59 protein-coding genes, 4 pseudogenes and 1 riboswitch (2 of these 64 only partly in view) are annotated in these 54,414 nt (G+C 71.1%); of the genes and pseudogenes, 41 read left to right on the forward strand and 22 right to left on the reverse strand.

What is annotated here, in order from left to right; all coding sequences use genetic code 11:
• From AC07F0_RS09420 to AC07F0_RS09430, 3 genes are all read left to right on the forward strand, one after another.
• Positions 1–47, forward strand: partial view of a glycosyltransferase gene (locus AC07F0_RS09420; RefSeq protein ID WP_478976431.1) — the end only. It extends 1,768 nt beyond the left edge of the window; only the last 47 of its 1,815 coding nucleotides appear in the window; its start codon lies off the left edge, out of view; its stop codon occupies positions 45–47.
• The gene (locus tag AC07F0_RS09425) at positions 44–484 is read left to right on the forward strand and encodes a hypothetical protein (RefSeq protein ID WP_478976434.1); all 441 of its coding nucleotides are present in this window, start codon (positions 44–46) and stop codon (positions 482–484) included. Before AC07F0_RS09420 ends, AC07F0_RS09425 begins: the two co-directional genes overlap by 4 nt.
• 128 nt (positions 485–612) lie before the next feature.
• Entirely contained in the window at positions 613–1,635 is a 1,023-nt protein-coding gene (locus tag AC07F0_RS09430) for a glycosyl hydrolase (protein ID WP_478977241.1), read from the forward strand.
• 12 nt (positions 1,636–1,647) lie between these two features.
• On the opposite strand, the gene AC07F0_RS09435 is transcribed toward AC07F0_RS09430, so the two are convergent.
• The 3 genes from AC07F0_RS09435 to AC07F0_RS09445 all read right to left on the reverse strand — a co-directional run bounded on the left by AC07F0_RS09435 (position 1,648) and on the right by AC07F0_RS09445 (position 5,028).
• Positions 1,648–2,403, reverse strand: a complete 756-nt coding sequence (locus AC07F0_RS09435) for a polysaccharide deacetylase family protein (protein WP_478977243.1) — start codon at positions 2,401–2,403, stop codon at positions 1,648–1,650.
• A gap of 143 nt (positions 2,404–2,546) precedes the next feature.
• Positions 2,547–3,836, reverse strand: a complete 1,290-nt coding sequence (locus AC07F0_RS09440; RefSeq protein WP_478976436.1) for a glycosyltransferase family 2 protein — start codon at positions 3,834–3,836, stop codon at positions 2,547–2,549.
• A 106-nt stretch (positions 3,837–3,942) separates the two neighbouring features.
• Complete coding sequence (locus AC07F0_RS09445) at positions 3,943–5,028, reverse strand: GNAT family N-acetyltransferase (RefSeq protein WP_478976439.1); 1,086 nt, start codon at positions 5,026–5,028, stop codon at positions 3,943–3,945.
• 171 nt (positions 5,029–5,199) lie between these two features.
• On the opposite strand from AC07F0_RS09445, the gene AC07F0_RS09450 reads away from it, so the two are divergent.
• On the forward strand, positions 5,200–6,048 hold the full coding sequence (locus AC07F0_RS09450) for an HAD family hydrolase (protein WP_478976442.1): 849 nt from the start codon (positions 5,200–5,202) through the stop codon (positions 6,046–6,048).
• On the opposite strand, the gene AC07F0_RS09455 is transcribed toward AC07F0_RS09450, so the two are convergent.
• Positions 6,012–6,791: a transglycosylase SLT domain-containing protein gene (locus tag AC07F0_RS09455; RefSeq protein ID WP_478976444.1), complete on the reverse strand. Its 780-nt coding sequence runs from the start codon at positions 6,789–6,791 to the stop codon at positions 6,012–6,014. The two genes, AC07F0_RS09450 and AC07F0_RS09455, sit on opposite strands and share 37 nt — an antisense overlap.
• 3 nt (positions 6,792–6,794) lie before the next feature.
• Positions 6,795–6,968, reverse strand: a riboswitch (cyclic di-AMP (ydaO/yuaA leader).
• A gap of 507 nt (positions 6,969–7,475) precedes the next feature.
• Here AC07F0_RS09455 and AC07F0_RS09460 point away from each other — a divergent pair.
• The 4 genes from AC07F0_RS09460 (at position 7,476) to AC07F0_RS09475 (ending at position 11,839) form a co-directional block, all read left to right on the forward strand.
• A complete protein-coding gene (locus AC07F0_RS09460; RefSeq protein WP_436725777.1) occupies positions 7,476–8,486 on the forward strand; it encodes a polyprenyl synthetase family protein in 1,011 nt (336 codons plus the stop codon).
• Positions 8,487–8,716: 230 nt separating this feature from the next.
• Positions 8,717–9,970, forward strand: a complete 1,254-nt coding sequence (locus tag AC07F0_RS09465; protein ID WP_478976447.1) for a LolA family protein — start codon at positions 8,717–8,719, stop codon at positions 9,968–9,970.
• A gap of 26 nt (positions 9,971–9,996) precedes the next feature.
• Complete coding sequence (locus tag AC07F0_RS09470) at positions 9,997–10,977, forward strand: ABC transporter ATP-binding protein (RefSeq protein WP_478976450.1); 981 nt, start codon at positions 9,997–9,999, stop codon at positions 10,975–10,977.
• On the forward strand, positions 10,964–11,839 hold the full coding sequence (locus tag AC07F0_RS09475; protein ID WP_478976453.1) for an ABC transporter permease: 876 nt from the start codon (positions 10,964–10,966) through the stop codon (positions 11,837–11,839). Before AC07F0_RS09470 ends, AC07F0_RS09475 begins: the two co-directional genes overlap by 14 nt.
• Positions 11,840–11,889: 50 nt before the next feature.
• On the opposite strand, the gene AC07F0_RS09480 is transcribed toward AC07F0_RS09475, so the two are convergent.
• The 3 genes from AC07F0_RS09480 to AC07F0_RS09490 form a co-directional block, all read right to left on the reverse strand.
• On the reverse strand, positions 11,890–12,471 hold the full coding sequence (locus AC07F0_RS09480) for a flavodoxin family protein (protein ID WP_436725773.1): 582 nt from the start codon (positions 12,469–12,471) through the stop codon (positions 11,890–11,892).
• 83 nt (positions 12,472–12,554) lie between these two features.
• Positions 12,555–13,676: an amidase gene (locus AC07F0_RS09485; RefSeq protein WP_478976456.1), complete on the reverse strand. Its 1,122-nt coding sequence runs from the start codon at positions 13,674–13,676 to the stop codon at positions 12,555–12,557.
• A 38-nt stretch (positions 13,677–13,714) separates the two neighbouring features.
• Positions 13,715–14,218, reverse strand: coding sequence for a DUF6668 family protein (locus tag AC07F0_RS09490; RefSeq protein WP_478976459.1), 504 nt, complete (start codon positions 14,216–14,218; stop codon positions 13,715–13,717).
• A 157-nt stretch (positions 14,219–14,375) separates the two neighbouring features.
• Here AC07F0_RS09490 and AC07F0_RS09495 point away from each other — a divergent pair, with 157 nt between their 5' ends.
• Positions 14,376–15,716 (forward strand): tetratricopeptide repeat protein, encoded by a 1,341-nt coding sequence (locus tag AC07F0_RS09495; protein ID WP_478976461.1) that lies wholly within the window; start codon positions 14,376–14,378, stop codon positions 15,714–15,716.
• 6 nt (positions 15,717–15,722) lie between these two features.
• On the opposite strand, the gene AC07F0_RS09500 is transcribed toward AC07F0_RS09495, so the two are convergent.
• Both AC07F0_RS09500 and AC07F0_RS09505 read right to left on the reverse strand, forming a co-directional pair.
• A complete protein-coding gene (locus tag AC07F0_RS09500) occupies positions 15,723–16,670 on the reverse strand; it encodes a M28 family metallopeptidase (protein ID WP_478976464.1) in 948 nt (315 codons plus the stop codon).
• A 151-nt stretch (positions 16,671–16,821) separates the two neighbouring features.
• Positions 16,822–17,295, reverse strand: a complete 474-nt coding sequence (locus tag AC07F0_RS09505; RefSeq protein WP_478976467.1) for a VOC family protein — start codon at positions 17,293–17,295, stop codon at positions 16,822–16,824.
• Between the two features lie 69 nt (positions 17,296–17,364).
• On the opposite strand from AC07F0_RS09505, the gene AC07F0_RS09510 reads away from it, so the two are divergent.
• Positions 17,365–17,940 (forward strand): CGNR zinc finger domain-containing protein, encoded by a 576-nt coding sequence (locus AC07F0_RS09510; protein ID WP_478977246.1) that lies wholly within the window; start codon positions 17,365–17,367, stop codon positions 17,938–17,940.
• A 143-nt stretch (positions 17,941–18,083) separates the two neighbouring features.
• Positions 18,084–19,163 (forward strand): annotated as a pseudogene (locus tag AC07F0_RS09515) (MFS transporter); the annotation flags it as partial.
• An 80-nt stretch (positions 19,164–19,243) separates the two neighbouring features.
• Here AC07F0_RS09515 and rarD read toward each other — a convergent pair.
• Positions 19,244–20,257, reverse strand: a complete 1,014-nt coding sequence (rarD, locus tag AC07F0_RS09520; protein ID WP_478976470.1) for an EamA family transporter RarD — start codon at positions 20,255–20,257, stop codon at positions 19,244–19,246.
• 130 nt (positions 20,258–20,387) lie between these two features.
• Positions 20,388–21,242, reverse strand: coding sequence for an SDR family oxidoreductase (locus tag AC07F0_RS09525; RefSeq protein WP_478976472.1), 855 nt, complete (start codon positions 21,240–21,242; stop codon positions 20,388–20,390).
• A 91-nt stretch (positions 21,243–21,333) separates the two neighbouring features.
• Between AC07F0_RS09525 and AC07F0_RS09530 the strand changes: the two genes are divergently transcribed.
• Positions 21,334–21,720 carry a winged helix-turn-helix transcriptional regulator gene (locus AC07F0_RS09530; RefSeq protein WP_478976475.1) on the forward strand — a complete coding sequence of 129 codons (387 nt, stop codon included), beginning with the start codon at positions 21,334–21,336 and terminating at the stop codon, positions 21,718–21,720.
• Between the two features lie 32 nt (positions 21,721–21,752).
• Here the strand turns inward: AC07F0_RS09530 and AC07F0_RS09535 are convergent, their stop codons facing one another.
• The 5 genes from AC07F0_RS09535 to AC07F0_RS09555 form a co-directional block, all read right to left on the reverse strand.
• Positions 21,753–22,832 (reverse strand): 2-oxoacid:ferredoxin oxidoreductase subunit beta, encoded by a 1,080-nt coding sequence (locus AC07F0_RS09535; protein WP_478976478.1) that lies wholly within the window; start codon positions 22,830–22,832, stop codon positions 21,753–21,755.
• Entirely contained in the window at positions 22,825–24,753 is a 1,929-nt protein-coding gene (locus AC07F0_RS09540; RefSeq protein ID WP_478976481.1) for a 2-oxoacid:acceptor oxidoreductase subunit alpha, read from the reverse strand. Before AC07F0_RS09540 ends, AC07F0_RS09535 begins: the two co-directional genes overlap by 8 nt.
• A 157-nt stretch (positions 24,754–24,910) precedes the next feature.
• Entirely contained in the window at positions 24,911–25,582 is a 672-nt protein-coding gene (locus AC07F0_RS09545) for a LuxR C-terminal-related transcriptional regulator (protein ID WP_436725761.1), read from the reverse strand.
• Positions 25,583–25,767: 185 nt separating this feature from the next.
• Positions 25,768–27,129 carry a sensor histidine kinase gene (locus AC07F0_RS09550; protein ID WP_478976484.1) on the reverse strand — a complete coding sequence of 454 codons (1,362 nt, stop codon included), beginning with the start codon at positions 27,127–27,129 and terminating at the stop codon, positions 25,768–25,770.
• 128 nt (positions 27,130–27,257) lie between these two features.
• Positions 27,258–28,478, reverse strand: a complete 1,221-nt coding sequence (locus AC07F0_RS09555) for a sensor histidine kinase (protein ID WP_478976487.1) — start codon at positions 28,476–28,478, stop codon at positions 27,258–27,260.
• Between the two features lie 263 nt (positions 28,479–28,741).
• Between AC07F0_RS09555 and AC07F0_RS09560 the strand changes: the two genes are divergently transcribed.
• From AC07F0_RS09560 to AC07F0_RS09615, 12 genes are all read left to right on the forward strand, one after another.
• Complete coding sequence (locus AC07F0_RS09560; protein WP_356013050.1) at positions 28,742–29,149, forward strand: NADH-quinone oxidoreductase subunit A; 408 nt, start codon at positions 28,742–28,744, stop codon at positions 29,147–29,149.
• Positions 29,140–29,772 (forward strand): NADH-quinone oxidoreductase subunit B, encoded by a 633-nt coding sequence (locus tag AC07F0_RS09565; RefSeq protein WP_478976490.1) that lies wholly within the window; start codon positions 29,140–29,142, stop codon positions 29,770–29,772. Before AC07F0_RS09560 ends, AC07F0_RS09565 begins: the two co-directional genes overlap by 10 nt.
• Positions 29,769–31,280, forward strand: a complete 1,512-nt coding sequence (locus tag AC07F0_RS09570) for an NADH-quinone oxidoreductase subunit C (RefSeq protein WP_478976492.1) — start codon at positions 29,769–29,771, stop codon at positions 31,278–31,280. Before AC07F0_RS09565 ends, AC07F0_RS09570 begins: the two co-directional genes overlap by 4 nt.
• The gene (locus AC07F0_RS09575; RefSeq protein WP_478976495.1) at positions 31,277–32,245 is read left to right on the forward strand and encodes a complex I subunit 1/NuoH family protein; all 969 of its coding nucleotides are present in this window, start codon (positions 31,277–31,279) and stop codon (positions 32,243–32,245) included. Before AC07F0_RS09570 ends, AC07F0_RS09575 begins: the two co-directional genes overlap by 4 nt.
• A 2-nt stretch (positions 32,246–32,247) precedes the next feature.
• Complete coding sequence (locus AC07F0_RS09580; protein ID WP_478976498.1) at positions 32,248–32,919, forward strand: NuoI/complex I 23 kDa subunit family protein; 672 nt, start codon at positions 32,248–32,250, stop codon at positions 32,917–32,919.
• Positions 32,916–33,539 carry an NADH-quinone oxidoreductase subunit J family protein gene (locus AC07F0_RS09585; RefSeq protein ID WP_478976501.1) on the forward strand — a complete coding sequence of 208 codons (624 nt, stop codon included), beginning with the start codon at positions 32,916–32,918 and terminating at the stop codon, positions 33,537–33,539. The genes AC07F0_RS09580 and AC07F0_RS09585 overlap by 4 nt, the downstream gene beginning before the upstream one ends.
• Positions 33,539–33,937, forward strand: a complete 399-nt coding sequence (nuoK, locus tag AC07F0_RS09590) for an NADH-quinone oxidoreductase subunit NuoK (protein ID WP_020275039.1) — start codon at positions 33,539–33,541, stop codon at positions 33,935–33,937. Before AC07F0_RS09585 ends, nuoK begins: the two co-directional genes overlap by 1 nt.
• Positions 33,934–35,928 carry an NADH-quinone oxidoreductase subunit 5 family protein gene (locus tag AC07F0_RS09595; RefSeq protein ID WP_478976504.1) on the forward strand — a complete coding sequence of 665 codons (1,995 nt, stop codon included), beginning with the start codon at positions 33,934–33,936 and terminating at the stop codon, positions 35,926–35,928. Before nuoK ends, AC07F0_RS09595 begins: the two co-directional genes overlap by 4 nt.
• 6 nt (positions 35,929–35,934) lie before the next feature.
• Positions 35,935–37,533, forward strand: a complete 1,599-nt coding sequence (locus AC07F0_RS09600) for a complex I subunit 4 family protein (RefSeq protein ID WP_478976507.1) — start codon at positions 35,935–35,937, stop codon at positions 37,531–37,533.
• Positions 37,530–39,053, forward strand: coding sequence for an NADH-quinone oxidoreductase subunit N (locus AC07F0_RS09605; protein WP_478976509.1), 1,524 nt, complete (start codon positions 37,530–37,532; stop codon positions 39,051–39,053). Before AC07F0_RS09600 ends, AC07F0_RS09605 begins: the two co-directional genes overlap by 4 nt.
• 234 nt (positions 39,054–39,287) lie before the next feature.
• Positions 39,288–40,151, forward strand: coding sequence for a zinc metalloprotease HtpX (gene htpX, locus AC07F0_RS09610; protein WP_031118818.1), 864 nt, complete (start codon positions 39,288–39,290; stop codon positions 40,149–40,151).
• Positions 40,148–40,540, forward strand: coding sequence for a YccF domain-containing protein (locus AC07F0_RS09615; protein ID WP_436725750.1), 393 nt, complete (start codon positions 40,148–40,150; stop codon positions 40,538–40,540). Before htpX ends, AC07F0_RS09615 begins: the two co-directional genes overlap by 4 nt.
• Positions 40,541–40,757: 217 nt before the next feature.
• Here AC07F0_RS09615 and AC07F0_RS09620 read toward each other — a convergent pair whose 3' ends face one another.
• Positions 40,758–42,014 carry an APC family permease gene (locus AC07F0_RS09620; RefSeq protein WP_478976512.1) on the reverse strand — a complete coding sequence of 419 codons (1,257 nt, stop codon included), beginning with the start codon at positions 42,012–42,014 and terminating at the stop codon, positions 40,758–40,760.
• A gap of 193 nt (positions 42,015–42,207) precedes the next feature.
• Here AC07F0_RS09620 and AC07F0_RS09625 point away from each other — a divergent pair, with 193 nt between their 5' ends.
• Positions 42,208–42,474 carry a GlsB/YeaQ/YmgE family stress response membrane protein gene (locus AC07F0_RS09625; protein WP_356929587.1) on the forward strand — a complete coding sequence of 89 codons (267 nt, stop codon included), beginning with the start codon at positions 42,208–42,210 and terminating at the stop codon, positions 42,472–42,474.
• A gap of 368 nt (positions 42,475–42,842) precedes the next feature.
• On the opposite strand, the gene AC07F0_RS09630 is transcribed toward AC07F0_RS09625, so the two are convergent.
• On the reverse strand, positions 42,843–43,106 hold the full coding sequence (locus AC07F0_RS09630; protein ID WP_478976515.1) for a hypothetical protein: 264 nt from the start codon (positions 43,104–43,106) through the stop codon (positions 42,843–42,845).
• 189 nt (positions 43,107–43,295) lie between these two features.
• On the opposite strand from AC07F0_RS09630, the gene AC07F0_RS09635 reads away from it, so the two are divergent.
• The 10 genes and pseudogenes from AC07F0_RS09635 (at position 43,296) to AC07F0_RS09680 (ending at position 48,448) form a co-directional block, all read left to right on the forward strand.
• Positions 43,296–43,562 carry a hypothetical protein gene (locus tag AC07F0_RS09635; RefSeq protein ID WP_478976517.1) on the forward strand — a complete coding sequence of 89 codons (267 nt, stop codon included), beginning with the start codon at positions 43,296–43,298 and terminating at the stop codon, positions 43,560–43,562.
• On the forward strand, positions 43,559–44,014 hold the full coding sequence (locus AC07F0_RS09640; RefSeq protein ID WP_478976520.1) for a hypothetical protein: 456 nt from the start codon (positions 43,559–43,561) through the stop codon (positions 44,012–44,014). Before AC07F0_RS09635 ends, AC07F0_RS09640 begins: the two co-directional genes overlap by 4 nt.
• The gene (locus AC07F0_RS09645) at positions 44,011–44,379 is read left to right on the forward strand and encodes a DUF6907 domain-containing protein (RefSeq protein ID WP_478976523.1); all 369 of its coding nucleotides are present in this window, start codon (positions 44,011–44,013) and stop codon (positions 44,377–44,379) included. The genes AC07F0_RS09640 and AC07F0_RS09645 overlap by 4 nt, the downstream gene beginning before the upstream one ends.
• On the forward strand, positions 44,376–44,570 hold the full coding sequence (locus AC07F0_RS09650) for a hypothetical protein (protein WP_478976526.1): 195 nt from the start codon (positions 44,376–44,378) through the stop codon (positions 44,568–44,570). Before AC07F0_RS09645 ends, AC07F0_RS09650 begins: the two co-directional genes overlap by 4 nt.
• Positions 44,567–45,193 (forward strand): hypothetical protein, encoded by a 627-nt coding sequence (locus AC07F0_RS09655; protein ID WP_478976528.1) that lies wholly within the window; start codon positions 44,567–44,569, stop codon positions 45,191–45,193. Before AC07F0_RS09650 ends, AC07F0_RS09655 begins: the two co-directional genes overlap by 4 nt.
• Positions 45,190–45,366, forward strand: a complete 177-nt coding sequence (locus AC07F0_RS09660) for a hypothetical protein (RefSeq protein WP_478977286.1) — start codon at positions 45,190–45,192, stop codon at positions 45,364–45,366. Before AC07F0_RS09655 ends, AC07F0_RS09660 begins: the two co-directional genes overlap by 4 nt.
• Positions 45,363–45,677 (forward strand): hypothetical protein, encoded by a 315-nt coding sequence (locus AC07F0_RS09665; RefSeq protein ID WP_478976531.1) that lies wholly within the window; start codon positions 45,363–45,365, stop codon positions 45,675–45,677. Before AC07F0_RS09660 ends, AC07F0_RS09665 begins: the two co-directional genes overlap by 4 nt.
• A gap of 98 nt (positions 45,678–45,775) precedes the next feature.
• Positions 45,776–45,940 carry a hypothetical protein gene (locus tag AC07F0_RS09670; RefSeq protein ID WP_478976534.1) on the forward strand — a complete coding sequence of 55 codons (165 nt, stop codon included), beginning with the start codon at positions 45,776–45,778 and terminating at the stop codon, positions 45,938–45,940.
• A complete protein-coding gene (locus AC07F0_RS09675) occupies positions 45,937–46,119 on the forward strand; it encodes a DUF6257 family protein (RefSeq protein WP_478976537.1) in 183 nt (60 codons plus the stop codon). The genes AC07F0_RS09670 and AC07F0_RS09675 overlap by 4 nt, the downstream gene beginning before the upstream one ends.
• Before the next feature lie 85 nt (positions 46,120–46,204).
• A pseudogene (locus AC07F0_RS09680) lies at positions 46,205–48,448 on the forward strand (FtsK/SpoIIIE domain-containing protein).
• 239 nt (positions 48,449–48,687) lie between these two features.
• Here AC07F0_RS09680 and AC07F0_RS09685 read toward each other — a convergent pair.
• A complete protein-coding gene (locus AC07F0_RS09685; protein WP_478976540.1) occupies positions 48,688–48,843 on the reverse strand; it encodes a hypothetical protein in 156 nt (51 codons plus the stop codon).
• Between the two features lie 48 nt (positions 48,844–48,891).
• Here AC07F0_RS09685 and AC07F0_RS09690 point away from each other — a divergent pair.
• Positions 48,892–49,254: pseudogene (locus AC07F0_RS09690) on the forward strand (restriction endonuclease); the annotation flags it as partial.
• 168 nt (positions 49,255–49,422) lie between these two features.
• Positions 49,423–50,376, forward strand: a complete 954-nt coding sequence (locus tag AC07F0_RS09695) for an AcrVA2 family anti-CRISPR protein (RefSeq protein WP_478976543.1) — start codon at positions 49,423–49,425, stop codon at positions 50,374–50,376.
• 175 nt (positions 50,377–50,551) lie between these two features.
• Here the strand turns inward: AC07F0_RS09695 and AC07F0_RS09700 are convergent, their stop codons facing one another.
• The 3 genes from AC07F0_RS09700 to AC07F0_RS09710 all read right to left on the reverse strand — a co-directional run bounded on the left by AC07F0_RS09700 (position 50,552) and on the right by AC07F0_RS09710 (position 51,855).
• The gene (locus AC07F0_RS09700) at positions 50,552–50,758 is read right to left on the reverse strand and encodes a helix-turn-helix domain-containing protein (RefSeq protein WP_478976546.1); all 207 of its coding nucleotides are present in this window, start codon (positions 50,756–50,758) and stop codon (positions 50,552–50,554) included.
• A gap of 177 nt (positions 50,759–50,935) precedes the next feature.
• A complete protein-coding gene (locus tag AC07F0_RS09705) occupies positions 50,936–51,142 on the reverse strand; it encodes a hypothetical protein (protein WP_478976549.1) in 207 nt (68 codons plus the stop codon).
• Positions 51,143–51,321: 179 nt separating this feature from the next.
• A complete protein-coding gene (locus AC07F0_RS09710; protein ID WP_478976552.1) occupies positions 51,322–51,855 on the reverse strand; it encodes a hypothetical protein in 534 nt (177 codons plus the stop codon).
• A 407-nt stretch (positions 51,856–52,262) separates the two neighbouring features.
• Between AC07F0_RS09710 and AC07F0_RS09715 the strand changes: the two are divergent.
• From AC07F0_RS09715 to AC07F0_RS09730, 4 genes and pseudogenes are all read left to right on the forward strand, one after another.
• Positions 52,263–52,594 (forward strand): annotated as a pseudogene (locus AC07F0_RS09715) (Ku protein); the annotation flags it as partial.
• A gap of 104 nt (positions 52,595–52,698) precedes the next feature.
• The gene (locus AC07F0_RS09720; RefSeq protein ID WP_478976555.1) at positions 52,699–53,283 is read left to right on the forward strand and encodes a DUF1942 domain-containing protein; all 585 of its coding nucleotides are present in this window, start codon (positions 52,699–52,701) and stop codon (positions 53,281–53,283) included.
• 179 nt (positions 53,284–53,462) lie between these two features.
• Entirely contained in the window at positions 53,463–54,203 is a 741-nt protein-coding gene (locus AC07F0_RS09725; RefSeq protein WP_478976558.1) for a DUF6879 family protein, read from the forward strand.
• A protein-coding gene (locus AC07F0_RS09730) for a helix-turn-helix domain-containing protein (RefSeq protein ID WP_478976561.1) crosses the window boundary here: on the forward strand, positions 54,200–54,414 show its 5' end (the start). The gene runs 580 nt beyond the window's last position; only the first 215 of its 795 coding nucleotides appear in the window; it begins with the start codon at positions 54,200–54,202; its stop codon lies off the right edge, out of view. The genes AC07F0_RS09725 and AC07F0_RS09730 overlap by 4 nt, the downstream gene beginning before the upstream one ends.

A 54,414-nucleotide genomic window follows, 5' to 3' on the forward strand; every position in this document is an offset into this window, starting at 1 on the left:
CCGGGTGGCTCTACGTACTGAAGCAGGCCGGGGGAGCGGAGCGATGACACCGCAGGAACTCGTGGTCCGGATGCTGCCGCCGTTCGGCGGCTGGCTCGCGCTCGCCGCCCTCGCACTGCCCGGCGGATCGCCGCTGCGGGGCGTCGCCGTCGCCCTCTTCCTGGCGGCGGGCCCGGGCGCGGCCATGGTCAGAGTCTGCGCTCCCGCGCTCGGGGAGCGGCCCGCCGAAGGCCCCGTCGAGCGCCGCGACCCGGACTTCGCCCGCCACTCCGACCTGCTGGAGCGGCTGATGCTGGTGCTGTTCGTGAGCATCGGCGCCGTGATGCTCGTCGCGACCGTGCTGATCGCCACGCACGCCTTCAGCGCGCAGCGGGTGCTGCTGACGTTGACGCTGCTGACCACAGTCGCCGCGTTCTGTCCGCCGCTGCGCGCCTCCCCGCCGCCGAGGACGACACCGAGGACACCGAAGGGTTCTGCTCAGTGAGGTTCAACCGTCCCCACCGTCCCTTTCGCCGCACGCCCGCCACGACCGGACAGCACCGCAGGAGGCCACAGCCACCCGAGGAGCAGCCGTCCGCCGGTCCGTTCACATCGGGCCGGCGCCGACTGCTGATCACGTCCGTGACGATCGTCAGCGCGGTCCTGGTCGGCGTGCTCGCCCTCAGGAACGCCTCCGGGCCCAACGAGAGCGGAGCCGCCGGTTCCCCGGCGGACTGCCGCCCCACGGCGCTTCTGGAACCGCCCTGCGGCGCCTGGTTCGGGGCGTTCGTGCCGCACGAGCGGGACGACCTGCCGGAGAAAGTGCGCGCCTACGAGAAGCGTGTCGGCCGCGAGCTCGACATCGTGTACACGTACCACGACATGTCCCTGCCTCAAGGCACGCGCCGGGAGGGTCAGTTACTCACCCCCGAGGAGCGGCGCGTCGGCGAGGACCGCCTGTTGCTGCTGTCCTGGGAGAGCAAGTGGTGGGGCGGCACGAAGGAGCAGCAGCCGACCTGGAAGCAGATCGCCTCCGGCGAGCTGGACAGGACCGTCATCGACGTCCAGGCCGAGCGCGTCAAGGACTACGGCAAGAAGGTGTTCCTCTCCTTCGACCTGGAGATGGACACCCGCACTCCGGCCAACGGCACCCCCGCCGAGTACGTGAAGGCGTACCGGCACATCCACGACCGCTTCCGCGCACTGGGCGTCGACAACGTGGTGTGGACGTGGATCACGACCGGCTACCTCGACCACGCCGACGAGATGAAGCGGATGTATCCCGGCGACGAGTACGTCGACTGGATCGGCTACAACCAGTACAACTACTACCGCTGCCACAACACGGGCTGGCGCACCTTCGCGCAGACGCAGCACTCCGTGCACGACTGGATCCGCGACAACATCTCCGACGACAAGCCGCTGATGCTCTCGGAGTTCGGTACCGCCGCGGACCCCTCCCGCCCGCAGCGGCAGGCCGAGTGGTACGCGCAGGTGCCCGGTGTGCTGAAGGGCCTGGACGGCGTGAAGGCGGCTCTCCAGTGGAACTACCGCGACCCCGGACCGCACTGCAACCTGGCCCTGGCGAACGACGCGGCCTGGGACAGCCTGCGCGAGGCGGTCGCCGACCCCTACGTCAACCAGCCGCTCAAGTAGCTCAGCCAGGGATCAGCCCGCGAACTCGGGCCCGTGCAGCACCGCGCGGGCCCGCCGGTACCACCGCCACGCGATCGTCTTCGGCCCGTCCCGGTAGGGCGCGACCCGGGCACCCGCGCCCGCCAGCCAGGCCTCGACGTCGGCGACGGTGTGGGTACGCCGGACGATGAGCCGGGCGATGCGGTAGCGCTCGTCGCGGTCGGAGCTGAGCGCGTGCCGCACGGCGGTCGCCGTCTCGTAGCCGGCCCGGGCCGACATCGCCCGCACACGCGGGCTGTTGTAGCCGTGCGGATAGGCGAGATGGCGGACCTCGTGCCCGAGGGCGTCCTCCAGCACGGCCTTCGACGAGCGCAGTTCGTACGCCAGGTCCTTGCGGGGCAGGGTGTCGAGCTGCGCGTGCGTGACCGTGTGGCTGCCGATCTCCATGCCGTGACGTTCCAGCTCCGCCGCCCGGTCCAGGGTCATCATCGGCGCCGGCGGCAGCAGACTGCGGCCGCCCGGGGCGATGGCGCCGGTGGTGAGATAGGCGGTGGCGGGCAGCGCCCGCTCGGCCAGCGCCTCGGCGGTGGGGCCGGGCAGATCGGCGAAGCCGTCGTCGAAGGTGAGCAGCACGGGCCGGGGCGGCAGGGGGGCGCGCCCGGCCAGATGGTCGGCGATCGCGCTGATCGTGACGGGCGTACGGCCGCTGCGGACCACGGCGTCGAGATGCGCCGCGAACTGCTTCGGCGTGACCGTGAACTCGGCGATCCAGCCGGGCGGATCGTCCATCACGCAGTGGTACAGGAAGACCGGGATGGCCGGGGAGCCGGCCGCACCCGGTGCCGATATCGGCCCCTCACCCTCCTGCGCACCCCGCTCCGTCCGGCCTCTGCCGTCCCCCCGGCCCTCGTCCCGCGCACGTGCCGACGTCCTCATCTCGCCCCCTCACCACGCGCCCGCAGCGCCCGCCGCGCGCGCAGATAGCCGACAGGCCCGTACACCATCCCCCGGCGCTGCAACCGCGACAGCCGCCGCGGCCAGGGATGCGTCCGTGTGTCGTGGTCGCCCGGCGCCCCGCCGCCCTCCGCCTCGCGTACGGCGGTGAGCGCGCGGGCGTGGGCGAGACCCCGGGGCAGTTTCGCGAGGAACGCGGGCAGCAGCGCGGGGCGGTTCACGAGCACCGCGGTGAGATACGCGGTGAGCCCGGCGCCGTAGCCGTACGCCTGCGTCTGAAGGTCCTGCCAGGTCTCCCGGTGGTGGTGCCACACCAGTGCGGACGGGGTGTAGCGCAGCCGGTGGCCCTCGGCGAGGACACGGACGAAGCCGTAGAGGTCGTCGCCGCCCCGGGCGGCCGTGCCGGCACCGGTGGCCGGGTCGAAACCGCCGACGGAACGCAGGACGGCCGTCCGGAAGGCCATGTTGGCACCGGAGCCGAACCGCCCCGCCGTGAACGGGAACAGCGGCTCGTCGCCCGGCGGCCGCGCCGGGTCGTACGTCCTTGGAGTGAAGCCTTTCGCGAAGCCGCCGTGGCTCTCCAGCAGCACCTGGGCCGGGGTGGTCAGCCGCGCGGGCAGGATCAGCCCGGTGCTGCACCCGAGTCCGGGGTCGGCGGCGAAGGGCGCGGTCAGCTCGGTCAGCCAGCGCGGATCGGCGACCACGTCGTCGTCCGTGAAGGCGACGACCTCGCCGCGCGCGGCCGCGAGACCCGTGTTGTGCGCGACCGCGAGGCCGGGCACCCGCTCGCAGACGTAGCGCACACGCCCGGCGTACTTACGCTCGACCAGCTCCCGCGTCTCGCTCGTCACCGGAGCGTTGTCCACGACGACGATCTCGAACCGCGGATGGTCCTGCGCCAGCAACGAGTCCAGCGCTCGGGCCAGTTGCCCGGCACGCTCCCGGGTGGCGACGACGACACTCGTGTACGGAGGCTCACAGGCCTCAGGAGTCCGCCGCGCCTTCGGCCGCTCCGCGAGCACGGCCTTCGCCCGCTCCGCGAGCACGGCCCTCGCGTCCGCCCCTTCCGGCACCCGCCCGAGCAGCGTCCCCACGGGCCGCCCGCCCTGTCTGACCAGCACGAACACCCCGCCGTGCGTCAGCGGCGGGCTCCCCGGGCCCGGTCTGAGCACCACCTCGTCACCGTCGAGGTCCAGCTCGGCGACCTGCACCGCTTCGATGTCCAGGAACCGCCGTATCTCCTCCTGCGCCCGTGCCGAACTCGCCATGGAGCTCCTCCCCCCAGGCGGCTTCTGAAGGATCTCCGCGGCGTCGCGACGCCCGGCGCGAACGCCGCTCCTTCTTCCACGGAGATCCATCAGAAACCCCCTGTCGTCAGCTACGGCGCAGCCGGGCCGCGCCCTTCAGGGTCCGCGCGGCCAGCGCCGCGAGCCGTGGCCTGCCGCGGACGAAGCTGTGCGCGCGGCGCGCGGGCTCGCGGCTCAGCCAGTGCAGCGCCGCGCCCACCCCCGGTCGCGTCACCGCACCCTCGTACACGGGCAGTTCGCCCGTCCTCAGCGCGTCCTTGTACTCGGCCGCGCCCCGCCCCAGGTCGAGCATGCCGATGCCCTCGGCGGCCGCCGCCTCGGCCATGCGCAGGTGCAGCACCAGACCCGGCGAGTACTTCGCGAACTCCGGGTCGTAGGCCGGGAACCAGCAGGCCAGGACCGATGCCGAGCGCAGTCCGAAGTGCGCGGCAAGCGGCCGCCGACCGGCGTACAGCACGGACAGCGTGCCGCTGCACTCAGGCGCCCGGGTCTCGGCCAGCCGCCCCACGAGCCGGGTGATCCACTCCTGGGCGAACCGGTCCCGGCGGCCCGTCCTGCGGTACTGCGCCGACTTCCACTCCATGAGCGTGCGCAGCGCGGCCGGTTCGCGTTCGTCGAAGACGAACCGCAGCTCGCCGACCTGCCGGCCCAGCCTGCGCTCCTTGGCCAGGGTGGTCTTCAGGAACTTCGGCGACTGGGCCCGCAGCACCGACTCGTACGTCTCGTAGCCCTTCTCCACGTCGATGACGTAGGTGGCGTGCTCCTCGGCCGCGTACCGGACGAACAGCCGCTGTTCGGCCTCCAGGTTGTCGAAGGCGAAGCTCGACAGCGAGCAGGCCCGCAGCAGTTCGCCCGTGTCCAGACGCAGGCCGGGCCGCAGGATCGCGCCCTGCGCGTCCGAGACGCCCAGTCCGATCGCCCGGCCCTGCCCCAACGGGCCCCGTTCATGGGGCAGGAAGCCGGCCGGCTCCAGCCCCTCGTACACCACCGCGACCCGCGCCTGCGGCTTCACCAGGCCGACGGCTTCGGTGAACTCCGGTTCCATGAAGGGGTTGCGCGGTGTCTCCGACGCCGCGCGCAGCGCGCGCCAGCGCTCCTTCTCCCCCTCGCCGAGCTCCCCGGGCACACCCACACGAACACGCCCACTGCTCAACCCGACCCCCCGATCAAGTCCCCCCTGGACACATGGAAGGTACCGCCCGAGACGGCCCTGACGGTAGGTAGCGGACCATGTTGTTGCCAACTGGTGCAGAGGCCTTCAACCGGGCAATCGGCATGCGCCGTACGATGAAACGAAGGGGCGCGTTGTCCGTATTCTCTGATCATGGCCGCACCCCTCGCATATTCACTCATCGCCACCGACCTGGACGGGACGCTGCTGCGCGGCGACGACACCCTGTCCGACCGGTCCCTCGCCGCGCTCACGCGGGTGGTGGACGCCGGTGCCCGGCACCTCGTGGTGACGGGCCGGCCGGCGCCGAGAGTGCGGCCGCTCCTGGACGACCTCGGCTGTACGGGGCTCGCGGTGTGCGGACAGGGCGCGCAGGTGTACGACGCCGGCGCGGACCGGCTGCTGTGGTCCATCACCCTGGACCGGGAGCTGGCGGAGACCGCCCTGGGCAAGATCGAGGCCGAGGTGGGGCAGGTGTACGCCGCGGTCGACCAGGACGGGGTCGACGGCCTCACCCTCATCGAGCCGGGCTACCTCATGCCGCACCCGACCCTGCCGGCGGTGCGGGTCGAGCGGCGCGACGACCTGTGGGGCGAGCCCATCAGCAAGGTGCTGCTGCGCCATCCCCACCTGTCGGACGACGAGTTGGCGGCGACGGCCCGCTCGGTGGTCGGTTCACTCGCGACGGTGACGATGTCGGGGCCCGGCACGGTCGAGCTTCAGCCGTGCGGCATCACCAAGGCCACCGGCCTGGCGCTGGCCGCCGAGCACCTGGGGCTGCGGCCTGCGGACACCCTCGCCTTCGGGGACATGCCCAACGACATCCCGATGTTCGACTGGGCCGCCCACGGCATCGCCATGGCCAACGCCCATCCCGAACTCAAGGCCGTGGCCGACGAGATCACGCTGTCGAACGAGGACGACGGCATCGCCGTCGTCCTCGAACGACTGCTGGACGGGACGGCTCAGTACGGGCCGTTGACGTTGTCGATCGAGCCGTAGCGGGCCGCCGCGTAGTTGCAGGCCGCCGTGATGTTGGCGACCGGGTCGTACGGGTCGAAGGAGGTGCCGGGCACGTGGTAGGCGGCGAAGGTCGGGTCGATGACCTGGAGCAGACCCTTGGACGGTGTGCCCTTGGCGGCGTTCGAGTCCCAGTTGTTGATCGCCTGGGGGTTGCCGGACGACTCGCGCATGATGTTGCGGTAGATGCCGTCGTACGAACCCGGGATCCCCTTCTGCGCCATGATGTCCAGCGCCTCGCGGATCCAGCCGTCCAGGTTGTTCGCGTAGGTCTTCGCGGCGGCCTGGGTGGCCTGGGCGACGCCGCCGGCGGGCTTCGCGGCCGGCTTGGCGGGGGCGGAGGACTTGGTCGCAGTCCTCTTCCCGGCGTCCGCCTTGGCCGTCTTCACCGTGAGCTTCAGACCCGGGTGGATCAGCCGCGGGTCGTCGCCGACGGCGGCGCGGTTGTCCTTGTAGAGCTGCTTCCAGCCGCCCGACACGTCGTACTTGTCCGCGATGCGGGCGAGCGAGTCGCCCTTGGTGACGGTGTACGTGAGGGACTTGGCCGTCTTGGCCGCCTGCGGCACGGACTGCGAGACGGTGGGTGCGCTCTGGGCCGGCTGGGCGGCGCCGGCCTGCGTCGCGCCGATCAGCGGCAGGGCGAGGGCCGCTCCGCCGGTGCCGGCGGCCATGAGACGACGGGTGAACTGACTGGTTCTGGGGCGACGGTGCTTGCCTCGGGGCATGGCGATGTTCCTCTCCGGCGCCTGCGAGGTGAGCTGTCGGGTTCGGGCCGGGAGGTGCCCGGCCGCGTACGGCGCTGTGTGCCGTACGCGGCTTCACCCCGAGCCGTTCCGCTACGCGGACCGGCGACGTACCTGGGTCCCCCGCTCCTGCCCTGCGTGAGTGAGTGGGTTCGTGTGGGGTGTCCGGGCGGTGGCAGGATTCGGCGTCCGCCGGACAGGCCCGGAACGTATGCGAGAGCACATGTCGGGAACAAGCACCGGAGTCACATATCGAGCGGTTGACCTTGGTCAGGGGTGTATGGGGCACTTGATCCTTTGCTGAAGCCAAGGCTCAACTTGCGTGCGGCGGAAGGAGGTACGGGTCGGTGCCGGAGTGGGATGTCATAGGGGATAACGTGATTCAACTCACTGATCACAAGTCCGTGGGGCAATGTGCACCTAGGGGGATTCACTTATCCAATGCCGCAAATCGCACATAGCTCGCTATCGCCTGGTAAGTCGATAAATGTCTGCTCTTATGAGCTGATCGAAAACATTGCGGTCGTGATCGGATACCACCCGGCCTGTAACCCTGGGCGCTGGCGGTGATCGAAACGTGACCGGATACGCTGACTCGAGTGATGGCAGCGACCTATCGACAATCCGCGTAATCACCGGCAGACACCAGCAGACAGGAGACCCCTCGTGACCGACGTCGGGCCGTTCGGGCTGAGCGTGCGGGACCAGGCTCTGGAAGCCGATGTCCAGGCCGGGATGGCGGCTGTCGAGGAAGGCTTGCTCGAGGCCACCAAGAGTGAGGTGCCCTTCATCACGGAGGCCGCCCAGCACCTGGTCCGGGCCGGTGGCAAGCGGTTCCGTCCGCTGCTCGTGATGCTCGCCGCCCAGTTCGGCGATCGGTACGCGCCCGGGATCGTGCCGTCGGCCGTCGTCGTGGAGCTGACCCACCTCGCCACGCTGTATCACGACGACGTGATGGACGAGGCCACCGTGCGGCGCGGGGTGGCGAGCGCGAACGCCCGCTGGGGCAACTCCGTCGCGGTCCTCACCGGGGACTTCCTCTTCGCTCGCGCCTCGCACATCCTGGCCGACCTCGGCCCGGAGGCGGTGCGGGTGCAGGCCGAGGCGTTCGAGCGGCTGGTGACCGGGCAGATCCTGGAGACGGCCGGACCGCAGGACGGCCGTGACCCGGTCGAGCACTACCTGGACGTGCTGGGCGGCAAGACCGGCTCGCTGGTGGCGGTGTCGTGCCGGTTCGGCGCGATGATGTCCGGCGCCGACGACACGGTCGTGGACGTGCTGACCCAGTACGGCGAACGGCTCGGCGTCGCCTTCCAGCTCGCGGACGACGTCCTGGACATCGCCTCCGACTCCCACGAGTCCGGCAAGACGCCCGGCACCGACCTGCGCGAGGGCATCCCCACGCTGCCCGTGCTGCGGCTGCGCGAGCGCGCGGCCCGGCTCGGACTCGCGGAGGACATCGCCCTGTGCGAGCTGCTGGACTCCGACCTCACCGACGACGAACGGCACGCCGAGGCTCTGCGCCTGCTGCGCGCCCACCCGGCGCTGGAACAGGCCCGGCGGGACACCGTCCGCTACGCCCAGGACGCCCGCTCGGCACTGGCCCCGCTGCCCGAGTGCACCGCGAAGACGGCGCTGGTGGAGCTGTCCGACGCGGTGGTGCACCGGGCCGGCTAGCGCGTTTTTCCCCACGACCCCTACGGGTCGGGGGAGAAGCCGCCCTCTCGTGTCATACCGCAGCAGTACGTGGAGTTGAGCCCGGGGTCTGACGTATCTCGCCGGCCGATTTGGTCAGATGGTCACCACGGAAGACACCACTCCTCACCAGTTCGGGTGAGAATGGCGGCTCAGGGACGAGTGCGTGCACGACACGGACAGCCGCCGCCGATCACGGAGGTAGGGCACACATGGCACCGTACGCATCCGACGACAGCACGACCGCCGGGGAGGTCGACGAGCAGCGCTCCGGGCGGCGCAAAGCCGCGCGGTACATCGTCCCGGTCACGGTGGTGGGGGTGGCGGCCGCGACGATCGGGCTGGTCCCCGCACTCGCCGACTCCGGTGACCCCGACCTCCCGAAGATCACCGCACAGCAGCTCATCGAGAAGATCGCCAAGTCGGACGTCCAGCAGCTGTCCGGCACGGTGAAGATCAGCACGGACCTCGGCCTGCCGGACCTCGGCGGGCTGGAGAGCAGCCTGATGTCCGGTGCCGCGGGCCAGGGCGAGGGCGGCTCCTCCGCCGACCCGACGGCGAAGCTCACGGAACTGGCCTCCGGTACGCACACCCTGCGGGTCGCGGCCGACGGCCCGGACAAGCAGAAGCTGTCGCTGCTGGAGAACGCCGCCGAGTACAGCATCGTCCACAACGGCAAGGACGTCTGGGGTTACGACAGCAAGTCGAACGAGGTCTACCACGGCACCGCCTCCGACAGCCCGGAGCGCGGGAAGGACCAGCAGCCGCCGGTCACGCCGAAGGACTTCGCCGAGGAGGCGCTGAAGGCCACCGACGACACGACCTCCGTGACCGTGGACGGCACCGCCCAGGTCGCCGGCCGGGACGCCTACAAGCTGGTCATCAAGCCGAAGCAGTCCGGCTCGACCGTCGGTGCGGTCACCGTGGCCGTGGACGCGAAGACCGGCATGCCGCTGAAGTTCACGCTGACCCCGGCGAGTGGCGGCGCCGCCGTCGTCGACGCGGGCTTCACCCAGGTCAGCTTCGCCAAGCCGGCCGCGTCGACGTTCGACTTCACCCCGCCGAAGGGCGCGAAGGTCACCGAGGAGAAGGACGCCGCCAAGGACGCCGCCAAGGGCTTCGGCAAGGGCTCCGAGAAGGACTTCGGCAAGGGCCGGACGCGCGAGCACGCCCCCAAGGCCGGGGAGGACCCCGGCAAGGGCCTCGACGGCATGAAGACCATCGGCGAGGGCTGGAGCTCCATAGCCACCTTCGACACCGGCGGCGAGGGCATGTCCTCGGGCAAGGCCGGCGGCGAGTTCGGCGGCTTCATCGACTCGCTCGGCGACAAGGTCACCGGCAAGTTCGGCTCGGGCACGGTCTTCTCGACCCGCCTGATCAACGCGCTGATCACCGACGACGGCAAGGTCTACGTGGGCGCCGTGACCAAGGACGCGCTCGTGAAGGCGGCCGACGCCGGGAAGTAAGTCCTCCCGAGAGAACGAGGAAGCCGATGGGCGAACCGTCCGCCACGGAGCCGGAGCAGCGGGGCGATCAGGCCGGGGACCCGGTCATCGCCACCCGCGCGCTCACCAAGCGCTACCTCGGCGGACAGCTCGCCGTCGACGGCCTCGACCTGACCGTCCCGGCGGGCAGCGTCTTCGGCTTCCTCGGCCCCAACGGCTCCGGCAAGACCACCACCATCCGCATGCTGATGGGCCTCATCGAGCCCACCTCCGGCACGGCGACGGTGCTCGGGCGGTCCATGCCCCGGGCCACCCGCGCCGTGCTGCCGCACGTCGGCGCCCTCATCGAGGGCCCGGCCCTGTATGGCTTCCTCTCCGGCCGCGACAACCTCATCCGCTACGACTCCGCCGACCCGGCCGCCGATCCGCGCACCCGGAAGGCCCGGGTCGCCGCCGCGCTGGACCGGGTGGGCCTGACGGCCGCCGCGGGCAAGAAGGCCAAGGCGTACTCGCTGGGCATGAAACAACGCCTTGGCCTCGCGGCGGCGTTGCTCCAGCCGCGTCGGCTGCTCGTGCTCGACGAGCCGACCAACGGCCTCGACCCGCAGGGCATGCGCGAGATCCGCACGCTCATACGGGAGCTGGCCTCGGACGGCACGACCGTCTTCCTCTCCTCCCACCTGCTCGACGAGATCGAGCAGGTCTGCACGCACGCGGCCGTGATGACACAGGGCCGTCTGATCACCCAGGGCCCGGTCGCCGAGCTGTCCGCCGGGACGCGCGGCCGGCTGGTGGTGAGCACGCCGGATCCGGCGGAGGCGGCCCGGGTGCTGAAGGAGCAGGGCGTAGGCGACGTCGTCGTCACGGACGACCGGGTGACCGGCGAACCACCGGAGCGCGACCTCGCCGATGTGAACGCCGCGCTGGTCACGGCCGGTGTGCGGGTGCGCGGCTTCACGGTCGAACGGGCCTCGCTCGAGGACGCGTTCGTGGCGCTGACCGGGGAGGGTTTCGATGTCGCAGGCTGAAGCCGCAGGAGCCGTACGGCCGGTGAGCCCGCTGTGGACCTTCGGGCTGCTGCGCAGCGAGCTCACCACCACCTTCCGGCGCTGGCGCACCCTCGCGCTGCTGGCCGTGCTGGCGGGCGTGCCCGTCCTGGTCGGCATCGCCGTCAAGATGGAGACGAGTGACGGCTCGTCGCCCGGCGGTGGCGGCGGGGGACCGGCGTTCGTCTCGCAGATCACGAACAACGGCCTGTTCCTCGTCTTCACCGCGCTGGCCGCCACCCTGCCGTTCTTCCTGCCGATGGCGATCGGCGTCGTCGCGGGCGACGCTATCGCCGGCGAGTCGAACGCCAGCACGCTCCGCTACCTGCTCGTCGCCCCGGCCGGCCGCACCCGCCTGCTGCTCACCAAGTACGCGACCGTCGTCCTCTTCTGCCTGGCCGCCACCCTGGTCGTGGCCGTCTCGGCGCTGACGGTCGGCGCGCTGCTGTTCCCGCTCGGCGACTTGACGACCATCTCCGGCACGCGGATCAGCTTCGCCGAGGGCCTGGGCAGAGCCCTGCTGATCGCCCTGGCCGTCGCCGCGTCACTGATCGGCGTGGCGGCGCTCGGACTGTTCGTCTCGACGCTCACGGGCAGCGGCATCGCGGCGATGGCGACCACCGTCGGCCTGCTGATCACGGTCCAGATCCTCGACCAGATCCCGCAACTGCACGCTCTCCAGCCCTACTTCTTCTCGCACTACTGGCTGTCCTTCGCCGACCTCATGCGCGAACCCGTCTACTGGGACGACCTGGCGAAGAACCTCGGCCTCCAGGCCCTGTACGCGGCGGTGTTCGGCTCGGCGGCCTGGGCGCGCTTCACGACGAAGGACATCACCGCGTAGCGCCAGTACTCCTGGCCCTCAGTTCTCGTAGCACTCACTCCTCGTAGCACTCACTCCTCGTACACGAACCGGGCCAGGGGCGCCTCCCGCGCGAAGAACGTCTTGGCCCGGGCCAGTGCCTCGGTGTCGTTCCGTACGTCACCGGGCTTGCTGCCGTTGCCGAGCAGGACTCCGCCGAACCGCATCCCCATGTACGCGGCCGAGTTGTTGAGCGTGCCGACCAGCGGGTCGGCCACCTCGGGCTGCGTGTGCGCCAGCGCGGTGACTCCCCACAGGGTGCGACCGGCCAGGGTCGCCTTGAAGTCGAGGCCGGGCGTGCGCAGCCAGCCCGACCAGTAGTCCAGGTAGCGCTTGGTGTGCGCGGAGACCGAGTACCAGTACAGGGGCGAGGCGATCACGATGTCCGTGGCCGCGAGGGTGGCGTCGAGCAGCAGTGCCACGTTGCCCTCGGTCGGGCGGACGTGGTCGCTGTCGTGCCGCAGGTCCTCGAAGTCGGGCACCGGATGCTCGGCGAGGTCGATCCACTGCTGTTCGACGTCCGGGGGCAGTTGCTCGGCGGCCGCGCGGGCCAGCAGCTCGGTGTTGCCGTCGGCTCGGGCGCTGCCCAGGACGAAGAGGAAGCGACGGGTCATGGTGGTCCCCCAGAAGGTAGGCGCACGTCAATTACACGCGCTTGCATCATATGCGCACGCATCTAAATCCGCCAGGGGTGCCCTCAGCTCCCGACGCGCACCTCCGCCTCCCGTGCCACGGCCAGCAGCAGGGCCTCCCGGCCGTGCGGAGCCACCAGCTGCAGCCCGGCCGGACAGCCGTCCCCGCCGAAGCCCGCCGGGAGGCTCAGGGCCGGATGCCCGCTGAGGTTGAACGCCCAGGTGAGAGAGGTGGAGTAGCGGTCGCCCGGGCCGTCGTGACCGTGCGGCGGGGTGGGTGCGGTCGGCGACAGCAGCAGCTCCGCCTCGGCGAACAGCGCGGCCAGCCGCCGGTCGTTCTCCGCCCGGACGCGGTGGGCTTCGCCCGGATCGGCACCGGGGGTGCGCAGGGCGAGCCAGGCGGGCCCGGGGTCCGTGAGCCGCAACGGCACCCGCGGCCGTACGAGCCGTACGACACCCGCCGACGCGAGCCGTTCGACCGCCGCCCGGGCGAGCGCGACGGGCTCCGGTTCGGGCCCGGCGAAGCCCAGGTCGGACGACCAGACGGCGGTGACCGGGAGCGGCGTGCCGGCCGGCACCGACTCCCGGGACACGACCCGCCACCAGGCCGCCGCGTCCGACGCCGAGCGGGCGAGCACACCGGGCACGGCGAGCCCCGTACGGTCGGCGGAGGGCAGCCGTCCGGCCGTGGTCTTCAGGCCGGTCACCCCGCACCACGCCGCCGGGATCCGCACCGACCCGGCACCGTCGGCGCCCGTCGCCAGCGGCACCAGCCCGGCCGCCACCGCCACCGCGGCCCCGGCCGACGAGCCGCCCGGAGTACGGTCCGCCCGCCACGGGTTGACGGTCCGGCCACGGGCGCCGAGCCCCCAGGTCTGCCAGGGCGTTCCCGGCCCGGGTACGGAGGTTGCGCCCACGGCGACACAGCCCGCCGCGAGCAGCGGCTCCGCGGTGCGCAACCCGTGTCGCCCCTTCACGGCGATCGGCACCCCGGCCAGCGGCAGCGCTTCCCTCTTTCGGGCGACATCCCGGGCACGCCGGCCGAGCCGTGCGTCCACCTCGCCCGCCCGCCGCAACGCCTCCTCGCGCCACACCTCGAGGAACGCGCACAGCTCGGGATCGGCCCGCTCGATCCGCTCCAGCGCCGCCTCGACCACGTCGACCGCGCGCAGCTCCCGGGCCCGCACGCCCGCCGCGATCTCCCCGGCCGACAGGGACGCCGCCGTCAGTGCGCCGCTCCCGTCAGCCGGACCAAGGCCGAGGTCTCGCGCGGCGGGCGCCCCAGCTCGCCCAGCCGCCAGGCCGGCACCCACGGCACCCGGTACACATCGATGACCGACTCCAGGGACTTGACCCGCTGGGCGAGCGGACGCGGCAGCCGGCCAGGAGCGTCCGCCACGAGGACGACGGCGTCGAGGTCGAGCCCGGGCGGTGCCTGGCCGCGCCGGAAGATCTCCACCGCACCGGCGACCGTGTCCAGCCCGGCCGCGTGCGTCCGCGCGACCAGCAGCACCGACGCCGGATCACCGGGGCGGGGCCAGGCGCGGCCGCTGTCATGACCGCCGTAGACCGCGGCGAGGGTGGAGACGCCCGCGCCGCCGTGTGTGCCGACCCAGGAGAAACGCCGTGCCGCGGCGTGGGCGTGAGCGGGCTCCGGCGGCCCCGGCTCCTGGCTGGTCACCGGGCCGCGGATCCAGATCTCCGGACCCTGTCGCATGCCTGTCTGCATGCCCCTCTCCTCCCTCGTACGCCTGATCCTCATGCCAAGCGGAACGATCCATGCCGGGACCTGGAACCCTTGGGACGAGCCTGTGACACCGCGGTGACGTGAGAAACGGGAGCGAGCGGACACACTCGACAGTAGGACGACGCCGAATGAGGGGACGATGGCTCGACTCAGCCGCGAGAAGAAGCGGGAACAGAAGCAGGCCGCGCACGCGGCGACCCCGGCGGCGCCGATCGACGTCCGTGTCCCCCGGACCGGAGCGGACCCGGCAGGAGCGGTCCCGGCAGGAGCGGCCCCGGGAGCCGGCGCGGGGGGTGTCTGCGACGGTGCGTCGGTCGGCGGCGTCCCCGTCTTCGCGGCCCCCGGCGAGGAGATCCAGCAGGCCGTCCTGAACCGCCTTCACCACATCGCCCTGGCCACCGGCCATCCCGTCCTCGCCACGATCCACGACGAGCGCATCGGCTACGTCGTGCCGCTCCAGGTCGACCCGGACGGCTCCAGTCGCTTCACCGCCGAGCCGGTCCGGACGGCTCCGCAGGAGGACGCCGTCGCCGCAGCGGGTACGCCCTCGGTGGATGCGGTGACGGAGCCGCCCGGGCCGACACCGCCCGCGCCGGAGCGGCAGCACCCGCGGGAGGACAGGGCCACGCACGTCCTGCGCCCCGTACCGGAGCCCGGCCGTGGCACGGCCCCGACGTTCCCGCTGCGGGCGGTTCCCGAGCCGCAGCCGGCCGATCATGCCCCACCGACGTTCGAGTTGCGAGCCGTACCGGAGGAGTCACACCCCGAGCCGGAGGACACTCCGCCGGGCACCGTCGCATCCCCGACCGGCGAGTTCGGGCCCCCTCCGCTCATGGACGTCAGGCCGCTCCCCGTCCCCGGAGCCGGCCCGGTCCCGCACCGCAGGCGGGAACCCGAGCCGATGTCCGAAGCGGAGCTGCTCGCGGCCGAAGCCGACGCCAAGCCGACTCCCGCCCGGGGCTTCGACGCCGTCGCGGAGGCCGTGCTCGATGACGAACCCCTCGGCGCCCCGGGCGACCCCACCGCGCCCGCCCTCCTCGCCGAGCCGGTCGCACGGATCAACGAGGCCGTCAAGGAGGGCCGCATCGACGCGGCGGCCGGGCTGGCGGACCAGACCGTCGCGGAGGCGTCGGGGACGCTCGGGCCGGAACACCCCGAGGTGCTCCGGCTGCGCGAACTGACCGCGTACATCTCCTACTTGGCGGGCGACCCGCTCCGGGCCTTCCATCTCTCCCTCGACCTGGCCGGCGCCCGCCGCCGCTCGGGCGACGCGGAGGCCGCCTACGGCAACGTGCAGAGCGCGGCCACCGCCTGGCGCGCCGTGCGCGACCCGGCGGTGGGCCTGGAGCTGGGGCGGGACCTGATCGGCCTGTGGACCGAACTCGCCGCCGAGGACGGCCCCGCCGCCGAGGAGATCGAGCAACTGGAGTCGGCCCGCGCCCGCATGGGCCGCCTGACCGAACGCGCCCGCAACCAGTAGGCGCCGTTACTGCGACAGCTCCCACACCGCGTACGCGACAGCGTCGCTGTTGCGGTCGAGTGCGGTGTCGTCGATGTTGGCGATGGTGTCGCAGGAGGAGTGGTAGCAGCGGTCGAAGGCCCGCCCGGCCGTTCCGCCCCACTTGGCCGCCTGCGCCGCCGTCTTGGTCCGGCTCGCCCCGGTGAACAGGCCGCCCACCGGCACGCCCGCGCTCTTGAAGGGCGCGTGGTCGGAGCGGCCGTCGCCCTCGGTCTCGATCTCGGTCGGGACACCGATGCCGCTGAAGTACTCCTTGAAGGTCTTCTCGATCACCGGGTCGTCGTCGTAGACGAAGTAGCCGGGGTTCGGGGAGCCGATCATGTCGAAGTTCAGGTAGGCGCTGATCCTCGAACGGTCCCCGGTGGCCAGCCGGTTGACGTAGTGGCGGGAGCCGACCAGTCCTACTTCCTCCGCACCCCACCAGGCGAACCGCAGGTGCTTGGCGGGCTTGTACTGCGCCCGGGACACGGCGAGGGCGGTCTCCAGGACGGCGGCCGAGCCGGACCCGTTGTCGTTGATGCCGGGCCCGGAGGAGACGCCGTCGAGGTGCGAGCCGGCCATCACGACCTGGTTCGCGTCACCGCCGGGCCAGTCGGCGATCAGGTTGTAGCCGGTGCGCCCGGAGGCGGTGAACTGCTGGACCGTGGTGGTGTATCCGGCCGCGTCCAGCTTCGCCCTGATGTGGTCGACCGAGGCCTTGTAGCCGGGCCGGCCGTGCGCGCGGTTGCCGCCGTTGGCGGTGGCTATGGACTGCAGCTGGGACAGATGGGCCTTGACGCCCGCCAGGGGTATGTCGGGCGCGGCGGCCGGTCTCGGGGGAGTCGACGCGGCGTCCGCCACGGCACCGCCGGTCAGGAGCACGGCCGTCGCCACGACACCTGACGCCACGGCACGCGCGGAAACGGAGAGCTTCATGTGGGGGCTCCGAATTCCATGGGGAAGCCCGTGGGGTGTCCACGGGCGGCCCACAGTGAATGGGGTGCCTGGATGGTGAAGCTGGTACTGACTCTCCGTCAAGAGGGGTATCAGGCCAGGGCGTTGTGAGACACCGGGCCGCACGGGAAGGTCACTGCACGCAGAACTCGTTCCCCTCCGGATCCGCCATCACGACCCACTCACCGCCTTGCTCGGCCACCCGCCGCAGCACACGCGCACCGAGCCCCTCCAGCCGTGCGACCTCCTCCTCGCGCCGCCCCTCGCCCGGGTGCAGATCGAGGTGGAGCCGGTTCTTGACCGTCTTCGCCTCCGGCACCCGCTGGAACAGCAACCGTCGCCCCAGCCCCGTCCCGCTCTCCTCCTCGAACGGGTCCTCGGGGTGCCGTACGGCGATCACGTCCCGGAAGGCGCGCCGGCCGTGGAACTCGACCGTGGCCTCTTCGGGCAGGGCGCCGAAGCCGAGCAGCTTCTCGATGAGGGCGCTGTTGTCCTCGGCCTCGTACCGGAGGGCGGCGGCCCAGAAGTCGGCCTGCGCCTGCGGATCGTTCGCGTCGATGACGATCTTCCAGTGCACGGGGGCGGATGGCGCCGGGGTCTGTGTCATGTAACCAGTTATACTGGTTAGGTGAGTGGACGCGCAGGGGAAACGCCGGACCGGACACCCGGCCTGACGCTGGTCACGCACCAGGGGAAGGCGTACCGCTTCGACCCCGGCGCCCTGTGCCTGGAACTGCTGACGACGGGCGGCCCGGGGGAGTTCGCCCGCTACGAGGTGCTGCACGAGCCCGCCGACCTGGTCGTGTGGACCGCACGCAGCCGCCTCCCGGACGGCCTGGACATCACCGTCACCGAGGACGAGCTGGAGCGAGTCCGCGCCCTGCGCGACGCCGTGTTCCCGCTCGCCGCCGACCGTGCCCACGGCCGCCCGCTGCGAGCCGCCCACCTGGACGTCGTCAACGCCGCCGCGGCCGGGCCCCCGCTGGTCGCCCGCATCGAGCCGGACGGCACCCGCGCCTGGGCCCCGGGCGCCACCGGAGCCCAGCTGCTCTCCACGGTCGCCCGGGACGCGATCGACCTGTTCACCGGCCCCTACGCCCACCGCGTCCGCGAGTGCGGCGCCCACAACTGCTACCTGCTCTTCGTGGACACTTCCCGCCCGGGCCGCCGCCGCTGGTGCGCGATGGAGCACTGCGGCAACCGCGAGAAGGCCCGGGCGCACCGGTCCCGGCAGGCTCCCCGGACGCCGTAGCCGCCGCAGTCCGCACGGGAACGAGTAACTCACTTGCGGGACCGATCCCGGCAAAGGAGGGTTGTTTCATGGGCACCCGTGCCTGGGCGCTGCTGTTCGTCCTCTGCGGAACGATCTTCCTCGAAGGCATCGACGTCGCGATGATGGCGGTGGCGATCCCGGCCATCCGCTCCGACCTCGGGCTGGCCACCGGCACCGCGGCCTGGGTGATGAGCGGCTATGTGCTCGGTTACGCCGGCGTCACCCTGCTGGGCGGCCGGGCGGCCGATCTGCTCGGGCGGCGGCGGATGTTCCTGCTCTGGCTGACCGTCTTCCTCGCCTTCTCGGGGCTCGGCGGCCTCGCGACCGAGGGCTGGATGCTGGTCGTCGCCCGCTTCGTCACGGGTGTCGCCGCCGCGTTCATGACCCCGGCCGCGCTCTCCCTGATCACGACCTTGTACGCCGAGGGCCCGCCGCGCAACAAGGCCCTGCTGGTCTTCGCCGGCACGGGCGCGGCCGGCTTCTCCCTCGGCCTGGTCATCGGCGGTCTGCTCACCGAGCTCGGCTGGCGCTGGGTGTTCTTCGCGCCGGTGCTGCCGGCCGCGGCGCTGCTCGTCACGGCCGTACGCCTGGTGCCCCGCCGGGACGGCCCGCCCGCCCGCCGGCGCGGGTTCGACCTGCCTGGCGTGATCACCGCCGCCGGCGCCATGCTGCTGGCCGCCTACACCGTCGTACGCCTGGAACACGGCCTGCGCGACTGGCCGCTCACCGTGGTCTCCGGCCTCGCGGCGCTCGTCCTGGCCGGCGCCTTCGTCGCCGTCGAACGCCGCTGCCCGGATCCGCTCGTCCGCCTCGGCATCCTGCGCCAGGGCCCGGTCGTACGCGCCGACCTGGGAGCGCTGCTCTTCCTCGGCGCCTTCTTCGGCTTCCAGTTCATCGTGACGCTCTACCTCCAGGAACTGCGCGGCTGGTCGCCCCTCATGACGGCGGTGGCCCTCATCGTCATGGGCATCGACGCCGTCCTCGCCCCGACGCTCACCCCGAGACTGGTCGCCCGCTTCGGCAACGCCCAGGTGATCGTCGGCGGCTTCGTCCTGGCCGTGATCGGGTACGGGCTGTTCCTGCCGGTCGGCATGGACTGGTCCTACGCCGTGATGTTCCCCACCCTGTTCCTCTCGGGCGCCGCCTTCGCCCTGGCCGCCGGGCCGCTGATGATCGCGGCCACGGACAAGGTCACCGAGTCGGAGCAGGGCCTGGCCGGCGGGCTGCTGACCACCGCCACGCAGTTCGGCTCCGCGATCGGCATCTCGGCGGTGACCGCGGTCTACGGCTTGGCGTCCACCGGGTCCGGCCCCGAGGCCACGCTGTCGGCGTTCCGGGTGGCGCTGACCGTGCCGGTGGCCCTGGTGGTGCTGGGCGCGCTGATCTCGCTGGTCAGTGCGCGGGAGGCCTGGCGGGCGGCGCGCAGGGCGTCCCAGGTGAGCAGCGACAGTGCCAGCCACACCAGCGCGAACCCGGCCCAGCGCTCCGGCGGCATCTCCTCGTGGAAGTAGAAGACGCCGAGCAGGAACTGGAAGACCGGCGTCAGGTACTGCAGCAGGCCGATCGTGGACAGGGGCACGCGGATGGCGGCGGCGCCGAAGCAGACCAGGGGCAGCGCGGTGACGATCCCGGCCGAGGCGAGCAGCGCCGCGTGTCCCGCGCCCTCGGCGGCGAAGGTGGACTCGCCCCGCGCGCTGAGCCACACCAGGAAGCCGAGCGCGGGCAGGAACTGCACCACGGTCTCGGCGGCCAGCGACTCCACGCCGCCGAGGTTCAGCTTCTTCTTCACCAGCCCGTACGTGGCGAAGGAGAAGGCGAGGCCGAGGGAGATCCACGGGGGCCGGCCGAAGCCGACGGTCAGCACGACGACCGCCGCGGCGCCGGTCCCGACCGCCAGCCACTGCACCGGCCGCAGCCGCTCCTTCAGCAGCAGCACACCCATCGCGATGGTGACCAGCGGGTTGATGAAGTACCCGAGCGAGGCCTCGACGACGTGCCCGGAGTTCACGGACCAGATGTACAGGCCCCAGTTGAGGGTGATGAACATCGCCGCGACCGCGACGAGACCCAGCCTGCGCGGCTGCCTCAGCAGCTCACCGGCCCAGGCCCAGCGGCGCAGCACGAGCAGGGCGGCGCCCACGAAGACCAGCGACCACACCATCCGGTGGGCCAGGATCTCCATCGCCCCGGCGGGCTTCAGCAGGGGCCAGAACAGCGGAACGAGCCCCCACATGCCGTAGGCCGCGAAGCCGTTCAGCAGTCCTATGTGCCGCTCGCCCCTCGGCTTGCCGCTCACGGGCCCCTCCTCCGTACGTGTGTTCCGCGTCCACGACGGTAACGCCGAGCGCCCCCGGCTGTCATGCCCGTATCGGTATACGGTCATGACAGTCGGGGGCGCCGGCGTCTCAGGGGCCCGCCGGGAGAGTTCAGCCCTTGAGCGCCGCGGCGATGGCCTCGGAGAACGGGGTGGTCGGGCGGCCGGTCAGCCGGGACAGATCGCCGGTGGCGACGACCAGCTCGCCCTTCTCGATGGAGGCGTCCACGCCGGCGAGCGTCTGCGCCAGCGGCTCGGGCAGGCCGGCGCCGGTCAGGATCCCGGTGAGCACGTCGGTCGAGACCGGGTTGTAGGTGATCTCCCTGCCGGTCTGACGGCTCAGCTCGGCCGCGTACTCGGCGAAGCTCCACGCGGTGTCGCCACCCAGCTCGTACGTCTTGTTCTCGTGCCCCTCACCGGTCAGCACGGCGACGGCGGCAGCGGCGTAGTCGGCGCGGGCGGCGGAGGAGACCTTGCCCTCACCGGCGGCGGCCACAACCGCGTTGTGCTCCAGCACAGGGGCGAGGTTCTCGGTGTAGTTCTCGTGGTACCAGCCGTTGCGCAGCAGGGTGTAGGGCACGCCGGAGTCCAGGAGCAGCTCCTCGGTGCCGCGGTGGTCGTCGGCGAGTGCGGCGGTCAGCGTGCCCGGGGCGCTGGTGTAGGCGAGGAGGGCGACACCGGCCGCCTTGGCGGCGTCGATGACGACCTTGTGCTGCTGCACGCGGCCCTTGTCGAACTCGTTGCCGGAGATCAGCAGCACCTTGTCACCGGCGGAGAAGAGCCCGTCGAAGGACGCCGGGGCGTTGTAGTCGGCCGACGCGATCTTCACACCGCGCTCCGCGAAGTCGGCGGCCTTGTCCGCGTTGCGGACGACCGCGGTGATCTGCTCGGCGGGAACCTTCTCCAGCAGCTGCTCCACGACGTGACGGCCGAGGTTTCCGGTGGCTCCGGTGACGATGATGCTCATGAGGGCGACTCTCCTTGTGGGGTGCGATGGCACTAACCCTACGAGAGGCGCTAACTCTTGGAAAGTACCCACTTTGAAGTAAGGTACTGGCATGGCAGTAAGTAACGGCGACGCCGAGGCCCTGTGCCCGTACCGGCTGGTGCTGGAGCACGTCACCAGCCGCTGGGGCGTGCTCGTGCTGAGCGAGCTCCTGGACCGCCCGCACCGGTTCAGCGAGCTGCGCCGGGCGATCAGCAGCTACGGGGGCCGGGGCGTCAGCGAGAAGATGCTCACGCAGACGCTCCAGACTCTGGAGCGCGACGGCCTGGTCCACCGCGACGCCAAGCCCGTGATCCCGCCCCGCGTCGACTACTCCCTCACCGACCTGGGCCGCGAGGCCGCCGAGCAGGTGCGGGCTCTCTCCGAGTGGACGCGCCGGCGCATGGACGAGGTGGACAAGGCCCGCCGGGCATACGACGAGGCCCGGGCCGCGTCCTGAGACGGTCCCGGGCCTCGCTCTCCCAGGGATGATCAGCCGACGACCGTCCAGGTGTCGCCGCCCGCCAGCAGCGCCGCCAGATCGCCCTTGCCGTGCTGCTCGATCGCGCGGTCCAGCTGGTCGGCCATCTGCGTGTCGTACACCGGCCGGTCGACGGAGCGCAGGACGCCGATCGGCGTGTGGTGCAGGGTGTCCGGGTCGGCGAGGCGGGACAGCGCGAACGCCGTGGTCGCGGACGCGGAGTGCGCGTCGTGGACGAGCACCTGGTCCTCGTTGTCCGGCGTCACCGCCACCACCTTCAGATCACCCGTCACCGGATCCCGTACGACACCCTTGGCCAGGTCGCTGCCGAAGCGGATCGGCTTGCCGTGCTCCAGCCGGATCACCGCCTCCTCGGCCTGCTGCTTGTCCTTCAGCGCGTCGAAGGCGCCGTCGTTGAAGATGTTGCAGTTCTGGTAGATCTCGATCAGGGCCGTGCCCTGGTGGGCGGAGGCCTGGCGCAGCACCTCCGTGAGGTGCTTGCGGTCCGAGTCGACCGTCCGCGCCACGAACGACGCCTCCGCGCCGATCGCCAGCGACACCGGGTTGAAGGGCGCGTCCAGCGAGCCCATCGGCGTCGACTTGGTGATCTTGCCGACCTCGGAGGTCGGCGAGTACTGGCCCTTGGTCAGTCCGTAGATCCGGTTGTTGAACAGCAGGATCTTGAGGTTGACGTTGCGGCGCAGCGCGTGGATCAGGTGGTTGCCGCCGATGGACAGCGCGTCACCGTCACCCGTGACGACCCACACCGACAGGTCGCGGCGGGAGCTCGCCAGACCCGTGGCGATGGCCGGCGCGCGACCGTGGATGGAGTGCATCCCGTACGTGTTCATGTAGTACGGGAAGCGCGAGGAGCAGCCGATGCCCGAGACGAAGACGATGTTCTCCTTCGCCAGCCCCAGCTCGGGCATGAAGCCCTGCACCGCGGCGAGGATGGCGTAGTCGCCGCAGCCAGGGCACCAGCGCACTTCCTGATCGGACTTGAAGTCCTTCATCGACTGCCTGCCCTCGGCCTTGGGGACGAGGGAAAGCGCTTCGATGGTGCCCGTGCCTTGCGTGGACGTCTCAGCCATCGATGGCCTCCTTCAGAGCCGTGGCGAGCTGCTCCGCCTTGAACGGCATACCGTTGACCTGGTTGTACGAGTGGGCGTCCACCAGGTACTTCGCCCGGATGAGCGTGGCGAGCTGCCCGAGGTTCATCTCGGGGATCATCACCTTGTCGTAACGCCCGAGCACCGTGCCGAGGTTCTTCGGGAAGGGGTTGAGGTGGCGCAGATGCGCCTGCGCGATCGACTCCCCGGCCCGGCGCAGCCGCCGCACCGCGGCCGTGATCGGCCCGTACGTCGAGCCCCAGCCGAGGACCAGGGCCCGGGCGCTGTCCGGGTCGTCCACCTCGACGTCCGGGACGTCGATGCCGTCCACCTTCGCCTGCCGGGTGCGCACCATGAAGTCGTGGTTGGCCGGGGCGTAGGAGATGTTGCCCGTGCCGTCCTCCTTCTCGATGCCGCCGATCCGGTGCTCCAGACCCGGAGTGCCCGGGATCGCCCACGGTCGGGCGAGTGTCTGCGGGTCGCGCTTGTACGGCCAGAACACCTCGGTGCCGTCGTCGAGCGTGTGGTTCGGCCCCTGCGCGAACTGCACCCGCAGGTCCGGCAGCTCCTCCAGGTCCGGGATGCGCCACGGCTCGGAGCCGTTGGCCAGATAACCGTCGGAGAGGAGGAACACCGGCGTGCGGTACGTCAGCGCGATCCGGGCGGCCTCCAGTGCGGCGTCGAAGCAGTCCGCCGGCGTACGGGGCGCGACCACCGGGGCCGGGGCCTCGCCGTTGCGCCCGTACATCGCCTGGAGCAGGTCCGCCTGCTCGGTCTTGGTGGGCAGACCGGTCGACGGGCCACCGCGCTGGATGTCCACGATCAGCAGCGGCAGCTCCAGCGAGACGGCCAGACCGATCGTCTCCGACTTCAGCGCCACACCCGGGCCGCTCGTCGTCGTCACGGCCAGCGAACCGCCGAAGGCAGCGCCCAGCGCCGCCCCGATCCCGGCGATCTCGTCCTCGGCCTGGAAGGTCCGTACCCCGAAGTTCTTGTGCTTGCTCAGCTCGTGCAGGATGTCCGACGCCGGCGTGATCGGGTACGACCCCAGGTACAGCGGCAGATCCGCCTGCCGGCTCGCGGCGATCAGGCCGTACGACAGGGCGAGGTTGCCGGAGATGTTGCGGTAGACACCCGGCGGGAACGCCGTGACGGCCGGGGCGACCTCGTAGGAGACGGCGAAGTCCTCGGTGGTCTCGCCGAAGTTCCAGCCGGCCCGGAAGGCGGCGATGTTGGCCGCCGCGATGTCGGGCTTCTTCGCGAACTTCGACTTGAGGAATCTCTCCGTGCCCTCGGTGGGCCGGTGGTACATCCAGCTCAGCAGGCCCAGCGCGAACATGTTCTTGCTGCGCTCGGCCTCCTTGCGGCTGAGGTCGAACTCCTTCAGCGCCTCCACGGTGAGGGTGGTCAGCGGCACGGGGTGAACGTGGTAGCCGTCCAGCGACCCGTCCTCCAGCGGACTGGTGTCGTAGCCGACCTTCTGCATCGCCCGCTTGGTGAACTCGTCCGTGTTGACGATCACCTCGGCACCGCGCGGCAGGTCGCCGATGTTCGCCTTCAGTGCGGCCGGGTTCATCGCCACCAGCACGTTCGGCGCGTCACCGGGCGTGAGGATGTCGTGGTCGGCGAAGTGCAGCTGGAAGGACGACACGCCCGGCAGGGTCCCGGCGGGCGCCCTGATCTCGGCCGGGAAGTTCGGCAGCGTCGACAGGTCGTTGCCGAACGACGCGGTCTCCGAGGTGAAACGGTCACCGGTGAGCTGCATGCCGTCACCCGAGTCCCCCGCGAACCTGATGATCACCCGGTCGAGGCGACGAACGTCCTTCGTGCCCGCCGCTTTGCGCTGCTCTCCTACGACAGTTTCGTCGGCCTGCTCCGCTGGGCTACTGACCTGGCTGGTCACTGAACTGGACCTCCCTCGAGGCGGCTGTCCGGGAAGGCCTTCCCGCAGGCACTCCCAGGATCAACACTACGACCGTAAGGGTCGCCTTCTTGGGGTCATTCGCATGTTGGACACGACTTTGAGACGATCCAGCACTCTGACGCGCATGTCAGGAGTTTCATGAATTGAGGTACGTCAGCACGGCCAGCACCCGGCGGTGGTCCCCCTCGCTCTGGGAGAGCCCCAGCTTCAGGAAGATGTTGCTGACGTGCTTCTCGACCGCTCCGTCGCTGACCACGAGCTGCCGGGCGATCGCCGAGTTCGTCCGGCCCTCGGCCATCAGCCCCAGCACCTCCCGCTCCCGCGGGGTCAGTCCCGCCAGCACGTCCTGCTTACGGCTGCGGCCCAGCAACTGCGCGACGACCTCCGGGTCGAGGGCCGTACCGCCCTCGGCCACCCGCACCACCGCGTCCACGAACTCCCGCACCTCGGCCACCCGGTCCTTCAGCAGATAACCGACGCCCCGGCTGGATCCCGCGAGCAGCTCCGTGGCGTAGCGCTCCTCCACGTACTGCGACAGCACCAGCACACCGAGCCCCGGGTGCGCCTTGCGCAACTGCACCGCCGCCCGCACGCCCTCGTCGGTGTGCGTCGGCGGCATCCGCACATCGGCGACCACGACGTCCGGCAGCTCGCCCTGCGCGTCCAGCTCCGTGATGGTCTTGATCAGCGCCACGCCGTCACCGACCCCGGCGACCACCTCGTGCCCCCGGTCGGTCAGCAGCCGGGTCAGGCCCTCCCTGAGCAGCACTGAATCCTCGGCGATGACCACGCGCACCCTGTCCTCCACGATGTTCGGCCCCCCACAGCCCGACGCCGCCCGTCCGCAGCCCACAACGGCTCCGCGCCCACCCGTGCGACGGGTCCAGCATTTCAGGAACGGGCGCCGAATGGGGGTGGACCGGCTCGTTGTCCGAGCGATCCGACGATCCGGGTGGGGGGCGATCCGACCGATCCGGCGGGGGGAGCCGAAGGTCACCTCACGTGCGCGCCCCGCCACGGCAACTCCGCGGTCACCCTGGTCGGCCCCCCCACCGGCGAGTCCACCACCAGGATCCCGTCCACCGCGTCGAGCCGCTCCGCCAGCCCCGTGAGACCGGAGCCCTGGGACACATCGGCCCCGCCCACGCCGTTGTCCACGACCTGGAGCATCAGCCGGTTCTCCGTCCGCCACACCTCCACGCCCGCCCAGGTCGCCCGCGCGTGCTTGCTGACGTTCTGCAGCAGCTCCGACACCGTGAAGTACGCGATCCCCTCGATCGCCGGCGCCGGCCGCTCCGCCAGGTCGACCTCGACCTGCACCGGAACCGTGCAGCGCGAGGAGACCGCGGACAGGGCCGCGTCCAGGCCGCGGTCGGTCAGCACCGCCGGGTGGATGCCCCGGGCCAGGTCCCGCAGTTCCTGGAGCGCCGTCTTCACCTCTCCGTGTGCCTCGTCCACCATCCGCGCGGCCGTCTCCGGGTCCTCCTGGAGCTTCTCCTTCGCCAGCCCCAGATCCATGGCCAGCGCCACCAGCCGGGCCTGCGCCCCGTCGTGCAGGTCCCGTTCGATGCGCCGCAGGTCCGCCGCCGCCGTGTCGACCACGACCCCCCGGTCCGACTCCAGCTCCACCACCCGCGAGGCCAGCCGCGACGGCCCGAGCAGCCCGTGCACCAGCAGCCGGTCCACCGTCGTCAGCGCCCGCACGATCCACGGCGTGGCGATCGTCAGCAGCAGACCCACCAGCGCGGTCACCGTGATCTCGAAGGGGTTGTCCAGATAGACCCGGTGCGCTTCGTCGCCGTACAGCTGGATCCCGTCCTGCCCGGCGTACATCGGGAACACCCAGAACCACAGCGGGTACGTCAGCAGTGCCCAGCCCAGCACCCAGAGGTTCACGGCGACGACGAACGAGAACACCGCCCACGGCAGGTGCAGCACCGCGTACAGCAGCGCCCGCCACGAGGCGCCGCTCTTGAGGACGGCCCCCATCCACGCCATCGCGCCCGGCTTCTTCAGCCGCAGCGGCTCCGGGCCGGCCACGTCCAGGTCCAGCAGCGCCCGCGCCCGCCCCCGCTCCAGCGCCCCGAGGCCACGGCACCCCGCGAGCCCCGCCGCCAGCACCGGTATGCCGAGGAACGTCACCAGCAGTCCCGCCCCCAGCGACACCATCGTGACCGCGTAGGTGAACAGCAGGATGCTGATCGGCAGGCTCAGCAGCACATATCCGAGCTCCCGCCAGGTGCGGCCCTCGACCGGCGCCCGCAGCGCGGCGGGCAGCCGGTGCCGCCTCTCGGTGCTCCCGGGGAACCCGGGCCTGCCGTCGAGCCCGTATCCCTGTCCGTACTCCGTGGCCATCGGCGTCGTCCTTCTCCCTCGTCCTGCGGCTGTCTCCCCGTACCTCCACCCTGCTGCGCCGCAGGTCGGCGGACCATGGAGTCCGTCGGCGTCTTGGACGGGGGGTTATCCCCACCCGTGGGCGCCGCTCAGGGGGCGCCCGTGCCCGAGTCGTCCGTGCGGTCGCGCCAGGGCAGTTCCGCCGTGACCGTCGTCGGGCCGCCCTCGGGGGACTCCAGGACGAACAGCCCGTCGACGGCGTCCAGCCGCTCGGCCAGGCCCCGCATCCCCGTACCGCCGTCGAGGCTCGCGCCCCCGCGGCCGTCGTCCCACACCTGGATGAGCAGCCGGTCGTTCGTCCGCCACACATCCACCGACGCCGACTTCGCCGCGCTGTGCTTGCTGACGTTCTGCAGCAGCTCCGAGACGGTGAAGTAGGCGATGCCCTCGATGGCCGCGGCCGGCCGCGCCGGCAGGTCGACCGTCACCTTGACCGGAACCGTGCAGCGCGAGGAGACCGCGGACAGGGCCGCGTCCAGACCGCGGTCGGTCAGCACCGCCGGGTGGATGCCCCGCGCCAGGTCGCGCAGCTCCTGGAGCGCCAGCTTCACCTCGCCGTGCGCCTCCTCGACCATCGCCGCCGCCGCGTCGGGGTCCTCCAGCACCTTCTCCTTGGCCAGGCCCAGCCCCATGGCCAGATTGACCAGCCGGGCCTGCGCGCCGTCGTGCAGGTCCCGCTCGATGCGCCGCAGGTCGGCCGCCGCCGTGTCGACCACGACCCCCCGGTCCGACTCCAGCTCGGCGATGCGCCGCTCCAGCTCGTCGGAGGGCGACAGCAGCCCGCGCACCATGGCCCGATCGGCGTTGGCCAGGCCCCGCGCGATGAACGGCAGCACCGGCCACAGCACGAACAGCGAGGTCAGCGTGATGGCGAAGGTGAGGACACCCCACGGCAGCCGTATGAACTCGTACAGCACCGTGCGCCAGCCCACCGGGTCCTTCAGCGACATCCACAGCTTCTGGAGGAAGCCGCCCCGGCCGCGCAGCGGCAGCCGGCTCGGCTCGTCCACCCGCACCCCGAGCAGCGCCCTGGCTCTCGCCCGCTCCATCCGGCCCAGCAGCCGAGCGCCGCCCAGACCGGCCGCGAGCAGCGGGAACCCGATCACCGTGACCGTCAGCCCGAAGCTGGTGAACATCGCCGTCACGACATAGGTGAAGCCGAGCAGCGCCACCGGAAGGTTCGCCAGGAGATGCGCGATCTCCTTCCAGGTGTGCCGGTCGTAGGCGAGGCGGGGCGGCGGCGGGCGGTCGTCCGGCCCGGCCGCCGTGGGGGCCGCGCTCGTGCCCAAGGGCGGGATGCGTTCGGTCATATGCGTTAGCGTGCCCGGCGGCGGGCACCCGCGCCATGAGGCAGACCGCCAGGATCGACTGAGGTAAACCCCACCCCCGCATGCCAGGGCGTGACGGGCTGCTTACCCTGCCTTTATCAGGGCCTAGACTCCCGTGCGTACAGATCGTCGAACGGCGGCGTCCGTTCTTCGTCGAACGGCGGCGTCCGTTGTTCCCGGCCGTGCCCCGGAGCCGCGGAACCGTCGCAGGATCCAGTCCGAGTTTGAGGGAGCGAGGGACGGACGTGCCGGAACCGACCGTCGTCACCACGACCGTCGTCGCGGCGGACTACTTCCAGTCCTATTCGGTCGTCGGACTGCTCGCCGTCATCGGCGTGCTGTTCGTCGCCGTCGCCTTCGGGGCCGGTCGCCTGCTGCGGCCCGTGGTCCCCACACCCGAGAAACTCCTGACGTACGAGTGCGGCGTCGACCCCGTCGGCGAGGGCTGGGCCCACACCCAGGTCCGCTACTACGTCTACGCGTTCCTGTACGTGATCTTCGCCGTCGACTCGATCTTCCTGTTCCCCTGGGCGACCGTCTTCGCAGCCCCCGGCTACGGCGCGACGACCCTGGTGGAGATGTTCATCTTCCTCGGCTTCCTGGCCGTGGGCCTGCTCTACGCATACAAGAAGGGCGTCCTGGCATGGACGTGACCCCCGCCGGCACCGAGCCCGAGCCCGTGCTGCTTCCCGAGCCGAAGCGGCTCGGCGCCCTGGCGCGTCTCGCACCCGAGCCGATGAAGGTGATCCTCAACTGGGGCCGCCGCTACTCGCTCTGGGTCTTCAACTTCGGCCTGGCCTGCTGCGCGATCGAGTTCATCGCCGCGTCGATGGCCCGCCACGACTTCATCCGCCTCGGCGTCATCCCCTTCGCGCCGGGCCCGCGCCAGGCCGACCTGATGGTGGTCTCCGGCACGGTCACGGACAAGATGGCGCCGGCGGTGAAGCGCCTCTACGAGCAGATGCCGGAACCCAAGTACGTCATCTCCTTCGGCGCGTGCAGCAACTGCGGCGGCCCCTACTGGGACTCGTACTCCGTCACCAAGGGCGTCGACCAGATCATCCCCGTCGACGTCTACGTCCCCGGCTGCCCGCCCCGGCCCGAGGCGCTGCTCCAGGGCATCCTCAAGCTCCAGGAGAAGATCGCCCGCGAGTCGCTGGGGGAGCGGTACGGAAGCGGCGCCGCCCGTCCTTCGGCAGCGGCGCTGCAGAGCGGTCTGGTGCAGCCGCCGGTTCCCGCCCCGGGCACCGACTCGACTCCGGGGGAGGGACGATGACCGCGGTCGGCTGGCTCCCCGCCGACGCCGAGGAACTCTTCGGCACGGACGCCACGGCCGAGGAGTCGTACGAGGTCCTGACGGTCGACGTACCGCCGACGGCCTGGATCTCCGCCCTGGAGACCGCACGCGACCGCCTGACCTGCACGTACTTCGACTGGTTGAGCGCGGTCGACGAACCGGGCACGGGCTTTCGGGTCACGGCCCACGTAGCGGCGCTGTCCCCGCTCCGCCGTCTCCTCCTGCGTACGACGGTCCCGCACGAGGCCCCCACCCTGCCCTCGGCGGTCGGTGTCTACGCGGGCGCCGCCTGGCACGAACGCGAGACGCACGAGATGTTCGGCATCACCTTCGAAGGCCACCCGGCGCTGGACCACCTGCTCCTGCCCGAGAACTTCGAAGGCCACCCCCTGCGCAAGGACTTCGTCCTGGCCGCCCGGGTCGCCAAGGCCTGGCCGGGCGCGAAGGAGCCCGGCGAGTCGGAACACGGCGGCCCCAAGCGCCGTCAGATGCTTCCACCCGGCGTCCCCGACCCGAACGAATGGGGCCCCCTGAAGGGCCAGCTCCCCCCGGCCCCGGCCCGCGGCGCCGGCCGCGCGGCAGCCGACCGCCCGGCCCGGGGCACCGCCCGCGCGGCGGGCGAACGCCCGGTACGGCGAACCCGCTCGGCTGCGGCGGGCTCGGCAAGCCAGTCCGCTGCCCGTGACACGACGACTCCGCCCCCGGCTGCCCCGGCTGTCCCCCCTTCGGAACGACCGCGTCGTAGCCGCTCGGCGGCGGAGGGTTCGGCGAGCCAGACGTCCAAGGGTCCCGAAGCCACGACCTCGGGTCTCGAAGCCACGACCTCAGGTTCCGGAGACACGACCTCAGGTGCCGAATCGGCGATCTCCGGTCCCGAAGCCACGACCTCAGGTTCCGGACACACGACCTCAGGTGCCGAATCGGCGACCTCAGGTTCCGGAGACACGACCTCCGGTCCCGAAGCCACGACCTCGGGCCTCGGATCCACAACCTCCGGTTCCGAATCCCGGGCGACCGGAGCCGAACCAGCGGTGAGCGCGACCGGCTCTCAGCCACCGGCCACCGAGCCGGAGTCCTCGGAAGCCGGGCCCGGAACGCCGACCGCCTCGGCGGAGCCGCGCCGGGCGCGTAGCGTGAGTGACGGCTCGGCGTCGCAGCAGGCCGGGTCCGCCCCCGGCGGCAACCGGCCGGGCAGGGCAGCACGGCCCCCGCGCAGCTCGGACGCCCCCTGGCACCACGCCCGCCCGGCCTTCGAGGAGCCGGCTCCCGTACCGTCCCCCGAGGCCGGCGCGCTGCCGACTCCCGAGCCGTCGGATGCCCCGAAGACCCCGAACACCACCTCGGAGTCACCGGACACCCCCGAGTCCGCTGACAGCCCTGAGCGCTCCGGCACACCTGAACCCTCGGACACCGCCGAAGCCTCAGAACCGGCGAGCAACCCGCAGCCCACCGACAACCCCGATGACCCCACAGGAGGCCCGCGGTGAACGACGTGCTCGACGTCACCCTGCGACTCCTGGTCGTCTTCGTCGTCTTCCTCACGTTCCCCCTGATCATCGGCCAGACCGAACACAAGGTCATGGCCCATATGCAGGGCCGCCTCGGCCCCATGTACGCCGGCGGCTTCCACGGCTGGGCCCAGCTGATCGCCGACGGCGTGAAGTTCGCGCAGAAAGAGGACGTCGTCCCCGCGGGCGCGGACCGCCGTATCTTCCAACTGGCTCCCGCCGTCGCCCTCCTGCCGTACCTCCTCGTCCTGCTCGCCATCCCCATCGGCCCGGACGAGGGAGCCGTCGGCCAGGTCATCGACGCCGGTGTCTTCTTCGTCCTGGCCGTCATGGGCGTCGGCGTCCTCGGCTCGCTCATGGCCGGCTGGGCGTCAGCGAACAAGTTCTCCCTCCTCGGCGGCCTCCGCACCGCCGCCCAGCTCCTCGCCTACGAACTGCCGATGCTCCTGACCGCCGCCTCGGTGGCGATGGCGGCCGGCACCGTCTCGATCCCCGGCATCCTCGACGCCTTCGAGTGGTGGTGGCTGCCCTGGCAGATCGTCGGCGCGATCGTCTTCTTCGTGGCCGGCCTCGCCGAACTCCAGCGCCCGCCCTTCGACATGCCCGTCGCCGACTCGGAGATCATCTTCGGCGCGTACACCGAGTACACGGGCCTCCGCTTCGCCCTCTTCCTCCTCGCCGAGTACGCCGGGATCGTCGTCCTGTGCGGCCTGACCACCGTCCTGTTCCTCGGCGGCTGGCACGGCCCCTGGGGCGCCGACGGCCTCGGCTGGGTCTGGACCCTGCTGAAGACCGCCGTACTCGCCTTCCTCGTCATCTGGCTGCGCGTCACCTACCCCCGCCTGCGCGAGGACCAGCTCCAGAAACTGTCCTGGACCCTCCTCGTCCCCCTCTCCCTCGCCCAGATCGCCCTCACCGGCATCGTCAAGGTGGTGATCAACTAACCATGGCCCCCATCCCCGGCTCCGGCCTCGCCAAGGGCCTGGCCGTCACCCTCCGCACGATGACGAAGAAGTCCGTCACCGCGCAGTACCCCGACGCCCAGCCCGACCTCCCGCCCCGCACCCGCGGTGTGATCGGCCTGTTCGAGGAGAACTGCACGGTCTGCATGCTGTGCGCCCGCGAGTGCCCCGACTGGTGCATCTACATCGACTCCCACAAGGAGACGGTCCCGGCGGCGACCCCCGGCGGCCGCGAACGCAGCCGCAACGTCCTCGACCGCTTCGCCATCGACTTCTCTCTGTGCATGTACTGCGGTATCTGCATCGAGGTCTGTCCTTTCGACGCCCTGTTCTGGTCCCCGGAGTTCGAGTACGCCGAGACCGACATCCGCGACCTCACCCACGAGCGCGACAAGCTCCGCGAGTGGATGTGGACCGTCCCGGCCCCGCCGGCCCTCGACCCCGGCGCGGAGGAGCCGAAGGAACTCGTCACCGCCCGCAAGACCGCCGACAAGCTGGCCGCCCAGCAGGCCCCGCCCGCCACCGAACCGCACGCCGACGAGCAGGCCCGGGCAGCCGAGCGGCCGACCCGCCCGCAGGGCGACTCCAAGCAGCAGACGGATCAGCCGGCCCCGCAGACGGATCAGCCGAAGCCGGGGCAGGAGGGCCGGGAATGACCGCGTTCGCCACGGCCGCCGAAACCCACGGCTTCCTCTCCCCGACCGGCGTCGAGATCGCCTTCCTCCTCGTCGGCCTGGTCACCTTCGGCGCCGCGCTCGTCACCGTCACCACCCGGCAGCTGGTGCACGCCGCCCTGTGGCTGGTGGTCACCCTCGGCGGCCTGGCCGTCGAGTACCTCCTGCTCACCGCCGAGTTCATCGCCTGGGTGCAGGTCCTCATCTACGTCGGTTCCGTCGTCGTCCTCCTCCTGTTCGGCCTGATGCTCACCAGGGCCCCCATCGGCCGCTCCCCGGACGCCGATTCCGGCAACCGCTGGGCCGCCCTCACCGTGGCCGTCGCCGCCGCTGCCGCCCTGGTCTGGGTGGTCGTCGACGCCTTCCGCACCACCTGGATCGACCTGGACGGCCCCGCCGCCGGCTCCACCGAGGCCACCGGCGCGAGCCTCTTCCAGAACTGGGTCCTCCCCTTCGAGGCCCTCTCCGTCCTCCTCCTCGCCGCCCTGGTCGGCGCGATCGTCCTGTCCCGCAAGGCGAAGACCGCCGCGGCGCCCGCGGCTGGGAGCACCCCGGCCGCCCCGAGCGAGCAGGACCGGAGCGAGAAGGAAGGGACCCGCTGATGCACCTCGCCTATCCCGCCGTCCTCTCCGCCCTCCTCTTCTGCACCGGCCTGTACGGCGTCCTCGCCCGCCGCAACGCGATCCTGGTCCTGATGTCGGTCGAGCTGATGCTCAACGCCGTCAACCTCAACCTGGTCGCCTTCGACGTCTGGCTCAGCAGGACCGCCGAGGAGACCCTGCACTCCGGCCAGGCCCTCACCCTGTTCACCATCGCCATCGCCGCCGCCGAGATCGGCATCGGCCTGGCGATCGTCCTCGCCGTCCACCGCAACCGCGGCACCGCGGACATCGACAAGCTCCGCGACACCGCCGAACGGCACGACCCCGACGGCACCGACCACGACGCCCTTACGGCCGAGCAGTCCGGCGAGGCCCAGAAGGCTGAGGCCACCGCGTGACCACGACCACCCTCGCCGTCCTCGTCCCCCTCCTTCCGTTCCTCGGCGCCGTCGCCGGCCTGCTCCTGGGCCGCACGGCACCGGGCTTCGTCCGCCCGCTCGCCGTCCTGCCGACGCTCACCTCCCTGGTGCTCGCCGCGCTGGTCGCCGTGCGGCAGGGTGGTGACGCGGGCGTCAACGCGGCCACCGAACTCACCCCCACCGGCTCGGTCCCGATCGAACTCGCCCTGCACATCGACGGCTTCGCCGCCCTCGTCGCCGTCCTGGTCGGCCTGGTCGCCTCCTGCGTGCAGATCTACTCGACGGGCTACCTGCGGGACGACCCGCGCTACCCCTCGTACGCCGCCCTGGTCTCCCTGTTCACCTCCGCGATGTTCCTGGTCGTCTACTCCGGCGACCTGATCGTGCTGCTGGTCGGCTGGGAAGTCATGGGCATCTGCTCCTACTTCCTGGTCGGCCACTACTGGGAGACCCCTCAGGCCCGCGCCGCCTCCCTCAAGGCCTTCCTGGTCACCAAGTTCGGCGACGTCCCCTTCCTCATCGGCCTGTTCGCCCTGGCCGCCGACGCCGGTTCGTTCCGCATCACCCGGGTCCTGGGCGCCGTCGCGAGCGGCGGACTCGACCACCCGACGCTGATCGCCCTGCTGCTCCTGGCGGGCGTGGCGGGCAAGTCCGCGCAGTTCCCGCTGCACACCTGGCTCCCCGACGCGATGGCGGGCCCGACCCCCGTCTCCGCGCTGATCCACGCCGCGACGATGGTCGCCGCCGGTGTCTACTTCATCGCCCGTCTCCTCCCGGTCTTCGAGGCCTCCCAGGCAGCGATGGTCGTCCTCGCCGTCATGGCCGCCGTCACGATGACCGGCTCGGCGCTCGCCGCGCTCGCCCAGGACGACATCAAGCGCGTCCTCGCCTACTCGACGATCGGTCAGCTCGGCTACATGACCGGCGCCCTCGCCGTCGGCGACCGCGGAGCCGCCGTCTTCCACCTCCTGTCCCACGGCGCCTTCAAGGCGCTGCTGTTCCTCGCGGCCGGCGTGATCATCCACGCCGCCGGCACCAACTCGCTCGCCGCCATGTCCCGTATGCGGAACCTGCGCGACCGCGTCCCCGACGCCTACTGGACGATGACCGTGGCGCTCCTCGCGCTCGCCGCGATCCCGCCCTTCAGCGGCTTCTTCTCCAAGGAGGCCGTCCTCGGCGTCGCCGAACACGTCGTCACCGGACACACCGAGCACGCCCCCGCCGCCGCGGGCTGGATCGTCCTGGTCGCCGGTCTGCTCACGGCCGTGTTCACCGCCGCCTACGCGATGCGCCTGTGGCTGCTGGCCTTCCGCGGCCGGGGCGCCGAAGCCCCCGACCACGGCAGGCAGCCGCTGACGATGACCGTCGTGCTGTGGGTGCTCGCCGCCCCGTCACTGGCCCTCGGCGGATTCGCGTTCCGCCTGCTGCCCGACTGGTTCGACGGCCGCGATCTCAGCCCGACCCTCACCACCTCCGTGCTCGGCACGGGCGTGGCCCTGGTCGGCGGCATCGCCACCTACGGCGCCTGGCGGCACACCACCGCGCTTACCGCACCCGTCCCGCTGGGCGCGGTCGCGGCCCACCCCGAGGGCGACGCCGCCCAGGTCGAGGCGGAGGCAATCGCCACCCACGAGCCGGCCTACGGCAACATCGCCTACGCGCCCGACCCCGCCGACCCCGGACGGCTCCTGCTCGGCCCGCTGCACCGCCACGCGGCCGCCGGCTTCCACATGGACGCCCTGTACAGCGCCCTCTTCGTCCGACCGGTCCAGGCCGGAGCGAGCCTCGTCCGGTTCCTCGACCGGGAGGTCGTCGAGACCTACGTACGCGGCGCCGGTGCGCTGCCCCGCTGGCTCGGCGCCGCCGTACGGCGCGCCCAGACCGGCAACGTCCAGACCTATGTGAGCGCGCTGCTCGCCGGCACCGTCGTCCTCGCGGTCGCCGTCGTCCTCGTCGCCACGGGAGCGTGAGCAGGCGTGATCGATATCAACGAGTCCGTGATGCAGTTCCTTCTGGCATTCGTCGTCGTCGGCCCGCTCCTCGGCGCCGCCGCGGCTCTCCTGCCGGCCCCGCCCGGGCTGAAGGGGAAGTCACCCGAGCAGGCCGTGCTCCGGCACGGCGTCACCGTCACCGGCGCGGTCCTCATCGCGGCGATCGTCCTCGCGGTCGGCTTCGACCACGACCAGCCGTCGAAGATGCAGGCCAGCACGGACATCAGCTGGATCCCCGCACTCGACGTGCGCATCCACCTCGGCATCGACGGCATCTCCCTCCCCCTTCTGGTCCTGACCGCGCTGCTGACCTTCCTCTGCGCGCTCTACTCGTACTTCAAGCAGCAACATCAGTGGCTGACGCCGCGGGCCGAAGGCCCGAGCCCGAAGGCCTTCGTCGCGCTGCTGCTCGTCCTCGAGTCCGGCACGCTCGCGACCTTCGCCGTCCTCGACCTGCTGCTGTTCTTCCTCGCCTTCGAGATGGTCCTCATCCCGATGTACTTCCTCATCGCACGCTGGGGCGGCGAGGGCCGGAGCCAGGCCGCGTGGCGGTTCATCCTCTACACGCTGCTCGGCTCCGTGGTCATGCTGCTCGGCCTGCTCCTGATCGGGCTCAAGGCGGGCACGTTCGACATGATGGCACTCGCCACTGACAACGGCCGGTCGCTGACCACATCCGTGCAGGTCATCGCCGTTCTGGCGATCGGGATCGGGCTCGCGGTCAAGACGCCGATGTGGCCGCTGCACAGCTGGCTGCCCGACGCCCACACCGCCGCGCCGACCGTTGGCTCCGTCCTGCTGGCCGGTGTCCTGCTGAAGATGGGTACATACGGATTCGTCCGGATCATCCTCCCCATCGCCCCGGACGGCTTCCGCACCTTCGCGCCCTACCTCGCAGCGCTCGCCGTCGTCGGCATCATCTACGGATCCCTGGCCTGCCTGGCCCTCGCCAAGCCGGGCGCGAAGGGCGACCTCAAGCGCCTCATCGCCTACTCCTCCGTCGGCCACATGGGCTTCGTCCTGCTCGGCATCTCGTCGATGACCCCGACCGGCGTGAACGGCGCCCTGTTCGCCAACATCGCCCACGGCCTCATCACCGGCCTGCTCTTCTTCCTCGTCGGCGCCCTGAAGGACCGCACCGGCACCACCGACCTCGACACCCTCGCCGAGGAGACCGGAGCCGCGCTCTACGGCAAGGCCCCGCGCCTCGGCGGGCTGCTCGCCTTCGCCGCGGTCGCCTCGCTCGGCCTGCCGGGCCTGGCCGGGTTCTGGGGCGAGATGCTGGCCCTGTTCGGGGCGTTCCAGCCGGCGGCCGGCCTCAGCCGTCCCGCCTTCCTCACGTTCATGGCGATCGGCGCTTTCGGGACGCTGCTGACGGCCGCGTACCTGCTGGTCGTGGTCCGCCGCGTGTGCATGGGCGCCCTGCCGCAGGACGCCCCCAGGCTCACCGACGTCCGCAGCTACGAGTTCGCGGCCTGGACCCCGCTCGTCGTCCTCACCGTCGTCGCGGGCCTGTGGCCCAAGGCCCTCCTCGGCCTGAGCGACCCGGCCGTCCAGCAGCTCCTCGCAGGAGGCACCCGATGAGCTCCCCGGCCCACCCCCTGGCTGCGTCGCTGGTCCAGTCCGTCGACTGGCTCGCCATCGCGCCGCCCACCATCGCGGCGGTCGTCGGCCTCGTCGTCCTGGTCGCCGACCTGTTCGTCGCCGAGCACCGCAAGACGCTGCTCGGCTGGACGTCCGTGGCCGGTCTGGCCGCCGCCACGCTGATGCTGCTGCCCCTCCTGGACGGCGACCGCAGCACCTTCTGCCTGACCGGCGACACCACCGTGTGCAGCTACACGGCCGACCGCTTCACCCTGATCATCCAGTTCCTGGTCCTGGGCGGCGCCCTCCTCGCCGCCCTCCTGTCGGTCACCGCCCTGAAGGACGCCCGCAAGGAGCTGCCCGAAGGGGAGTACTGGTTCCTGCTGCTGTCCTCCGCGGCCGGCGCCGCCCTCCTTCCCGCCTCCCGCGACCTCGCGACCCTGATCGTCGCCCTGGAGGTCGCCTCCCTGCCCGCCTTCGCGCTGGTCGGCCTCCGGCACGGCGACCGCAAGTCCTCCGAGGCGGCCCTGAAGTTCTTCCTGTCCTCGGTCACCGCGACCGCGGTCAGCCTCATGGGCATCAGCTTCGTGTACGCCTCCACGGGCACCCTCTACCTCACCCAGGTCGCCGACCGCATCCAGAACGTCGACGGACAGCTCCACACGCTCGCCCAGACCGGCGTCGTCCTCACCCTCGTCGGCTTCGCCTTCAAGACGGCCGCCGTGCCCTTCCACTTCTGGGTGCCCGACACCTACGTGGGGGCGCCCCTGCCGATCGCCGCCTACCTGTCGGTCATCGGCAAGGCGGTCGGCTTCAGCGGCCTGATCCTCGTCACGGTCGTCGCCCTCCCCTCGTACGCCGACGTCTGGGGCCCCGCCCTGGCCGTCCTGGCCGCACTCACCATGACCGTGGGCAACGTCGGCGCCCTGCGCCAGCAGGCCACGCGCGCGTACAGCGCGGTACGCCTGCTCGCCTGGTCGTCCGTCGGCCAGGCCGGCTACCTCCTGGTGCCGATCGCGGCCGCCGCGTACTCCGGGGACGCCGAGAAATCGATCGGCTCCACCGTCGCCTACGCCCTGATGTACGGCGCCGTGAACCTCGGGGCCTTCGCCGTGGCCGCGCTCGTCGGGCGGACGAAGTTGCTCAACCGCGTCTCCGACTACCGCGGCCTGTACGCGTCGAGCCCCCTGTCCGCGCTGCTCCTGGCGTTCTTCCTGCTCTGCCTGGCCGGGCTGCCGCCGGGCATCATCGGCCTCTTCGCCAAGGTCACCGTCTTCTCGGCGGCCGTCGACGCCGGCCTCGGCTGGCTGGCCGTGATCATGGCCGTCAACGTCGTCATCGCGCTGTTCTACTACCTCCAGTGGACAGCCCTGCTCTTCCGCGCCCCCGAGGGCGAACCCGAGAAGCGCCGCGTCCCCAAGCCGCTCACGGCCGCGATCGCGCTGACCGGCGTCCTCGGCATCGCCCTGTCCGGCGCGCCCCAGTTGGTCCTGCGCTTCACCGACACGGCCCTCTTCTGAACGACAGGCGCATTCGCCACGCGCGCGTGGGGCACCCGGCCCTCCAGGCGCGCGTGCCGCGTCCGGGAGCCGTTCACCCGGACGGTCCACACCCGCCGCCGCGCGCACAAGGGAACTAGTGCCTCCCGCCTGGCGTTGACCAGTACGGGAGGGTCCACTGGACGTGACATCACGGCACCAGTGGCACCGCAGATCAGCAAAGGTCCCCCTGCCGCACCACTTGGAGGGCGTACCGTGCACCGCCGGCACAACGGGCTCAGGACAGCAGTCCTCCTCGGGGGACTGTCCGCACTCATCATCGTCATCGGCAGCTTCTTCGGCCGCATGGGGCTCGTCATCGCCGTCCTGGTAGCGCTGGCCACCAACGCGTACGCCTACTGGAACAGCGACAAGCTGGCCCTCCGTGCGATGCGTGCCCGCCCGGTGAGCGAGTTCGAGGCCCCGGGCCTCTACCGCATGGTCCGAGAGCTCTCCACGCAGGCCCGCCAGCCCATGCCGCGCCTGTACATCTCCCCGACGGAAGCGCCCAACGCGTTCGCCACAGGCCGCAACCCGCGCAACGCCGCCGTGTGCTGCACCGACGGCATCCTGCGCCTGTTGGACGAGCGTGAGCTGCGCGGCGTCATCGGGCACGAGCTCAGCCATGTCTACAACCGCGACATCCTCATCTCGTCGGTCGCCGGCGCCCTCGCCTCCGTCATCATGTTCCTGGTCAACTTCGCCTGGCTGATCCCGATCGGGCGCTCGGACGACGACGACGGCCCCGGCCTGCTCGGCATGCTGCTGATCATGATCCTGGGCCCGCTGGCCGCCTCTCTCATCCAACTGGCCATCAGCCGCTCCCGGGAGTACCAGGCGGACGCCTCGGGAGCTCAGCTCACCGGCGACCCGCTCGCCCTGGCCAGCGCCCTGCGCAAGCTCGAACTGGGCACGAAGCAGCTCCCGCTGCCGCCCGAGCCGCGCATCGAGACCGCCAGCCACATGATGATCGCGAACCCGTTCCGGCCCGGCCAGGGCCTGTCGAAGATGTTCTCCACGCACCCGCCGATGGCGGACCGCATCGCCCGGCTCGAGAAGATGGCAGGTGGGAACCAGTGAGGACCATCCTGAACGTCATATGGCTCGTCCTGAGCGGCTTCTGGCTGTTCCTCGGTTACATGGCCGCGGGCCTGCTCCTCTGTATCACCGTCATCGGCATCCCGTTCGGCATCGCGGCCTTTCGCATCGGCGTCTACGCCCTGTGGCCCTTCGGATACACGACGGTCGAGCGGCGCGACGCGGGCGCGCCGTCCTGCGTCGGCAACGTGCTCTGGCTGGTCCTGGCGGGCTGGTGGCTGGCCCTCGGCCACATCGTCACCGGCATCGCGCTGTGCGTCACGATCATCGGCATCCCGCTCGGCGTCGCGAACTTCAAGCTCATCCCGGTCTCGCTGCTCCCGCTGGGCCGCGACATCGTGCGGACGAACGAGCCGTTCGCGATGCGCTGACGGCGGGGAAACGCGGCCCGGTGTCCACAGGCCCGGGGTTGTCCACAGGCCGGCCCGGCTGTCAGCGGCGGCCTGCATCATGAAGCCATGACCGCGATCGAGCACTTGCCGACACGAGTGACGGCCCAGGCCCACAACACCAGCCCACCCGACGGGACTTCACATCCCGAGCTGGCGGACGACCCGGTGAGATGCCCCTGACGGACCCAAGAGGCAGCTACCCTCTCCCGGCCCTCGCCCGCACCCCCCGCCGCACTCCGAACGCAACGGCCCCCACCACCAGCACACCCGCGCCCACGACCACGGAAATCCCCGGCAGCGAGAACGCCAGCACCGCGCACCCGAGCAGCCCGACCACCGGCACCAGACGTGCCGTCGGCGCCGAATCCAGCGTCCAGGCCGACGCGTTGGCCACGGCGTAGTACGCCAGCACACCGAAGGAGGAGAACCCGATCGCGCCTCGGACGTCCACCGTGGCGGCCAGGACCGCGACCACCGCACCCACGGCCAGCTCCGCCCGGTGCGGCACCTGGAAGCGCGGATGCACGGCCGCCAGCGCGCCCGGCAGATGCCGGTCCCGGGCCATGGCCAGCGTCGTCCGTGAGACGCCCAGGATCAGGGCGAGCAGCGACCCCAGCGCGGCAACGGCCGCACCGACCCGCACCACCGGCCCGAGCCAGGGCATCCCGGCCGCCCGCACCGCGTCGGCCAGCGGCGCCGTCGCGTCCCCGAGACCGTCCGACCCCAGCACCGAAAGGACAGCCACCGCCACACCCGCGTACACCACGAGCGCGATGCCCAGCGCCAGGGGGATCGCCCGCGGAATGGTGCGCGCCGGGTCCCGTACCTCCTCACCGAGGGTCGCGATCCGGGCGTACCCGGCGAACGCGAAGAACAGCAGACCGGCCGCCTGAAGCACACCGCCCACACCGTCCGAGGCCCCGATGTCCAGCCGCCCGGCATCGGCCTCGCCCGACACCAGACATCCGACCACCACGGCAGCGAGGACAGCCAGGACCACCGCCACGATCACCCGCGTCAGCCACGCGGACTTCTGGACACCGCCGTAGTTCACCGCGGTCAGCGCCACCACGGCCGCGACCGCCACAGCGTGCGCCTGCTCCGGCCACACGTACGTGCCCACGGTGAGCGCCATCGCCGCACAGGAGGCCGTCTTCCCGACCACGAACGACCAGCCCGCGAGATACCCCCAGAACTCCCCGAGCCGCTCACGCCCGTACACGTACGTCCCGCCCGAGGCCGGATACAGGGCGGCGAGGCGCGCCGACGACATGGCGTTGCAGTACGCGACCACGGCGGCGACGGCGAGCCCGAGGAGCAGTCCGGAGCCGGCCGCGTGCGCCGCGGGCGCGAGGGCGGCGAAGATCCCGGCTCCCACCATCGAGCCGAGTCCGACGACGACGGCGTCTCCGACGCCGAGAGTGCGGCGCAGACCGGAAGCGGAGGCTGTCATGCGTCGCACCCTACTGATCAGTGCAACCGGCAGGCGCCGCCGGGGCGTCCTCTCCACCAAGGCGGCGTGCACACGCGCGGCAGGGACGTCGCGCGCGGAACGCCCGGCGTACGACGCACGAGCACGGCCTGCCGGGAGCAAGATCACACGGCCGGGACAGTGCGGGCACAGCGTGAAAGGGCAGGTTCACGGCATGACCATCATCAGCTGGATCATCCTGGGACTGTTGGCTGGAGCCATCGCGAAGTTCCTGCTGCCGGGGCGCGACCCGGGCGGCCTCATCGGCACGACCCTGATCGGCGTCGCGGGCGCGTTCATCGGTGGCTGGATATCGGCCCGCTGGATGGACCACCCGATCAGCAAGGACTTCTACGACGGCGCGACCTGGGCCGCGGCGATCGGCGGATCGCTCGTCCTCCTGATCGCCTACCGCCTCCTGTTCGGCAACTCCCGCAACTGATCGCGCCCACGGCCCACGGCGGGCACGCGCCCACCGCCCACGGCCGCTTACGCCACACCACCTCCCCCTCGGGGCCTCATCGACCGCAGCCAGCAGGCCAGAAGGGTGGGCACCCAGGTGCCCACCCTTCCTCGTCCCCGTGCAGACCGGGAGCCGCCTGTGCCGATCGGGAGCCCGCCTGTGCCGACCGGGAGCCCCGCGGACCCGGCCGGGCCTACCGGTAGTTCACGTACCGCCTGCTTGATCGCCTGACCTGCACGTAACGCCGAAAGGCCGGTTGACGTGCAGAAACTACTGCCAGTACTTGCCATCGTTTCGCAGCGTTATCCGGGGCCTGGTGCCCTCGCTGTGCCCTCTGGGGTGTGCCCTTACGCTTCGGCGCGTCGCGCCGGCCTGCCGCCCTTTCGGGCCCGCCGCTCCGCCAGCTCCTGCTCGGCCCTGTCGAGGTCGACGCGATCTTCGGCGGTGCCGTGCTCCAGGACGCGCGCCTTCATGTGCTCCAGGACGTCGTTCGTACGGTCGGTGCCGAGTCGGTCACAGACGCGCCCATACGCCTGCCACAGCGGGTCAGGCACCCGGATCGGTCGGGGTGTCGTGTGTCGCTTCGGTGCCCCCGAGGGCTGCTCGGCCATCGCTCTCCCATTCCTTGTAGACACACGGATCGTCCCACTGGGGTTGTGTATCTACAAGGTTCCCGATACTCTGTATCTACAAGGTTAAGCCGCACCACCCGCCGTACCCTGCGCGCCGTCATCCGGCAGCGCTCCGCCGCCACCCGCCTCGCCGCCTCGTGCCGTCGCCGCCCCCGCTCCCTCGCCACCGTGGCGATCGCCGCCGGTGTCGACCGCACCACCGCCGCCGGCTGCGCCAACGGACTGCGCACCGTCGCCAAGCGGATCGGCCTCACCCCCGCGGCCACCGCCCGCACCCGCCGCACCGTCCACGGCGGTCGCGCCCACCGCACGCACGCCGTCTCCCACTACACCCTCGGCCAGGTCCGGATCCTCATCCGGGCGTACAAGCCGCGCAAGCCCGAGTACGTCGCCGCCGTCGCCCGCATCGCCGCCCTCGCCGGCACCGCCCGATGAGCCGCACCCCGGCCGAGCAGGCGCCCGCCACCACGGCGGGCGCCCTGCCCCCGGCCCTCCCCAGCAACCTCGCCGTGGCCGCCCGCGTCGCACAGCTGCTCCTCGACGAGCACAAGGACGTCGACCACCGCGACCTGTTCGCCCTCAACCGGGCCCACGGCGCACTCACCGAGTCCCTGCGGATCCTGCTGCGCACACTCGGTATCGAGTCGGTGTCTGCCATGGCAGACATGCCGCGCTGCCCGGCCGCGCTCGACGACGACCCCACCCCGTGCGGCGGCCCGCCCGTCGTGACCGTCGTCGACCGCAGCAACGCGGGCGTCGACGCCTGCGAACGCCACGGCATCCGGCTTCCCACCCTGCTCGACGGCAGCTATGCCATCAGCCTCCCGGACGCCCCGGCCGGCACCGCCTGCCGCATCTTCAAGTCGGCCGGGGGTGGAGGCCAGTGAGCACCGAGCCCCGCACCGTGACCGTGCCCGTCCTCGTCACCAAGACACTGGAGATCGACGAACCCGACTGGTGCACCGGCCGCCACGACGGCCACGCCCAGTTCAAGCCCGACCTCACCCACTACGGGCCTGAGCACGCCATCGGTGCGAGCGGTATCGACCTGCTCCGCGCCATGCTCGCCCAGGCCCCGTACGCCCAGCGCGCCACCACCGACGTCGTCCTGTACGTCGAGCAGCAGGACATCACCGGCTCGTACAGCCCGGACCAGGTCGAGGAGCTCGCCGACGCCCTCGTCGAAGCCGCCGACCAGCTGCGCGCCCTCGGCCGTGAGCTCACCGCGATCCTCACCGAGGGCGCCCCGTGAGCGCACGGCCCGTACGCCGCCCGACCGAGGCCGCCGCCCTGCGCGCGGCGGCCCGGTCCGCCCGGCCCCTCCCCCCTGTTCCCGCCCTGATGGCCGCGCTGCTCGTCGCACACGAGCGCCGCGACCGTGAGGGCGTCTGCATCGCCGCGCACCGAGCCGTGCGCGCCGCCGCCCCGGAGGTGGGCGAATGAACCTGAAGAAGATCCGCGCCAGGAAGGCGGCAGACCGCCGCCACCGCCAGCTGCTGCGCGCCGCCAACCACGTCGTCAGCCGCCGCACCCTCAACGGGCAGATCGAGCAGGCCGACCCCGCCGAGATCATCGCCATCGCCTTCGGCCGGTACGAGCTGCGCATCGACGACGACGAGGCCCTCGACTACCGGCGGCGGATGCCGGGGCGAGCCACATTCGCCACCATGGACCCGGCCGACGCGATCCGGTTCGCAGCTGATGCGCGACCTGATGCGCCCCCGGCCGAACTGGCCGCGATCCTCGGCACCTACGACGTCCACGTCGACCCCGTCGCGGTCGCCCTGGTCCTCGGGCAGCTGCCCCCGGAGTACGAGGTGCATCGACCTGATGCGCCCGCGCATCAGCAGGTCAGCGCGCTGGAGCCGGTGAACCTGCAAGGCGCCGTCGAGGAAGCCGCATCTGCCCTGGGCGATGGCGCATCACCTCGCGCGATCGCCGAGCACATCGCCCACCACCGGCGCCTGCTCGTCGACGAGCCCTACGTGCGCACCGCCCTGTCGAGGGCCGCGAAGAAGCCGCAGCCGGAGGCCCCGGCCAAGCCGATGGAAGGCGGATACGCGTGATGCGCTACCTGATGCTCGGCGCCCTGCTCGGCCTGCTGCTCGCCTTCCCCGGCCTGCCGACCCTGGTGGCCACCGTCGTCGCCGAGGTCCTGGCGCAGCCCGTCCTGCTGGCGTTCACCCTCGGCCTGGCGGCCGGTACCCGCACGCGCCCGCCGAGGAGGTGGGCCCGATGACCGAGCAGACCCCCCTCGCCAAGGCCGAGGCCGCCGTCGCCAAGGCCGAGCACAACAGCGACGTCCTCGCCGTCGCCATGGCCGCGCTGGAGCTCGCCAAGGCCTCCCAGGCCCAGCAGCCCGCGCCGCAGGCCTGCCAGCACCACAAGCAGCGTCGTAGCGCGGGCGAGTGGCTCGGCATCGCCTGCGCCGTCTGCGTCGGCGGCGTAGGCATCGCGTTCGCGTCGCTGGCCATCCTCGGCGGCGTGGCCGCGATCGTCGTCCTCGTCCTGCGGGACATGTGGCGCGACATGCAGCGCAAGGGCCGTTGACCCTGCCCTTCCGTCCCCCGCCCTGTGACCGTCCTGATCACAAGGCGGGGGTGCGGTGGGGCCGGACAGCCCGGCCCGCAACCCGAGAGGAGCCCACGATGGGCAAGTACTACTACATCGCCGAGGACCGGAACCGTAACCAGGTCGGCAACGGCACCGTCGAGGCCACGGACGAGGCCCGCGCGATGGAGGCCGTCTACCACGACGCCGGCAACAAGGACATCCCCGCCTACCACTTCACCATCGGCGAAGAGACGGAATGACCGTGGCCGATGACCTGATCTTCAGCGACTTCACGATCGGCGAAAAGGCCCGCATCGCCGGGCTTGTCGCCCGCATGGCGAAGCGCGGCAGGGCCGGCACGGACGTCGATATCAGCGACCTGCAGCGCAAGGTCGAGCGCATCGAGAACGTGGCCAGGCGCCGCAAGAAGAAGAAGTAGCCACGCCCCGGGGCGGCCGTCAGCTGCCAGGCGAAACCGGCCGCCCCGGGCCCCGGCCCCCTTACGAGCAACCGGAGATCACATCATGACGGACACCCTGCCCCGGCCCGTCAACGGGCACGACAAACCGCAGGTGAGTCTGCTCAAGTTCGCACCCGAGCCCACACATACGGAGTACCAGCAACACGCCGAGACGCTCGCCACAGCTGCTGCCGAGGGCGTAGAGGCCGTCGACCGCCCGGACAACCCGCTCGCCGACTGGCTCACCGTGCCGGACGTGCCGATCCTGCCCGCCTGGGCACGGTCCGCAGCCTCCCTGAAGGCCAACACGGTCGCCCTCGGACGGCTCTGCCTGTGGCACACCCGCTACCACCTGCTGCGCCTGCCCAAATACGCGTTCCGCATGGCGTGTCTGGCCACAAAGGGCCTGTGGCGTGCGATGCGTGGCCTGTGGCCCACCCTGACCGCCCACGACCAGACCGCCCCGGTCAAGGCCCTGCGCGCGCAGGTGAAGGTCAAGCCCGAGGATGTCGAGACGGCCGCCCGCTACGCGCTGGCACACCGTCAGCGGACCATCACCCGCCGCTGGCGCTGGGGCGCCGCCGCCGCGGCGGTCGCCGCCACGGCGATCGGCTGGTACCTCGCCCCCCCCGCTGCTGCAGGCCGGCATGACCGCCGCCGCCACGATCCCGCTCGCCTACCTTGGGCGCGGGGACGACGTGCAGCTGCTCGACAACCCGACGCCTCCCCTGCGGGTCGACATGACTGCGCAGCAGCTCAACGACGCGCTCCGGGCCGCCGGTCTGCTCAAACAGGGCAAGGGCGACGACGACGGGCCGCGCGTCACCTGCGTCATGGGCCCAGTACGCGACGGCCGCGGCTGGGCCGTCATCTTCGACCTGCCCAAGGGCGGCGGGAAGACTGCTGCCGACGTCCTCGCGAAGCGCACGGCGATCGCCGCCGAGCTCGGCGTCGACGAGATCCAGGTCATCGCCTCCCGCGTCCGTGCGGCGGCCGGCGGAAACGCTGGCCGCGTGTCGATGTGGGTCGCCGACGACGACCCCTACCTCAGCGCCCCGGTGCCGTCGCCGCTGGTCAAGGCCGAGACGTTCTCCGTGTGGGACCCGATCCCGTTCGGTCAGGATGCCCGCGGTACCCGCATCACCGTGCCCGTCATGTGGCAGAGCCTGTTCTTCGGCGGCCTGCCCCGCCGCGGCAAGACGTTCACCCAGCGGCTCATGACCGCGGCCGGTCTGCTGGACCCTTTCGTCAGGCACTACGTCGCCGACGGGAAAGGCGGCGCCGACTGGATGCCCATGAAGGCCGTCGCGCACCGCCTCGTCATGGGCGCCGAGGACGACGCCGTCGAGGCGCTCAAGGCCATGCTGAAGGAGCTGCTGGCGGAGATGGAGCGCCGCTTCGTGCTGCTGCGCGGCCTGCCCGTCTCCGTGTCCCCCGAGGGCAAGCTGACGCCGACGATCGTCGAGAAGTACAACCTGCCCGTCATCTTCGTGACCATCGACGAGCTTCAGGAGTACTTCACCGCGATGGAGAAGGAGGACCGCGACCAGGTCATCAACGACCTGTGCCGCATCGCCCGCCGCGGCCCCGCAGCCGGGTTCATCAGCAACTTCGCCTCACAGCGCCCGGATGCCGACTCGGTGCCCACCAAGCTGCGGGAGATCATCACCCTGCGGTACTGCACGCAGGTCGTCGACCAGACCTCCAGCGACATGGTGCTCGGCAAGGGCAAGGCCGCCCAGGGCGCCGACGCCTCCGTCCTCTCCGAGGACCACAAGGGGACCGGCGTCCTCGTCACCGGCCCCGCCTCGTTCGTCACCGTGCCCGCCGACTTCCTGCCCGGCCCCGACTTCGCCGAGCTGTGCCAACGCGGCCGCGCCCTGCGGCAGAAGGCGGGTCAGCTCACCGGCGACGACGTGCAGGACGTCACCGCCGCAGCCGACCAAGCCGGGCTCACCATCGCGCCCGTGCTGTCCGACTGCCTCACCGTCATGCAGCACACCGCCCGCATGCACACCGTGGACCTGCTCCAGCGGCTGGAGAACCTCGACGAGGACTACGGCGACTGGGACGCCGAACGCCTCGCCCGCGAGCTGGAGGACGCCGGCGTGAAGCGGACTACGAAGCAGGTGAACATCGGCGGGAAGAACCTCGCCGGCTACCGGCGCGAGGACCTCGAAGCGGCCGTTCCGCCCGAGCTGCTCGACGCCCGATAGACCCCCTCCCCTCTACCGACCCCACTACGAGCCCCCCTCCTGACCCCGCTACCCAGGCGAGTGGATCTAGAGGGGGGTCACTACTGCCCTAGCCCCCCCCGTAGTGGCCTCCGACCTGCAACGTAGTGGGCATAGAGGGGGCAGCAGCCCACCCATCGCTGCCCCTCTCTCGCCGCATCAGGGAGGCATGGCGTCGCGCGTGATCCAGTCCGGCCACCTCACTGTCCCCAGGCCGATACCATCCCCACTTCGCACAATCCCTGGGGGGACCATGGGCGCGCCCACGCAACATTTCACGCAACCGTCCGAGCCGACCGGGGCCGGAGGCTGCCTACTTGCGGTCGCTGCCGCCGTACTGCTCCCGGCAGCCCTGCTCATTTGGGCCGACGGGAACGGTATCGGAGCCCTCTTCCTCGTCCTGCCGCTCATCGGCGGCGGTATCGCACTTGGCAAACGCCGAGCCCGGCAGACAGCCGAGCTTCAGCACGTTCGCATGCTGCAGTCCACTGAGGTGGCCCGCTACCACGCCATGAACCCGCGCGAGTTCGAGCACGCTATCGCCTTCCTCTGCGAGCGAGACGGCTGCTCGGACGTCCAAGTAGTGGGAGGCGCCGGGGATCTCGGGGCGGATGTCATCGCTACGGCCCCTGATGGCCGGCGGGTTGTCATCCAGTGCAAGCGGTACGGCCCCACCACCAAGGTCGGCTCGCCCGACCTTCAGCGGTTCGGAGGGACGTGCTTCAGCGTCCACGGCGCCCAGATCGCCGCAGTTGTCACCACCTCGGTCTTCACCCGGCCAGCAGCCCAGTACTCGGGGCACCATGGCATCCGGATGTTCGACGAGAGCGCTCTCGCCGCGTGGGCCACCCACACCGGACCAGCACCCTGGATGGCGTAAACGCCAACCGCTGCAGCGCCGCGCTCCGGCTGCGCGTCGGCCGACGGGCACACAACGGGTGGCGTCGCACCCACGAAGCAGGCACCCGCAGACTCGCTTGAGGGACACCAACGTGAAGACCGAGAGAGGATGACGTACATGGCCCACCCGAGCGGAGGGAGAGGAGCGGTGACCGATATCCGCCCTGTCGACCTGCCCGAGCTGCGCGCCGAGATCCTCGCGCACTACGAGCACCCGATCGTGGTCCAATGGTGGTCGCAGCGGCCGGCCCTACCCGCGCTGACCGTTCGGGACGGAGACGCCGCCCTGAAGGCAGTGCTGAATCCCAACGGCGACCAGCGGCGACGGAACGAGATACAGCGACTGCAAGAAGCCGACCTCTACTTCGTATCCGCACAGATGACCGAAGTGGCTATGGCTGCCGCCGCCTCGCTGCCCAGCTTCGACCTGGCAGCGGAGGATCTGCCTTCCCCGTCCGGCTTCATCATCTTCGAGAAGCCGATCGCTGTAGACCGCAATGAGCATGTCGGACACGGTGAGGAGATCTTCGTATCGGGGGCGTCGTGGGACTTGGGCGCGGCAGGGAGGTTCGGTGTCGCCCTCTGGTTCAGCTTCTACGCTGACGTTTACCGCACCTTCGATGCCGAGGTGGCAGCCGGCACGATGGGCAGGGAAGAGGCGGCCAGGCAGAAGGGCTCACAACCGCGCTTCTCGTACACGATGGACGCCGCCCACTTGATCGGCGCTGGAATCCCGCTGAACGACGACAGCGTCCTCAACTCGTGGGGGCGCACGATCCTGGCTTCCTGGCTGCTGATGCAGCAGCCGCTCGCCGAAGTGTCCAGCACCGAGCCACCTCGGGCCGCTGTGAAGCGGCTGCGCCGCGCCGGGCACGAGCCGCGGCCGGTACGGGTCATTGAGCTGCGCCGGCCCAAGACGAGCGGCGACAAGGGCGAGGGGGCGCGCGAGTATCAGCACCAGTGGATCGTGCGCGGCCACTGGCGCCAGCAGTGGTACCCGAAGCGGCATGTGCATCGCCCCGTGTGGATCGCTCCGCACGTGAAGGGCCCGGAGGGCGCCCCGATGATCGTCGGCGAGAAGGTCAACGTCTGGAAGCGGTAACAACGCGAGATGCCCCTGCCCGGTCACGGCGACTGGCAAGGGGCTTCTTTTGTGCGGCCACCTCGCCGCGAGACGTGTGCCACGCGCGTGCCACCACCCCCTCAAACGCACAAGTCAAAGCCCGCACACCACATGCCTCATGCGGTTACAGGGCAGCCTTCTCGACGCCCGCCCATCAAGCGCCTTCCAACAGCCGCACCAGCGACGCGGTGATCACGCGGTGCCGGCCGTTCAACGGCAGCACCTTCACCGGCGCATCGCCCCGGTTGATCAGGTCGTGCAGGTACGTCTTTGAGATGCCGAGCGCGGTCGCGGCCTGCGGGACGCTGACCGTCGCCGGCCACTTCTTGACGTCGTCGAGGGTGGGGACGGTGGCGGGCATGACGGGCCCCTCCTGGTAGATGGCCTCGACTGCGGGTGTCCCGCGAACGGCCCGTATCGACCTGCCAAGGGGTCATCCGTTTGAGGGAATTGGGCGGGGTGCTTTTCTCCCGCAGGGGTCAGCCTGCCCGCCCGACGTCGTAGACATTGATCCCGTCCGCGTACGCGCTGAAAGCGATCAATCCGACCCCCGGCCCGGCGTCCGCTGGAACATTCGCGCCACCATCGGCCCCCAAGTGCCGATCGCCATCAGGACGGACCAGAGCCCGTGCCAAGGACTCACTTTCCACCCGAAGTAGAGGACGACCACGGTCGCGGCGATGCCCACCAGGAAAACTGCCGCCGTCACGACGATCATCAGCACCATCAACAGAACGACCCACATACGCGCCCCCCGGTGGTGCTGTCACACTCAGGACGCAGTTGCAGCGCGGCCGGTTCCAGCCTGCGATTGGGCTGTCGGCGTGCCGTGCGGCCTTCTTCACGTCCGCCTCGACCTGCGTGCTCGCGACGCCCTGCTCCTTCGCGTACTCGATGACGGCTGCCTGGACGTCGCGGTGAACGTCACGGAGGTGGCGCACCGGATTCCCGCCGACTCGACAGGCGCTGCCTCGCCGAAGCACGCAGGGCGTCGACCTCGTCCTCAAGGCTGCTCATGCGCAACGACGCCTGGCACCCGCGGATCACAGCGACGGCCACCGGGATAACCGTTACAGCGCCAAATCCAAGCATCAGGGTGTAATAGCAGAAGGCCGCCTCGTCTTCGTCTGGGGGATCTTCGACGCCCGCCAACCAGGACAAAGCAAAGAACGTAGCTACCAGCAGGCATGTCGTGATCGCACCCCATACCGCGAACAACGGAAGACTCCAATCCGGTGAATGCAATCGGCGCCGCTGATCCGCGGACCACTCATGAGCAGCAGCGGAATCGTCGTCGGCGGACGTGAGGGCAGCCTTGGCCTCGGCGAGCACGGCTTCGCTGTCCTCGAGGCCTGCGTTCATGAGCTTCAAGGACTGCTGCACCTCTACGGCAGCCACAAGCCAAAGGATGGGCGCAACCGTCACAACGGTGGTGGCGAAAGACTCCGTCATCTTCACCGGCACCAGTGTGGCGGCAGGTCAACGCTCGCGGGTCGACATGAGGAGAAATGGTGCCCTACGTCGCGACCGGGCAGCCAGCTGTGTGGCTTGAGGGCGTTTCTAAGACGCGGCCCGGCGTGGGCCATGTTCAACTGGCAGCGTCCACCATTCCTCGTCTGAGGGAGCCGACGGTGCACGAAATGTGGTGCGGCCCAGATGCCTCCGGGCAACCGGTGTGGCATGTCCTGACCGCCGACAAGACCGACACACTCTGCGGGGCGGGGAAGCGGAAACAGCCGAGGGAGCCAACGGACAGGCACTGCTTCTCCTGCATGGCCGCCCTCCAGGCCGCCATGATGCCTGCGAGTGCAGCAGCGGGACGACTCGTAGGCTGAGCTTGCTCGGGGCTGTCGTGGAGGCCTGCCATGCCCCGAAACATCTGGAGCATAGCGATCAGCTTCGGTTTGGTCACCGTGCCGATCTCCTGGCCAGCGCCACCGAGGATCACTCGATCAGGTTCCACCAGTACCACCTGGAGGACATGGGCCGCGTGCGCGTCCGGAAGTACTGCGAGGTCGAGGACCGCGAGGTCACGAATGATGAGATCGGCAAGGGCTACCAGCTCACCAAAGAGCAGGTCATCGCGATCACCGACGACGAACTGCGCGACCTGCCACTGCCCACCGCCAAGGCGATCGAGATCGAGGCGTGCGTGCCGCTGGAGTCCGTCAACCCGATCCGGATCGGCGAGGGCTACTGCGAGCCCGAAGAACGTCACGGTCACAACGCGGCCACATGCCTCACACGCGACTTTCACGGGACGCATGATGCTCTCTCGACACACAGCACTTCGGGGGGACCATGCGCACCCGCACTATCACCACCGCCGTCCTGCTGCTTGCCCTGACCGCCTGTAGCGACGGCGGCAGCGAGACGCAGAGCAGCGCCGACAAGTCCAGTCCAGTCGCCAGCAGCAAGGCCCCGTCGAAGGCGCCGGCCGCGCCCGGGCCGCTCCGGTTCGGCTCCGGCTGGAAGTGGGCCGACACCGACGAGAAGGGCAACCCCATCAGCGGCACCACGACCGTCCTCAGCTACACCCAGCCCGCCGACGACGTTGGCCTCCCCGACGACATCGCCGACTCCAAGAACCCAGAGTGGGCCGTCCTTGAGGTCAAGGTCTGCGCGGACGCCAGGAGCAGCTCCGTAACCGTCTCTCAAGAGCCCTGGTCGCTCGGCTTCCCCGACGACTCCCGTTTCGATGCGCCCATCTACAGCGGGTCAGGCGTACCCAAGCCCGAGTACGCAATCAACGGTGCCACCGTCAACCCAGGCGACTGCCTCCGAGGCAAGATCACGTTCGACGTCGAGCGTGGGACCCGGCCCGACAGCGTCGTCTACGGCGCGGCAGGCCGCGACACCGTCGAGTGGACCGTACCGAAGGCGTAGGCGGAAGCCCTCAGCACCTCGACGAGTCCGGTCGGCGTCGGCATGCCCCGCCGCTCCGCCGCCGCTTGCGCGCAATCCGTAGCCGACGCCCTCGGCCAGCAATCTGCTGCAATCTGTGAGCGCCATCGCAGCAACCACCGCGCATCCTGGATCTCCAACCACCAGGACTCGGAGGCGACATGGCGCTCAGGTTCCTCGGCACCACCAGCGATGACGGTGACTGCCCCACCCTGTACGAGATCGAGGGCACCGACGAGATCCTCGTTCAGGGCGACCGCGAGACCGACCCGCAGCACCTGGTGCAGCTGCGGGACGTCAAGCCGTCCGAGACATTCGTCCGCGTCCCCCGCAGCCTGCTCACCCGCTTCGCGCCCCGCAGCGCTGCGCCCGAGCTCCAGCCGTTCGCCTCGATCTCGCACCTGTTCAGCGAGTTCCGGCACACCGCGTTCCGGCTGGAGACCCGCCGCGGCTACGCCTCTGACCGTCGGTCCCCGCTCTGGCCGAAGTGGCTCGCCGGTGAGGACGTCGCCGCCGAGCCGGCCAACGCGTGGCGGCAGAACGTCCGCGTCCAGGTCGAGCAGGGCAAGCGGTTCGAGCGCGTTCGCCTGGTCGACGAGCCCCTGCCCCAGGGGCAGCAGTTCTTGCTGGCCCGCGCCCCCAGCAACGTCGAGGCCGGGGAGGACATCCGCTGTCTCCCGCGCAGCAAGGCCTGCGCCCTGCGTCTGCCGGACTACGACTTCTGGCTGTTCGACTCGAAGATCGTGGCCCGGTTCGCGTTCGACGAGGACGACACCACCCTCGGCGTGTACGTCACTGAGGACCCCGCCGAGGTGCTCGCTGCCTGCCAGGCCCGGGACGCCGCCTGGCATCACGCGGTACCTACAGTCGAGTTCGCGAAGCGGGTAGCTTCGACTGTGTGACCACCGACTTCCAGACCGCACGCGAGGCCCTCGGCGCGCGGCTGCGGGAGCTGCGCACCGAGGCCGGTCTGGAAGGCAAGGACATCGCCAACGTGCTGGGCTGGCAGACGTCGAAGGTCTCCCGGCTGCAGAACGGCAAGCAGGCCCCGACCCGCGCCGATCTGACCGCGTGGGCGAACGCGGTTGGCCGACCGGACGCCGAGCCCGAACT

The organism is Streptomyces sp. NPDC045955 (assembly GCF_056430805.1).

What these genes read in the sequence shown, in the direction of transcription:
- AC07F0_RS09620 (WP_478976512.1), bottom strand. Translation starts at nt 42,014, where the DNA reads ATGACAGCCTCCGCTTCCGGTCTGCGCCGCACTCTCGGCGTCGGAGAC.
- AC07F0_RS09470 (WP_478976450.1), top strand. Translation starts at nt 9,997, where the DNA reads ATGGGCGAACCGTCCGCCACGGAGCCGGAGCAGCGGGGCGATCAGGCC.
- AC07F0_RS09585 (WP_478976501.1), top strand. Translation starts at nt 32,916, where the DNA reads ATGACCGCGTTCGCCACGGCCGCCGAAACCCACGGCTTCCTCTCCCCG.
- AC07F0_RS09480 (WP_436725773.1), bottom strand. Translation starts at nt 12,471, where the DNA reads ATGACCCGTCGCTTCCTCTTCGTCCTGGGCAGCGCCCGAGCCGACGGC.
- AC07F0_RS09725 (WP_478976558.1), top strand. Translation starts at nt 53,463, where the DNA reads ATGGCGCTCAGGTTCCTCGGCACCACCAGCGATGACGGTGACTGCCCC.
- nuoK (WP_020275039.1), top strand. Translation starts at nt 33,539, where the DNA reads ATGCACCTCGCCTATCCCGCCGTCCTCTCCGCCCTCCTCTTCTGCACC.
- AC07F0_RS09550 (WP_478976484.1), bottom strand. Translation starts at nt 27,129, where the DNA reads ATGGCCACGGAGTACGGACAGGGATACGGGCTCGACGGCAGGCCCGGG.
- AC07F0_RS09580 (WP_478976498.1), top strand. Translation starts at nt 32,248, where the DNA reads ATGGCCCCCATCCCCGGCTCCGGCCTCGCCAAGGGCCTGGCCGTCACC.
- AC07F0_RS09565 (WP_478976490.1), top strand. Translation starts at nt 29,140, where the DNA reads ATGGACGTGACCCCCGCCGGCACCGAGCCCGAGCCCGTGCTGCTTCCC.
- AC07F0_RS09425 (WP_478976434.1), top strand. Translation starts at nt 44, where the DNA reads ATGACACCGCAGGAACTCGTGGTCCGGATGCTGCCGCCGTTCGGCGGC.
- AC07F0_RS09535 (WP_478976478.1), bottom strand. Translation starts at nt 22,832, where the DNA reads ATGGCTGAGACGTCCACGCAAGGCACGGGCACCATCGAAGCGCTTTCC.
- AC07F0_RS09665 (WP_478976531.1), top strand. Translation starts at nt 45,363, where the DNA reads ATGACCGAGCAGACCCCCCTCGCCAAGGCCGAGGCCGCCGTCGCCAAG.
- AC07F0_RS09475 (WP_478976453.1), top strand. Translation starts at nt 10,964, where the DNA reads ATGTCGCAGGCTGAAGCCGCAGGAGCCGTACGGCCGGTGAGCCCGCTG.
- AC07F0_RS09625 (WP_356929587.1), top strand. Translation starts at nt 42,208, where the DNA reads ATGACCATCATCAGCTGGATCATCCTGGGACTGTTGGCTGGAGCCATC.
- AC07F0_RS09720 (WP_478976555.1), top strand. Translation starts at nt 52,699, where the DNA reads ATGCGCACCCGCACTATCACCACCGCCGTCCTGCTGCTTGCCCTGACC.
- AC07F0_RS09450 (WP_478976442.1), top strand. Translation starts at nt 5,200, where the DNA reads ATGGCCGCACCCCTCGCATATTCACTCATCGCCACCGACCTGGACGGG.
- AC07F0_RS09455 (WP_478976444.1), bottom strand. Translation starts at nt 6,791, where the DNA reads ATGCCCCGAGGCAAGCACCGTCGCCCCAGAACCAGTCAGTTCACCCGT.
- AC07F0_RS09530 (WP_478976475.1), top strand. Translation starts at nt 21,334, where the DNA reads ATGGCAGTAAGTAACGGCGACGCCGAGGCCCTGTGCCCGTACCGGCTG.
- AC07F0_RS09505 (WP_478976467.1), bottom strand. Translation starts at nt 17,295, where the DNA reads ATGACACAGACCCCGGCGCCATCCGCCCCCGTGCACTGGAAGATCGTC.
- AC07F0_RS09570 (WP_478976492.1), top strand. Translation starts at nt 29,769, where the DNA reads ATGACCGCGGTCGGCTGGCTCCCCGCCGACGCCGAGGAACTCTTCGGC.
- AC07F0_RS09675 (WP_478976537.1), top strand. Translation starts at nt 45,937, where the DNA reads ATGACCGTGGCCGATGACCTGATCTTCAGCGACTTCACGATCGGCGAA.
- AC07F0_RS09435 (WP_478977243.1), bottom strand. Translation starts at nt 2,403, where the DNA reads ATGGACGATCCGCCCGGCTGGATCGCCGAGTTCACGGTCACGCCGAAG.
- AC07F0_RS09705 (WP_478976549.1), bottom strand. Translation starts at nt 51,142, where the DNA reads ATGTGGGTCGTTCTGTTGATGGTGCTGATGATCGTCGTGACGGCGGCA.
- AC07F0_RS09655 (WP_478976528.1), top strand. Translation starts at nt 44,567, where the DNA reads ATGAACCTGAAGAAGATCCGCGCCAGGAAGGCGGCAGACCGCCGCCAC.
- AC07F0_RS09700 (WP_478976546.1), bottom strand. Translation starts at nt 50,758, where the DNA reads ATGCCCGCCACCGTCCCCACCCTCGACGACGTCAAGAAGTGGCCGGCG.
- AC07F0_RS09490 (WP_478976459.1), bottom strand. Translation starts at nt 14,218, where the DNA reads ATGCAGACAGGCATGCGACAGGGTCCGGAGATCTGGATCCGCGGCCCG.
- AC07F0_RS09525 (WP_478976472.1), bottom strand. Translation starts at nt 21,242, where the DNA reads ATGAGCATCATCGTCACCGGAGCCACCGGAAACCTCGGCCGTCACGTC.
- AC07F0_RS09640 (WP_478976520.1), top strand. Translation starts at nt 43,559, where the DNA reads ATGAGCCGCACCCCGGCCGAGCAGGCGCCCGCCACCACGGCGGGCGCC.
- AC07F0_RS09630 (WP_478976515.1), bottom strand. Translation starts at nt 43,106, where the DNA reads ATGGCCGAGCAGCCCTCGGGGGCACCGAAGCGACACACGACACCCCGA.
- AC07F0_RS09605 (WP_478976509.1), top strand. Translation starts at nt 37,530, where the DNA reads ATGAGCTCCCCGGCCCACCCCCTGGCTGCGTCGCTGGTCCAGTCCGTC.
- AC07F0_RS09465 (WP_478976447.1), top strand. Translation starts at nt 8,717, where the DNA reads ATGGCACCGTACGCATCCGACGACAGCACGACCGCCGGGGAGGTCGAC.
- AC07F0_RS09440 (WP_478976436.1), bottom strand. Translation starts at nt 3,836, where the DNA reads ATGGCGAGTTCGGCACGGGCGCAGGAGGAGATACGGCGGTTCCTGGAC.
- AC07F0_RS09495 (WP_478976461.1), top strand. Translation starts at nt 14,376, where the DNA reads ATGGCTCGACTCAGCCGCGAGAAGAAGCGGGAACAGAAGCAGGCCGCG.
- AC07F0_RS09670 (WP_478976534.1), top strand. Translation starts at nt 45,776, where the DNA reads ATGGGCAAGTACTACTACATCGCCGAGGACCGGAACCGTAACCAGGTC.
- AC07F0_RS09555 (WP_478976487.1), bottom strand. Translation starts at nt 28,478, where the DNA reads ATGACCGAACGCATCCCGCCCTTGGGCACGAGCGCGGCCCCCACGGCG.
- AC07F0_RS09500 (WP_478976464.1), bottom strand. Translation starts at nt 16,670, where the DNA reads ATGAAGCTCTCCGTTTCCGCGCGTGCCGTGGCGTCAGGTGTCGTGGCG.